Genomic DNA, 57,671 nt, shown 5'->3' on the forward strand with positions numbered 1-57,671 from the left:
TTTTACTTCATAAACAAATTTGTCGTTTAAAAACTTGTATAAGAATATCTGGCTAATAATTTTAAATTCGTTACCATCGTTACCCAAACCATAATTGGCACAAACGGCTTTAAGCTCGTCTATTAATACTTTGGTTTTTATTACAAAGGGCTGGTTGTTTATGTCTTTAGTCATAGGTTAGGCGGTTTTTCCGTAATATTCGTTTAAGTATTCTTCTACAATTAAGTTCTTTACAAATTCTACAGTTTCTACGTTCATAGTAACGTTTTGTTTGCTAAACTCTTTAAACACCAAGCGTGCTACCAATTGCCCAAAATAGTGCTCGTTGTCTAAAGTATCTACCCTATTAAGTACGGCTACATCTGCTTCTTCTTTAATATGCTGTAAGGCTTCAATGATAACTGTTTTTAGTTTAGAAGGTTTACCTGCTTCTACCAATCTTTTTTGTACACGAGCGTATTTGGCATCACCTTGGTACTTGTCTTTTAACAACTCATTTTTACGATTTAGTTCTTTTATTTTTTGGTGAATTTCCTTAAGAGATACCATATTTTCTTCCATTTCCTCACGTGATACTTCGCTTAAATTTTTGTTTTCGAACAAGCGTCTCAGCTCCTCATATAGCGATACCCATTCTGGGTCTTTAGTATCAAAATTTCTGGCCATTGCCACGCGTGTTCTTTTAAGTAGGTCTTTAAGTTCATCGGCCAGTTTTAATTCTTGTTCGCCTACTTTTTTGAACATAAATAGTACGTCCTCCAAAGCTACGTTAAGGAGATTGCCAATTTCTTCGTTGGTTTCCAAGGCATTTTTGGCATTTATCAACGCCAAATGGTTTTCGGCTTCAATACGTAGGGTATTTAGTTTTCTAAAGTCGATTTTTTCCAACAATTCATACTCACCAACCAAACGGATGATGTTGTACAGTGACCGTGCATCGTCCAATGCTTTTCTAATTTCGAGCATTGTTTTGTGGTCATCAATTTGCGCGATTTGAGATGAGAAGTTTTCGGCATTTTTCAAATCGAAATCAGCAAGTTTCTCTTTAATCTCTAAAATGGTTGCTTCCATTTCCTTACGTGACATAAAGAGGTTGGAATAGCTTTCCATTTCGTCTCCCAACACTTCCTGGAGTTCATCAAAATAGGCTTTGTTGGTTTTATCAAACTCCTTGGAAATGTCTGCAAAGTCTACCACATACCCAAAGCGATAGTTTTTATAGGTTCGGTTTACACGTGTTAAGGCTTGCAATAAATTATGCGCTTTTATGACGCGCCCTAAATAGATTTTCTTTAAGCGTTTGGCATCAAAACCCGTGAGTAACATATTGTACACAAACAAGATGTCTATTTTGCCAGCTTTAAAATCGTCACGCCATTTTTCCAGTTCTTCTTTAGAACCACTATCGTATAAAATAAGTGCTGCTTTTTTAACTTTATAGCTTTCCTTTTGTTTGGTTAAGTACTCGCTGGCTTCTTCAGCAGCTTGTGGCAAAGAAGATTCTTCTTTTTCATCTTCTCTGTAACTCTTGAAAATATTGAACATTTCACGTGCTTGCTCGCTACTATCGCAAATTACCATGCCACCCGTAGACGCATCGGCATTGCGTTGACGGAACAATTCTAAATCCTTGACAATATAATCGAGCATTGGCGCTACAAATGAAGGATGTGCATAGGCTATTTTTTTATCTAAATCGCCTTTTAAAACGTCAATACTATCTAAAGCTTGTTTTAGTAATATCTTATATTCAGTTTCTATTTCCTCACGGATTAACTTTAAGGTATACCCATCGGCAATAGATTTGTTATAGTAGTATTTGTGTATATAATCACCAAACAATTGTTTGGATTTGAAATCACCACTAATTAAGGGTGTTCCTGTTAAACCAATTTTAACGGCATTTTTATCTGACTGCTCCAAGTTTGCCAAGAAACTACCTTTAGGATTGTAGCTACGATGTACTTCGTCTAAAAAGTACACACGTTGAATGTTTATATTATAGTCTGTTTCTTTGCTAACATCGGTATCATCCCTAAATTTTTGAATATTGACCACTGTGATTTCTCTTTGGCCTTTATCGTTATTAACTGCCGTGGTTTTCTTTAAGTCAGCAACAAATTCATCACGAGAGTTTACAGTATGTACTTTTAGTCCACGTGCGGTAAATTCATCTCTAGCTTGGGTCAATAAATCCAAACGGTCTACGATAAAGTAAAACTTTGGAATGACATTTTTCTTCTGAAAGTAATCTGTTAAGAAATGGGTGTTGTAATAGGCCAAAGCTGTTTTACCCGAACCTTGGGTATGCCAGATAATTCCTTTCTTTTTACCCTTGTCTAAATGCGCTTCAATGGCTTTGGTTGCAAACAATTGCGGATAACGCATAATGTGTTTTTGTAAACCATTGGTTTCTTTTACATAGGCTAATGCATATTGTAATACAAACTGTAAACGCTCTTTAGATAATAAAGACGTTAATATGCGATTAGTTGCACTATCTGGGTTTTTATTGGTTTTGTATTCTTCACTATTTTTTATGGAAGGATAATTGGTGTCTTTTAAAACAAAAGCTTCAACTGATTCATCTAAAGGTTTTAAAACCTGCGATAAGTTAAAACCAATTTCTTCCCTGAAATAATTGAAAATCGGTTTCACATAAGAAGGTGATGCATAAAAAGCACCTTGCCAAGGTTCAATTTCATTATCATCATACTCCATATTGTTAGAGAAAATCATAAACTGGGTAAGGTTTACAAATTTTCTAAACTTCTTATTCTGAAAGCGCGTAATGATACGCTTGCGTTCTGCCAAAACACCATCACGATTATTGGGCTTTTTAACCTCAATAAAAACTAAAGGCATACCGTTAATCAAACAAATAATATCTGGCCGAAACTCATCTTCTCCATTTTTATAAGTCAATTCGGTAACAACGTGAAATTCATTGTTATCAAAATTTTCAAAATCAATCAATCTAGTACCAGAACGATTGATGAGTTTATCGTAAAATGCTTTTCCTAAATCTTCATTTTCTAAATCAAGCGTTATTTCTTGATACAATCGGTCAATTTCTACCTCAGATAAATCAGGGTTAATCTTTGCCATTGAAGATTTAAAAATATCAGTAAATATATTAGTTTCCTGATCCCAAACTGAATCCTTTAATGAGAGGTAATCATAACCCAGTTGGGTCAAGTGGAGTATGGCTGGAAGTTTAACTCTTGAATCTTCGTTAAAACTCATTAACTATAATGCATTAGTTTTAAGAAAACATAAATATATATTTTTTCTTACATCGTATCAATATTTAATAACAATTTCTAAACACCTACAAACTAAAAATCTACTCATTATATTTTTTTAGTTTGCTTTTCAAGACTACTAATTACATTGCTTATATTTTAATTTATTGTTACTCTACACTTAATTGGAGATAAACCATTAGAATTTGTTCTAGATTTTTTTAAATAAAATAGGATGTTAAGTTTAGTGTTTTTCATTTCCTTTTGCTTGAATTTTGCAAAAGGTGTCCTTTTCTAAATTTATGTAACCCTTTTTAAGTTGTGTAACCCGAATAGTACCCCTTTTTTTGATTAGTTTTAAGTAAAATCGGTAGTAATAATTACTTACTTTAATTTTTAAAAAAGCACCAAAAAAGCAGTGTTTATGGGCAACAAAAAAAGCTCCACATTTCTGTGAAGCTTTCTCTTTGTAGCGGGAGCAGGACTCGAACCTGCGACCTTCGGGTTATGAGCCCGACGAGCTACCTACTGCTCTATCCCGCGATATTGCGATTGCAAATATACAACGTTTTTAATTATTGCCAAATCTTACCTAAAAAAATTGTATTTATCATTTTCAATTTAAAAAACTACTACTTTTTTAGTAGCTTCGAGCAATCACAAATTACAAATGGTGTTTGTGGTTAAGTAGTTTACTATCATGAAATAACAAACTTATGGAATACGGATTTCTCTCAATTGTGCCTCCAATTCTTGCAATTATTTTAGCCTTACGCACCAAACAAGTTTATATAGCATTATTGTTTGGTATTTGGTTTTCATGGCTAATAATTAATGATTTTAATGTGCTAACCGGCACCTTGGCAGCTGTAGAAGCTTTGGTAAATGTATTTAAATCTGCCGGAAACACCAGAACTATTATGTTTAGTGCCTTGGTTGGAGCATTACTTTTATTCATACAATACTCAAGAGGGGTAGAAGGGTTTATTAACGTTTTAAACAAACTAATAGCCAAGCTCGAAGAAAAGCAATCAGGTTACAGTAGAGTAATGGTGCAATTGTTAGCAATGGTTACCGGAATTTTACTTTTTGTAGAAACCAGCATAAGCTCACTTACGGTAGGTACACTATACAGGCCGGTGTTTGATAAGCTTAAAATTCCGAGAGAAAAATTAGCCTACATTGCCGATTCCAGCTCGGCACCATCCTCTATTTTAATTCCTTTTAATGCTTGGGGAGCTTTTATAATGGGGCTTTTACTAACACAAGGACTTGAGAATCCTTTCGGGCTAATGCTATCATCTATAGGGTATAATTTTTATCCTATTCTGGCAATTATTATTGTGTTTTTAGTGATTATTACCAAAAAAGATATTGGTCCGATGGCCAAAGCAGAGAAAAGAACTCGAGAAACCGGCAAACTGCTTAATGATAATGCAAAGCCAATGATTTCTGATTCTGTAACGTCGTATAAGCCCAAAGAAGGCATCCCGGCAAAAGCATATAACATGATTGTTCCTTTAGCTACAATGGTTATAATGATGCCCGTTAATTTGGCCTATACCGGTTGGGATGCGGTAAAAGATGCTACTTCGTTTTCAGACCATTTGTTTAAAGCTATTGGGCAAGGCTCCGGCTCATCGTCGGTTTTATACGCTGTATTAACTGCAATTTTAGTTGCTATGATTTTATACAGAGCGCAACGCATAATGAAAAGTAAAGAGATGATAGATTTATCATTAAAAGGAATAAGTGAACTAATGCCTTTAGCCTTGTTAATGCTTTTAGCCTTTGCAATTGGCGATGCCTGTAATCAATTAGGAACTGGAGAATTTGTAGCTAATTGGTCTAAAGAGTGGTTGTCTCCTCAAATGTTGCCGGCAATTATTTTTGTAATAAGCTCATTTATTGCGTTTTCTACCGGAACATCTTGGGGAACTTTTGCTATTATGATGGCAATTGCTATCCCAATGGCCGAGATTCATCAGGCACCAATAACACTTGTAATTGCAGCCACACTCGGAGGCGGTATTTTTGGCGATCATTGCTCGCCAATATCAGACACCTCAATTATTTCATCAATGGCATCTGCAAGTGATCATATAGATCATGTTAATACACAACTTCCGTATGCATTAATTGGTGGATTAGTAACTACGGTTTTATACGTGATTTTAGGATTTACCATAGTTTAAACTAACTAATAACGTACCTTTGCATAAATAAATAAAAGTATGGCGCACAAAGCAGGTTTTGTAAACATCATCGGAAATCCTAACGTAGGTAAATCTACCTTAATGAATGCTTTTGTAGGAGAGAAACTATCTATTATTACTTCTAAAGCCCAAACTACAAGGCATAGAATTTTAGGAATTGTTAATGGTGATGATTTTCAGGTTGTTTTGTCTGATACGCCCGGAATCATAAAACCGGCTTACGAACTGCAACAATCTATGATGGATTTTGTTAAATCTGCTTTTGAAGATGCTGATGTGTTGTTGTACATGGTAGAAATAGGAGAGAAGCATTTAAAAGACGAAGCCTTTTTTAACAAAATAGTTAACACCAAAATTCCGGTATTGCTACTTATTAATAAAATAGATAAATCTTCTCAAGAAGCGTTAGAAGAACAGGTTGCGTTCTGGAGAGGAAAAGTACCTAATGCAGAAATATATCCTATTTCTGCTTTAAACAACTTTAATGTACAAGAAGTATTTAACAGAATTATAGAGCTGTTACCCGAAGCACCACCTTTTTACCCTAAAGATCAGTTAACCGATAAGCCTGAACGCTTTTTTGTAAATGAAACCATCAGAGAAAAAATACTACTTAATTACAAAAAAGAAATTCCGTATTCTGTTGAGGTTATAACCGAATCTTTTGTAGAAGACGATAATATAATTAGAATTCAATCTGTAATAATTGTAGAGCGCGATAGCCAAAAAGGAATTATTATAGGGCATAAAGGCGAAGCTATAAAAAAAGTTGGTATACAAGCACGTGAAGATTTAGAACGTTTTTTTGGTAAAAAAATTCACTTAGAGCTATTTGTTAAGGTAAATAAAAACTGGCGCACTAATCCAAATCAATTACGCAGATTTGGGTATAACTTAAAATAGCTTTAATCTACTTCGTATGTTAATTTCATGGTGATAGAAGCTGTTTTTTCTTTAGCCGAAGTATTGTAAGTGCCACCCCAAGAATACTCTTCGTTAGAATTTTGACCGGTAATTTGAAAAACGCCCATTTTAGCAGTTAAAACTTCACCGAGTTTCCCACCGGCATTTTCAGCAATTTTTTCGGCTCTTGCTCTGGCATCAGCTGTAGCTTTAGAAATCATTTCAATTTTTAAATCGGCAAGTTGAGTATAATAATAACGCGGAGGTTGTGAGTAAAACTGAATTCCTTTGTTTAAAAGTTCGGTAATTTCTCTTGATACGGTTTCTACTTTTTCAACATTTTTAGATTCTACGGTAATAGCTTGAGTAAGCACATAACCTAAAAACTCTTCACCCATATATTTACCCTGAGGCGAGTATTTTACACGCGTATTTTTTCTGCTTTGTACCGCGTTAAAAACCAATTCTTCGGGGCTAATACCTTTAGAGGTTAAATAATCAGAAATTATTTTTTTGTCGGCTTCTAATCTTTTATAAGCTTCGGTTAAGTTTATACTCTCACTAGAAAAAGATCCTTCCCAAACAATTAAATCCGAAGTAAAATCTGCTTTTCCCAATCCGGTAACAGCTATTGTGCCATCGGTTTTATTTCTGTTTACAAAAGCATTTCCTAATAAAAAAGCAGCAGCTATAATGGCAATGCCAAAAATTAGTGCCGAAGAGGTGTTTTTCATAGTAAGATTTATTTGAGTAACCAAAATACAACAAATCATAGTCATATCACTATATTTGCATGAAATTTTAGAATATATGAGCGCTATAGTAGCCATTGTAGGAAGACCTAATGTTGGAAAATCAACCTTTTTTAATCGATTAATTCAGCGTCGCGAAGCCATTGTAGATGCTGTAAGTGGTGTTACCAGAGACAGACACTACGGTAAAAGTGATTGGAATGGGAAAGAGTTTTCTGTGATAGATACTGGTGGCTATGTTGTTGGTAGCGACGATATTTTTGAAGCTCAAATAGACAAACAAGTTGAGTTAGCTATTGATGAAGCAGATGCCATAATTTTTATGGTAGATGTAGAATCTGGAATTACCGGAATGGATGAAGATGTAGCTAACTTATTACGAAAAGTAGATAAGCCTGTTTTTGTGGCTGTAAATAAAGTAGATAATGCTAAGCGAATGGAAGATGCCGTTGAGTTTTATTCGCTTGGTTTAGGAGATTATTATACCATTTCTAGTATTAACGGTAGCGGAACCGGAGAACTTTTAGATGCCCTAGTTAAAGTACTACCGGAAAAAGAAGCTGATAAAGATGATGAGCTACCAAGGTTTGCAGTTGTAGGAAGGCCAAATGCCGGAAAATCATCTTTTATAAATGCTTTAATTGGCGAAGAAAGATACATTGTAACAGACATTGCCGGAACCACACGCGATGCTATAGATACTAAATATAACCGATTTGGTTTTGAGTTTTATTTAGTTGATACTGCAGGTATTAGAAAAAAATCTAAAGTTAAAGACGATTTAGAGTTTTACTCTGTAATGCGCTCTGTAAGAGCAATAGAACATAGCGATGTTTGTTTATTAGTGGTAGATGCAACACGCGGTTTTGATGGTCAAGTACAGAATATATTTTGGTTGGCTGTTAGAAATAATAAAGGCATTGTAATTTTAGTAAATAAATGGGATTTAGTAGAAAAAGATACACATACTACTAAACAATTTGAGCAACAAATCAGGAAAGCTATTGAGCCTTTTACCGATGTGCCTATAGTTTTCATTTCGGCTTTAACTAAACAAAGAGTATATAAAGCTATTGAAACGGCCGTTGCAGTTTATGAAAACAGGAGTCGTAAAGTGCCAACCAGAAAGCTAAATGATGTAATGCTCCCTATTATAGAGCATAATCCGCCACCGTCTAATAAAGGAAAATTCATAAAAATTAAATTTTGTACACAGCTCCCAACACACTATCCTCAATTTGCGTTTTTTGCTAATTTACCTCAGTATGTAAAAGAGCCTTATAAACGCTTTTTAGAGAATAAATTAAGGGAAAACTTTAATTTTAACGGGGTACCTATTACAATATATATGCGCAAAAAATAGCTTAAAGAAGTTGTTTTTATAAGCAAAAAAGGCTGATTTAAATTAACCCTTACCAGCTTCCTCCGGCACCACCGCCACTAAAGCCACCGCCTCCGAAGCCACCGCCAAAACCTCCGCCAAAACTACCGCCTCCGGACCCAAAACCGCCACCCGAAGAGCCTCCGAAACCTCCTTTACCCATGTTGCTTAGTATTATAATATCCATTAAATCTAATCCGGACGATCTATGTCCTCTGTTGCCACCACCGCGCTTGTTGTTAGAAAGAATTATAATGATTATAAAAAATATAATTATGGGTAATAAAGCAGCAAAAGGGAAGCCGTTGTTGTTAGAGTTAAAGTTTCTATCTTCTTTGTATTTTCCGGCTAAAACAGCAATAATTGCATCGGTACCTTTGTCTAAACCTCTGTAATAACTACCTGCTTTAAACTCCGGTATTATAACGTTTCTGGTAATTTCTCCAACAGTTCCGGCAGTTAGCCTATCTTCTACACCATAGCCGGGAGAAATCCAAATTTTGCGTTCTTTTTCGGCTAATAAAATAAAAACTCCATTGTCTTTATCTGCTTGCCCAACACCCCATTTATGAGCCCAACGCGGAGTTAAAAGTCCAATGTTTTCTCCTTGTAATGAGGGGATGGTTACAACTACAATTTGTGTAGAAGTAGTATCTGCATACGAAATTAATTTGCGTTTTAAAGTTTGCTCTTCTTGCTCTGCAAGTAAATCAGCGTAATCGTAAACACTAGTTTGCTGCTTGGGTACAGGCGGAATATTAAATTGTGCAGTAATGGTGTTGCTTACAAGCAATAATCCCGCTGTTAGCACCCATAATATGTGTTTATTTGTAGCGTGTTTACCCTTTAGAAATTGCATCAGAAAGTTCGTTTGTGTCGTTATGATCCCACGGAAAATGTTCTTGCAATTCTTTTCCGGCAAGTAATATGCCTTCTACAAGGCCTTGTTTATATTGTCCTTTTTTAAAATAAGATGCTATTAAATCTCTTGTAGCATTCCAAAATCCTTCTGGCACTACTCTGTCTATACCTTTATCACCACAAATAGCAAAAGTATGGTCTTTAACGGCAACGTAAATTAGCACGCCATTTTCTTCTTTGGTGTTGTCCATTTTTAATAAATGAAACACTTCTTTGGCTCTTTCAAACGGATCTTTACCGGTGCCGGCTTCTATGTGAACTCTTATTTCGCCAGAAGTATATTTTTCTGCTTTTCTAATAGCATCTATAATTTCTTGCTCTTCTTGCGGAGATAAAAAGTTTTCGGCAACAGACATTTGTTTAGTTAAAGTTAAAATCTACTTCAACAGGTTTTTCTGCTCCTGCTTCTGCATCAAAATACGGTTTGGCATCAAAACCAAACCATCCGGCTAAAATAGAGTTAGGGAATGTTTTAATATGTTCGTTATAGGGTTTAATGGCTTCGTTAAATCTTACACGAGCAGTTTGAATGGTATTTTCTGTACTCGTTAGCTCATCTTGAAGCTTTAAAAAGTTCTGATTTGCTTTTAAATCAGGGTAGCGCTCAACAGCAACTAACAATCTAGATAAGGCTCCGCTTAACCCACCCTGAACTTCGTTAAATTGCTTAAGTTGCTCTGGAGTAATGTTGGCAGGATCAATAGTTGTTTGTGTTGCTTTTGCACGAGCCTCTATAACTTCTCTTAAAGTGGTTCGTTCAAAATCTGCAGCACCTTGCACAGTTTTTACTAAGTTTCCTATTAAATCGTTTCTACGCTGGTAAGCAGTTTGTACATTACCCCAAGCTTCAGAAACATTTTCGTTTAATCTAACAGCCGTGTTATTAAACGATACGCCCCAACGGTATAAGCCAATAACAATAAGGGCAAGAATAATAACAGGAATTAACCACTTTTTCATAATTTTTTGTTTTTAGTTAGGTTAGAGTTGTTCTTTTATTTTTAAAAGCTCTGTTTTTATATATTCTAATTTACGAATTATCTCAAAATTTGAGAGCACCTTTTTTTTCTCTTCTTTTAAATGAATTTTAGCGCCTTCTAACGTAAAACCACGCTCTTTTACTAAATGATAAATTAACTGAAGGTTTTTTACATCGTCTGGTGTAAACTTACGGTTTCCTTTAGCGTTTTTTTTGGGTTTTAAAATATCAAATTCTTTTTCCCAAAACCGTATTAAAGAGGTGTTAACACCAAAAGCTTTGGCAACTTCGCCAATACTGTAATACCGCTTTTCTGGTAAGTTTACTTGCATTAATCTAACGATTGGTTTTCTTGCGATGCTGCTTTTAGTAATGCTTCAAACTCTTCGGCAGATAAACTACCGTAATAGAAGTTAATTGGATTTATGCGCTCTCCATCTTTAAAAACTTCGTAATGCAGATGTGGTGCTTGAGAACGACCGGTGCTGCCTACAAACCCAATAATATCTCCACGCTTAACACGTTGCCCTCGTTTAACATTATACTTGCTTAAATGTGCATATAGTGTTACGTAGCCATAACCGTGGTCTATTCTAATATGTCTTCCGTAACCGGCAGAACCGTTGTCTGCTCTGGTTACAACACCATCTCCGGTAGCATACACAGGAGTGCCTCTTGGTGCTGTAAAATCCATTCCGTAGTGAAATTTTCTAACCTTGGTAAATGGGTCAGAGCGCCATCCGTATCCTGAGGCCATTCGGGTTAAATCTTCATTACTTACCGGTTGTATTGCCGGAATTGCAGCCAAAAGCTTTTCCTTTTCTTTGGCTAATTTAGCAATCTCATCTAGCGATTTAGATTGCACCACCATTTGTTTTTGTAGCACGTCCATTCGTTTTAACGTACTAATTATCATCTCAGAGTTATTAAAACCCTCAAGTTCTTTATATCTGTTTATACCACCAAAACCGGCTCTACGTTGCTCTTCAGGTATTGGATTTGCTTCAAAATAAAGTCTGTAAATATTGTTGTCGCGCTCTTCTATATTAGCTAATACCTCTTCTAATTGCGACATTTTTTTGTTAAGCAACTCAAACTGTAGCTCGTAATTTTTTAGTTCTCGTTGCAAAGCAAGTTCTTTTGGGGTGTTAAAAAAACTGCTATTAAGTAAACCAACTAACATTAACCCACCAAACAAAGCAGATGCCAATAGAAACAGTAAAAAGTTTCTAATTTTTTTAGACTTTTTGGGTTCTATCTTTCTATACGAAAGCGTCTCAGGGTCGTAATAATATTTTACCTTAGACATTGGTTTAAATGTACTATTTTTGCAGTTTTAAAACGATAGTTGTTTTCAATGGGAAACGAACAAAGATAAAAATTGTTTTACACATACTATTAAATTTATAAAAAGGTTAAGATTTTCATGAAATCTCAAGAAATACGCGCTAAGTTTTTGCAGTTTTTTGAAAGTAAAAAACATGCAATTGTACCATCGGCTCCAATGGTAATTAAAGACGATCCTACCTTAATGTTTACCAATGCCGGAATGAACCAATTTAAAGAGTTTTTTCTTGGGAATAAAACACCCAAACATACTCGCGTTGCAGATACTCAAAAATGTTTGCGTGTTTCTGGAAAGCATAACGATTTAGAAGAGGTTGGGCATGATACCTATCATCATACCATGTTCGAAATGCTGGGTAACTGGAGTTTTGGAGATTACTTTAAAGAAGAAGCAATTGCTTGGGCATGGGAGCTTTTAACCGAAGTGTTTAAAATAGATAAAGACATTTTGTACGTTACCATTTTTGAAGGCGATAAAGAAGATGGTTTAGCGAAAGATACAGAAGCCTATAATTTCTGGAAAAAACATATAGCAGAAGACAGGATCTTGCTGGGCAACAAAAAAGATAACTTTTGGGAAATGGGAGATCAAGGTCCGTGTGGCCCATGCTCTGAGATTCATGTAGATATCAGGCCGGAAGAAGAACGGAAAAAAATTCCTGGGAAAGATTTGGTAAATAAAGACCATCCGCTGGTTGTAGAAATCTGGAACTTGGTATTTATGCAATACAATCGCAAGGCAGATGGATCTCTAGAAAAATTACCTGAGCAACATGTAGATACCGGTATGGGCTTTGAACGCTTGTGTATGGTTTTACAGGGCGTAAAAAGTAATTACGATACGGATGTTTTTACACCTTTAATTAAAGAGATAGAAACAATTACCGGTAGCCAATACGGCAAAGAAGAAAAAACAGATATAGCTATTCGTGTAATTGCAGACCACATTAGAGCCGTTGCTTTTGCCATTGCAGATGGGCAGTTGCCAAGTAATAACGGTGCTGGGTATGTAATTAGAAGAATTTTACGAAGAGCTATCAGATACGGGTTTACATTTTTGCAGCAAAAAGAGCCGTTTATTTATAAATTGGTTCAAACGCTCAGTAATCAAATGGGCGAAGCCTTCCCTGAAATTAAAGCTCAAAAAACACTTTGTGAAAATGTAATTAAAGAAGAAGAGCATTCTTTTTTAAAAACATTAGACCAAGGTTTGTTATTGCTTGAAAATGTTATACAATCAAGTGATAGCAAGATTATTTCAGGAAAAAAAGCTTTTGAACTATACGATACGTATGGTTTCCCGATAGATTTAACTGCACTAATTTTACGTGAAAGAGGGTATAGCTTAAATGAAGAAGAATTTAATGTCGAGATGGAAAAGCAAAAGTCAAGATCTCGTGCAGCCGGAGAGGTGTCAGCAGAAGATTGGGTTGAGCTTTTAGATGATGACGAAGAAGAATTTATTGGGTACGATGCCTTAACAACACAAATAAAAATCACCAAATACAGAAAGGTTAAAAGTAAAAAAGAAGGAGAGCTTTATCAGTTAGTATTTAATATAACTCCGTTTTATCCAGAAGGTGGGGGGCAAATAGGAGATAGAGGGTATTTAGAAGCTTCAAACGGGGAGGTTATACATGTTTTAGATACTAAAAAAGAAAACAATCAAATTATACATATTACTAAAAATTTACCCTCTCACATAACAGATACTTTTAAAGCTGTAGTAGATAAAAATTTAAGAAGTAAAACAGCTGCTAATCATACTGCTACACATTTATTGCACCAGGCTTTAAGAACCATTTTAGGCGAACATGTAGAGCAAAAAGGAAGTTTAGTGCATTACGATTATTTACGTTTTGATTTTTCTCACTTTGCTAAAGTAACCGACGAAGAGCTTAAACAGGTAGAAGATTTTGTTAATGCCAGAATTAAAGAGCAATTACCGTTAGCTGAAAACAGAAATATACCATTTAACGAGGCTGTTGCAAATGGAGCAATCGCTTTATTTGGAGAAAAATATGGCGATACCGTTAGGACCATTCAGTTTGGTAAAAGCGTAGAGCTTTGCGGTGGTACTCACGTACAAAATACAGCAGACATCTGGCATTTTGTAATAAAATCTGAGAGTGCTATTGCAGCAGGAGTACGTAGAATTGAAGCTATAACCGGAGAGGCTGCTAAAGATTATTTTACAGCTCAAGTACAAGAGTATAATGAGGTTAAAGCCTTATTAAAAAACCCAAAAGATGCGCTTAAAGCAATTGCTAACTTACAGGAAGAAAATGCAGCACTAAAAAAACAAGTAGAACAATTGCTAAAAGACAAAGCTAAAAACTTAAAAACCGAGTTAAAACATAAACTACAAGAACTTAATGGTGTACAGTTTTTAGCTACTGAAGTAGATTTAGATCAAGCCGGGATTAAAAACTTAGCTTTTGAGCTTGGCGGAGAGCACAACAACTTATTTTTACTATTTGCAACTGCTACCAACGGCAAAGCAATGCTTACTTGCTATATTTCTAAAGAATTGGTTGCAGAAAAAGGATTAGATGCCGGTAAAATAGTTAGAGAGCTTGGTAAGCTAATACATGGAGGTGGTGGCGGACAACCATTTTTTGCAACTGCAGGAGGAAAAAATCCTGAAGGTATTGCAGAAGCTTTAGAAAAAGCCAAAAGTTACATTGTTTAATTAATATGATATTGTGAAATTAACAACACAGATACCTTTACAAAAGCAAACTCATAATACAATAAGTTACGAGTCTAAATTGCTGTTGTTAGGGTCTTGTTTTGTTGAAAATATTGGGGCTAAGCTTCAATATTACAAGTTTCAATGTACAATCAATCCGTTTGGGATTTTATTTCATCCTGTAGCAATCAAAAATTTTGTAGAACGTGCTGTTAATTTAGATTGGTATGCTGCAAACAATGTTTTTTACCATGAAGATTTGTGGCACTGTTTTGATGCTCATTCTAAACTTAGCGCTAATACACAAGAAGAGGTATTAGCTACTTTAAACAAAAATCTTGAAACTACCAATATGGTGCTAAACCAGGCTACACATGTTGTATTAACGTTGGGTACCTCTTGGGCTTATAGATATATTGAATCTGATGCTATTGTAGCTAATTGCCATAAAGTTCCACAAAAAAAATTCTTGAAAGAGTTGTTGCCGGTTGCATCAATAACAGGTGCATTACAAGATATTTTGGTGCTTTTAAAGAGTGTAAACCCCAAAATCACCGTAATTTTTACGGTATCTCCTGTTAGGCATTTAAAAGATGGTTTTGTAGCGAATAATGTAAGTAAAGCACATTTAATAAGTGCTGTAAACAGCGTGGTTTCTGAACGAGAAAGGGTTTATTATTTTCCTTCGTACGAATTAATGATGGATGAGCTAAGAGATTACAGGTTTTACGAAGCAGACATGATACATCCAAGCCAAATAGCAATAGATTACATTTGGGAAAAATTTAAAAAAGTATGGATAAACGATAATGCTCTATCAACACTAAATCAAGTAGAGTCTATACAAAAAGCATTGTCGCACAAACCCTTTAATGAATCTTCAGAGGCACATAAAAAATTTAAAAACAGACTTCAAGAGCAAATTAAAACCATACAAGCGCACTATCCGTTTATAGAGTTTTAGGTAGAAATTAATTGCTGTAAATATTTCCATCCTCCGCCATTAATCGCATCAATATTATTTAAATTTAAAAATTTTGCAGCCTTTTCAGATCGTATTCCACTGGCACAACAAACTATAACCGGTTTTTGTAAAGCCTTAATTTCATCTAAACGTTGGTGCAGCTCTTGCAACGGTATGTTTTTAGCATTCGTTACACTTCCTTTTTTAAACTCATTAGGTGTTCTAACATCTATAATAACAGCATTGTTTTTTAAAAAACGTTTAACTTTAGTAGCTCGTTTTCTAAAAATAAAGTCAAGCAGTCCCATAACATATTTTTATTGTAATTAATATATTTATTCAAAATTAAGCAAACTACTTTTACATAATGTGATTTAGGTTGCAAATGAAAAAGACAGAAACCCGTAAAGACGAAATTGTTAAAACTGCAGCAAAACTTTTTAAAGAAAAGGGGTATAGTGCTGTTACAATGCGCGATTTGGCCAAAGCAATGGGTATTAAAGCAGCAAGTTTATACAATCATATTAGTTCTAAGCAAGATATACTAATAAACATAATTATCACTTTGGCAGAAACATTTACTGCCGGGATGGAGCAAATAAAACAATCTAATAGTAGTGCCATTGGTAAATTAGAACAAATAATTAGTTTACATGTAAAAATTACGAGTGAGAATACTTACGGGATGGCGTCGTTAAATAATGATTGGATGCATCTTGAAGACCAATTGGCGTACTACTTAACACTCAGAAAAAACTACGAGGAGAACTTTAAAAACATTATCATTCAGGGCATTAAAGAAAAAGAAATTATAGATGCCAACCCTGATGTTTTATTGTTTTCAATGTTATCAACACTTCGCTCTTTATATATCTGGATTCCAAACAAAGAAGATTTAAATACTCAAGAGCTTTCCGCAAGCCTTGCTAACGTTTTAATAAACGGTATAGCAGCTAAACATTAATTTTTTATAAAAACTGTTAATTTACTGATAGTTACCTTGTTAAAAGGTTGCAACTTTTAAAAATTATTTTTTAAATTTGTCTGGCAAACTAACAACTGTTAGTTAAAAATAGGTTAAGAGAAGATGACAGATTTTTATCCCTTAAAAGTTGCGTCGGTATATAAAGAAACCAAAGACTGTGTGGTGGTTTCGTTTTCAATTCCTGAGCACTTAAAAGAAACTTTCAACTTTAAACAAGGTCAGCATATTTCAATAAAAAAAGAGCTAAACGGCCAAGAGGTAAGAAGAAACTACTCGTTGTGTTCTGCTCCTACAGATAATGAGTTTAAAATTGCTATAAAGAAAATTCCTGGCGGAGTGTTTTCTACCTATGCAAATACGCAATTAAAGGCCGGAGATGAGCTCGAAGTAATGCCTCCTCATGGAACTTTTTATGTAGAAGTAGATCCCGCAACACCAAAAAACTACATAGCATTTGCTGCCGGTAGCGGAATTACTCCAATTCTATCAATCATTAAAACACATTTACAGCAAGAACCCAATAGTACCTTTAAGCTGTTTTACTTGAATAGAACCGTAAAATCAATTATCTTTAAAGAAGAAATAGAGCAGCTTAAAAATGAGTATTTTGAGCGCTTTCATGTGTTTTATTTTTTAACAAAAGAACAACGAGATATTCCGTTTTTAAATGGTCGTTTTGACGATGAAAAAATGGAGATTCTCACCAGCACATTTATAGATATTCCAGATACGGCTCACTGCTTTATTTGCGGCCCGGAAGAGATGATTTTCTTAGTTAGAGATAAACTTCAAGAAGCCGGATTAGACAAAAACAAAATACATTACGAGCTGTTTTTCTCCGGAGGATCGGCAGAACAAGATAAACACATTGCCGATGTGCTTGAACAAAAAGTAGATGGCACTCAAGTAACCATAATAGATGGAGGTAAAGAATTCCATTTTGTAATGGAAGATGAGTACGATAATTTATTAGACGGTGCATTGGCTGCCGGAGCCGATTTACCATATGCCTGTAAAGGCGGTGTTTGCAGTACATGTAAATGTAAGGTGGTAGAAGGCTCTGTAGAGATGAAAATAAACTACGCTTTAGAAGAAGAAGATCTAAAAAACAACTTTGTATTAAGTTGTCAGGCTGTACCTACCACCCAAAAAGTAGTGGTAGATTTTGATGTATAAAAGCAACAGAAAAACAAACGCTATGAGCGAAGAACAAATAAAAAGTTTAGAAAAACAATTTGAAGAGCGTATTGCTCGCGATGAAAAAATAGAACCAAAAGACTGGATGCCTGAAAAATACAGGCAAACCCATATACGTCAAATTTCTCAACACGCGCATTCAGAAATTGTTGGGATGCTACCCGAAGGTAACTGGATAACTCGCGCACCTTCTTTACGAAGAAAAGTAGCGCTTTTAGCAAAAGTGCAAGACGAAGCCGGTCATGGGCTATACCTATACAGTGCTTGCGAAACACTTGGAATATCTAGAGAAGAGCTTTATGAGCAATTGCATTCGGGTAAAGCAAAATATTCATCAATTTTTAATTACCCAACCATAACATGGGCAGACATAGGAGCTATTGGCTGGTTGGTAGATGGCGCTGCAATTATTAACCAAGTACCATTATGTAATACATCGTATGGCCCGTATGCACGTGCTATGGTAAGAATTTGTAAAGAAGAAAGCTTTCACCAAAGACAAGGGTACGAGATAATGCTAAAACTTTGTCAGGGTACACCAGAGCAAAAAGAAATGGCTCAAGATGCGCTAAACAGATGGTGGTGGCCGGCACTTATGATGTTCGGTCCAACAGACGATCAATCTGTGCACACAGCACAATCTATGAAGTGGAAGCTTAAGCGTAAAACAAACGATGAGTTACGTCAGCAATTTATAGATCAAACCGTTCCTCAGGCCGAAATTCTAGGGTTAACAATACCGGATCCTGATTTAAAATGGAATGAAGAACGTGGTCATTATGATTTTGGTGAGATAGATTGGGATGAGTTCTGGCAAGTAGTTAAAGGGCATGGCCCGTGTAACAAAGAACGTATGAAAGCCAGAAAAGGTGCCTGGGAACGAGGCGCATGGGTTAGAGAAGCTGCAATGGCTTACGCAGAAAAACAATCAAATAAAAAAATAAATAAAGCAGGTTAATATGAAAAAAGATTGGCCACTTTGGGAAGTTTTTGTTAGAAGTAAAAACGGACTTGAGCATAGACATTTTGGAAGTCTTCATGCAGCCGATGCAGAGATGGCTTTAGAAAATGCCAGAGATGTATATACACGTAGAAACGAAGGAGTTAGTATTTGGGTGGTAGAGTCTAAACATATTAAGGCCTCTAATCCTGAGCACAATGGCGAGTTATTTGAGCCCGCTCAAGATAAGGTTTACAGACATCCCACTTTTTACAATTTGCCCGATGAGGTAAAGCACATGTAACAATATGTTACGGTAAAACTTAAAACAATGAAAAACAATCTATATCAATACATTTTAGGTGTAGCAGATAACTGTTTAATATTGGGGCAGCGATTAGGAGAGCTTTGCGGTCATGGCCCCAGTCTTGAAACAGATATAGCTTTAACCAATATATCATTAGATCTTTTGGGGCAAGTACGTAGTTATTACCAATATGCTGCAAAAGTTATTGGAGGTGATGCCACAGAAGATTCCATTGCATTTTTACGTAAAGAGCGTGAGTATGTTAATGTGTTGTTAGTAGAACAGCCCAATACAGACTTTGCTTACGTTATTGCACGCCAGTTTTTATTTGATGTTTATCACTGGCTGTTTTTAAAAGAGTTAGAAAATAGTAACGATTTAACCTTATCTGCTATCGCTAAAAAGGCCATTAAAGAAGTTAGTTATCACAAACGTTTTTCTACAGATTGGATAAAAAGATTAGGTGATGGTACCGAAGAAAGTCATACAAAAATGCAACAAGCTATAGACGATCTTTGGATGTACACCGATGAACTATTTCATCAAACAGAAGCAGACAAAGAGATGATTAAACAAGGAGTTGGTGTAGATACCCTAAAATTAAAAGACACCTATTACCAAATTGTTAAAGACGTTTTACAAGAAGCTACTATTAAAATCCTTGAATCTAAATATTTTCAAAAAGGAGGCAAGCAAGGAATACATACAGAGCATATGGGCTACATTCTTGCCGAAATGCAATATATGCAACGTGCTTATCCTAATATGGAGTGGTAATCTTATAACTATGTAAGTTATGATAACCCAAGAGCAACATATAGACAAAAAATTACAACCCATTCTGGAAAAGGTGTCAGATCCGGAGATTCCGGTGCTTTCCATATTAGACATGGGTGTTGTAAGAGAAGCGGTTTTAGATAGTGAGGGAGTTGCTCATGTTAAAATAACACCAACTTACAGTGGCTGTCCAGCAATGGATGTTATAGGAGACGATATAAAAAAAGCACTCTCTGAGGCCGGATATAAAGCTAACGTAGAGCTTGTATTATCGCCTGCTTGGACTACCGATTGGATTACAGAAAGAGGAAGGAAAGCGTTGGCCGACTACGGAATTGCACCTCCTTTAGATCCCGAAGCCGATAAACAAGCACTATTAGGCAACAAACAAATAGTAAAATGCACCCAATGTGGGTCTACTAATACAAGGCTGGTTAGCCAGTTTGGTTCTACGGCTTGTAAAGCTATGTTTCAGTGTAACGATTGCCAAGAACCGTTTGATTATTTTAAATGTTTAAAATAACCTGTACTGCCAACAGAACAGGATTTAATTTAAAAAGAAGGTATGAGCAACCCATCTGTAACATGTAATATAAATAATGGCGTAGCCTTTTTAACGCTTAATCGCCCTGAAGTATTTAATAGTTTTAATAGAGAGATGGCACTACGTTTACAAGATTTATTAGATTCTTGTAAGCAAGATAATGCTGTAAGAGCCATCATACTAACCGGAAGCGGTAAAGCGTTTTGCGCCGGACAAGATTTAAAAGAAGTAACCTCGCCCGATCTCAATCCCGGGTTTAAAAAAATTCTTGAAGAACACTACAATCCAATCATACAAAAAATCAGAAATATTCCTAAGCCAATTATTGCTGCCGTAAATGGTGTAGCAGCCGGCGCAGGAGCTAATATTGCCTTAGCTTGCGATATTGTTGTGGCACACGAGCAAGCCAGTTTTATTCAGGCATTTAGTAAAATTGGATTAATACCTGATAGTGCCGGGACATTTTTCTTACCCAGGTTAATTGGTTTTCAAAAAGCCTTAGCATTGTCTATGCTTGGCGATAAAGTGAGTGCTCAAGAAGCAGAAAGTATGGGTATGATTTATAAATGCTTAGCTGCAAATGAGTATGAAGATACAGTAAATAAATTGGCAAATACACTTGCCAATATGCCAACCAGAGCGCTAGGATTAATTAAAGAGGCTTTTAACCAATCATTAACCAATACTTTAGAGCAACAATTAGCTTTAGAATCTAAATTTCAAATAGAAGCCTCGCAAACAGAAGACTACTCAGAAGGAGTAGCAGCCTTTTTAGAAAAAAGAGTCCCTAAGTTTAAAGGAAAATAAAGAACCGAATGATAAAGAATGTTGCAATTATAGGTGCCGGAACAATGGGAAGCGGTATTGCTCAAGTAGCAGCAACTTCAGGTTGTGTGGTAAAATTGTACGATACCAATGATAGCGCTTTAAGTAATGCAAAGTCTAAGCTTTCAAAAATTTTGTCGCGATTAGTAGAAAAAGGCAAAATAGATACTACCGAAAAAGACAGAATTTTAAATAATATACTTTTTGTTAATAATCTCGATGCATTTAAAGATGCCCAACTAGTAATAGAGGCCATTGTAGAGAATTTAGCTGTTAAGCAAGAAGTATTTAAAAAAGTAGAAGCCATAGTTTCATCAGATTGCATAATTGCATCAAATACATCATCATTATCTATAGCGTCAATAGCATCGGCATTACAAAAGCCGGAAAGGTGTATAGGAATTCATTTTTTTAATCCGGCACCTTTAATGAAATTGGTTGAGGTTATTCCGGCAGTTCAAACTGCCAAAGAAATATTAGATGTTGCAGTTACAATAATTTCAGGATGGAATAAAACAGTAGCCATTGCAAAAGATACTCCCGGGTTTATAGTTAATAGAGTAGCGAGACCTTTTTATGGAGAATCGTTACGAATTTATGAAGAAGGTGTAGCCGATTTTGCTACTATAGATTGGAGTTTAAAAACAGTCGGAGGCTTTAAAATGGGACCATTTGAGTTAATGGATTTTATTGGAAACGATGTTAATTATACTGTAACCGAAACCGTATTTAAAGCCTTTTATTACGATCCAAGATACAAACCCTCGTTTACCCAAAAGCGTTTATCAGAAGCAGGCTATTTAGGAAGAAAAACAGGTAAAGGATATTACGATTACTCAGAAGGAGCTCAAAATCCTGAACCCAAAAAAGACAATGCTTTAGCACATTACATTTTTGATAGAGTTTTGGTAATGCTCATAAACGAAGCTGCAGATGCATTGTTTTTAAATATTGCCTCTGCACAAGATATAGACAATGCCATGACCAAAGGAGTAAATTACCCTAAAGGGTTACTTGCCTGGGCAGATGAGAAAGGTATAGAGTGGTGCGTAAATAAGTTAGATGAACTGTACAATGAATACCATGAAGACAGGTACAGATGCAGCCCACTATTAAGAAAAATGGCTAAAGAGGGTAAAAAATTTTATGAGTAGTTTATCATGAAAGGAGCACAGATACCATATAAAATGTTGAGCTTAGATCCTTTTAGCACATGGCTGGGGATAGAAATTTTAGAATGTGAAGTGGGTAGGTGTAAAGTTGGAATGACCGTAAGAAAAGAAATGCTCAACAGTATGGGAAAAGCCCACGGCGGAATTACCTATGCACTTGCCGATACAGCTTTTGGTTTTGCAGCCAATACTCATGGTAAATATGCAGTATCTATAGAAACCTCAATAAATCATATAGAAGCTGTAGAAGCTGGAGATTATTTAACAGCAGAATCTGTCATAGAAAAAGTAAACAACAAATTAGGATTTAATATTATAGAAGTTAAAAGAGAAGATGAGCTTGTGGCACTATTTAAAGGAGTAGTGTACAGAACCTCTAAAGACTGGGAATAATAAAATAGCGTATACATGAAATCAGCATATATAATAGACGGAGTTAGAACACCAATAGGAAGCTATAAAGGAACGCTATCGGCTGTTAGAACAGACGATTTAGGGGCACTTGTAATTAAAGAATTAGTAGAAAGAAACCCCAACATACCAAAAGAAGCATATGATGATGTTATTATGGGGTGTGCCAACCAAGCCGGAGAAGATAACCGTAATGTAGCCAGAATGGCTTTACTGTTAGCCGGATTACCTTATACCGTTCCGGGAGAGACCATAAACAGACTTTGTAGTTCGGGGTTGTCGGCAATTATTCATGCAAACAGAGCTATAAAAGCAGGAGACGGAGACTTGTTTATTTCAGGAGGTGTAGAAAACATGACTCGTGGCCCGTATGTTATTGCAAAACCGTCTAGCGCATTCGGAACCGATGCAAAAATGTATGATTCAAGTTTTGGGTGGCGCTTTATAAATCCTAAAATGGAGCAGCAATATGGTACAGACAGTATGGGTAATACAGCCGAAAACTTGGTAGATAAATATAAAATTTCTAGAGAAGACCAAGACGCTTTTGCATTCTGGAGCCAAATGAAAGCTTCTAAAGCTCAAGAAAATGGAAGATTGGCAAAAGAAATCGTACCGGTAACAATTCCACAACGAAAAAAAGACCCTATAATTTTTAGTAAAGACGAGTTTGTAAAACCAAATACAACATTAGAGGTTTTAGCCAAATTAAAACCTGCATTCAGACCGGACGGAACAGTTACTGCCGGAAATGCATCCGGCTTAAACGATGGTGCTGCAGCTACCATTATTGCTTCAGACGAAGCTGTAAAAAAATACAATCTAAAGCCGTTAGCCAGAATTGTAAGCTCGGCAGTAGTAGGAGTAGAGCCTCGTATAATGGGAATTGGTCCGGTAGAAGCATCAAATAAAGCATTGGCAAAAGCCGGATTAACATTAAACGATATAGATATTATAGAGCTTAACGAAGCATTTGCGGCTCAAGTATTAGCATGTACGCGTGCTTGGGGCATAGAAGATAACGATTCAAGGTTAAACCCTAACGGAGGCTCTATCGCTATAGGGCATCCGCTTGGTGTTACAGGAACAAGAATTTGTTACTCGGCAGCCTTAGAACTTCATGAGCAACAAAAAAAATACGCATTGGTTACCATGTGTGTTGGTGTTGGGCAAGGGTATGCTGCTGTAATAGAAAGAGTTTAAAAAATGAGAATACTTGTAATAGGAGGCAACGGAACTATTGGGAAACGAATCGTAGAAAAACTCGCTAAAGAGAACGAGGTAGTTATTGCCGGAAGAACATCTGGCGATGTACAAGTAGATTTCTCCAATGCAGACTCTATTAAGAGCATGTTTGAAAAAGTGGGTAAAGTAGATGCCATTGTGGTAACAGCCGGTGATGCTAAATGGGATGCATTTACAAACCTTTCTGAAGAAGATTTTTATATAGGAATTAAAAGCAAGTTAATGGGGCAAGTAAATGTAGTTAGAATTGGCAAAGACTACCTTACTTCAGGAGGTTCGATTACGCTAACTACAGGAATTTTGGCTGATGACCCTGTAGATAAAACAACAAGTGCAGCGATGGTTAATGGCGCTATTCACAGTTTTGTTAAAGCAGTAGCTTTAGAACTTACCTCTGTTAGAGTTAATGCTGTTTGTTCTGATTTGGTAGAAGACTCTTATGAGAAGTATAAAGATTATTTTCCGGGTAATACACCAGTGCCAATGCATAAAGTGGTAGATGGTTATGTAAAAAGTATTTTCGGAAAAAATACAGGTAGAATATTTAGAATAATGGCATAAAATCTATTTTATGAAAAAAATACAACATTACGTAACAGGGCAGTGGGTAGAAGGAAAAGACGAAGGAGTGCCGGTTTTTGATGCTGTTACAGGAGAACACATTGCGAATACTGCAGTAGAAGGATTAAATATTCCTGAAATTTTAGAATATGGTAGAACCAAAGGTGGAGAGGTTTTACGAAAAATGACTTTTCAGGAGCGAGGTATGATGCTTAAAAAATTAGCATTATACTTAACCAAAAAAAAGGAAGCCTTCTACGAAATAAGCTACCGTACCGGAGCAACCAGAGTAGATAGCTGGATTGATATTGAGGGTGGTTTTGGCAATTTGTTTGCCAATGCATCATTACGAAAACTTTTCCCAAATCAACCGTTTCATGTAGAGGGAGAACCAATAGATTTGTCTCGAGGCGGACGCTTTATGGCGCATCATATAATGGTGCCTAAACAAGGAGTAGCAGTACATATAAATGCCTTTAACTTTCCGGTGTGGGGTATGTTAGAAAAATGTGCCGTAAACTGGATGGCAGGTGTGCCGGCTGTAGTACTACCTGCACCACAATCTTCTTACTTAGCCGAAGCTGTTGCCCGAGAAATTATAAATTCGGGCATCTTACCCGAAGGTGCATTACAAATTATTAATGGTACAGTAACTACTATTTTAGATACGGTACAATCTCAAGATGTAGTTACTTTTACGGGTTCTGCAGCAACGGGGCAAAAACTAAAAACACATCCGCAACTCATTAAAGAATCTGTTCCGTTTAATATGGAAGCAGACTCCCTTAATGCTTCTATTTTAGGAGAAGATGCAGTGCCGGGAACTCCTGAGTTCGATTTGTTTATTAAAGAGGTTAGAAAAGAGATGACCGTTAAATGTGGTCAAAAATGTACAGCAATAAGAAGAATTATTGTTCCCGAGAAATTAGTTGAAGATGTACAAATAGCGCTTGGTAAAGCTTTAGATAAAGTTACCATTGGAGATCCCAGATTAAAAGAGGTTAGAATGGGGTCATTAATAAGCAAAGAGCAGTTACAAGAAGTAAAAAATAGTGTTCAAGAAATAGCTAAAAAGGCTCAAATAGTTTATGGTAGCTTAGATACGGTAGAAACTATTGGGGCAGATGCTTCTAAAGGAGCTTTCATTAGCCCAATTCTACTCAGAGAAGACAATCCGTTTAATAACCCTGCAGTACATGAGCAAGAAGCATTTGGTCCGGTAAGCACTATTATGCCTTACAAAACATTAGATGAAGCTATTAAACTGTCTCAAATGGGTAAAGGTTCATTAGTTTCATCTATTGTAACCTACAATGATGATATTGCCAGAGAATATGTAGTAAATGCTGCGAGTCATCACGGTAGAATTTTAGTATTAAACCGCGAGAACGCTAAAGAAAGTACCGGGCATGGCTCTCCACTACCAACATTGGTACATGGTGGTCCGGGAAGAGCCGGTGGTGGTGAAGAAATGGGAGGTATGAGAGGTGTTAAGCACTATTTACAGCGCACCGCAATTCAAGGTACACCAACTACATTAACAGAAATTACCGGAATTTATCAACCCAGAGCAAAATATAAAGATGCGCCTCAGCATCCGTTCAAATATCACTGGGAAGATATAGAGCCGGGTATGTCTTTAAAAACTCATAAAAGAACGGTTACAGATACAGACATTATAAATTTTGCAAATGTAACTTGGGATCATTTTTATGCCCACACAGATATTACTTCATTAGAAGGAAGCATTTTCGAAAAGCGTACTGCTCACGGTTACTTTATAATATCTGCAGCAGCAGGCTTGTTTGTTTATCCAAATAAAGGTCCGGTAGCTGCAAATTATGGTTTAGAAGAATGCCGTTTTTTACGTCCAATCTATCACAATGATACTATTTATGTTAGGTTAACCTGTAAGCAAAAAATAGACAGAGATGCTCGTGGTAAAGAGCTGCCAAGTGGCATAGTGAAATGGTATGTAGAAGTTTTTGATGCAGATGATGAACTGGTTGCAATTGCTACCATTTTAACAATGGTGCAAAAAAAGCAAACTACTTTTGTTGAGATGACTACCCAAAAAATTAAAGAGTGTTTGGCAAAACTAACGCCAGAAACTAAACCCAAGTGGGGTAGTTTAACTGCTCAGCAAATGGTAGAACACTTAGAATATACATACCGAATTGCTTCAGGAGAAATTCAAGATTTTGAAATTGCTACCCCTGATAAAATCTTAGAGAAAGTACAAGCCACTTTATATAATTACGAAAAAATGCCTCGAGAGTATAATTTCCCATTGGCAGAACAAAGCAAAATCACCTCACATAAACACCCGGATTTACAAACTGCTATAGAGAAAATTTTGGAGGCTAGAGAAAATTATGTAGCGTTTTTTAAAGAAAATCCTGAGGCTATAACTAAAAATGTGGTTTTTGGAGAGCTAAATAAGTTTGAGTGGTATTTACTGGAACGCAAACATTTAAATCATCATTTTGAACAATTTGGAATACTATAAGTTATGACACAACCATACGTAAAACAACATATTGAAAACGGAGTAGGGTATATAGAATTTTTTCATCCGGCACATAACTCTTTGCCGGGAGATATTTTGGCAAAGCTGGCACAAACCATAACAGAAGCCGGTCAGAATGACCAAATAAAAGTAATAGTGTTAAAAAGTGGGGGAGATCGTACTTTTTGTGCCGGGGCAAGCTTTAAAGAGCTTATAAATATTGATGATGCAGAAAGCGGAAAAGTGTTTTTCTCTGGCTTTGCTAACGTAATAAATGCCATGAGAAAGTGTCCAAAGTTTATAATAGGTAGAGTACAAGGGAAAACTGTTGGTGGCGGTGTTGGTTTGGCATCGGCTACAGACTATTGTATGGCCACACAATATGCAGCAATTAAATTAAGTGAGCTTAATGTAGGTATAGGTCCGTTTGTTGTTGGTCCGGCAGTAGCTAGAAAAATGGGATTAAGTGCTATGTCTCAAATAGCAATAGATGCTAATACTTTTTATCCGGCTCAGTGGGCTTTACAAAAAGGACTTTACACGCATGTTTTTGAAACTACAGAAGCGTTAGACAAAGCCGTTAAAGAATTTGCAGAGAATTTGTGCAACTACAATCCGGAAGCCATGGCAGAGATGAAAGCTATGTTCTGGGAAGGAACAGAACATTGGGACACATTATTGGCAGAGCGCGCTAAAATTAGTGGAAGATTAGTGTTGAGCGATTTTACAAAAGAGACATTAAAACGCTTTAAGTAATAAAAATGATTTACAGTTTTAAAGGTTACATACCCATTGTACACGAAAGCAGTTTTGTTCACCCGCTGGCTGCAGTAACCGGTAATGTTATTATCGGGAAAAACTGTTATGTAGGACCCGGAGCTGCAATTAGAGGAGATTGGGGGCAAATAATTTTAGAAGACGGTGTTAATGTACAAGAAAACTGTACCGTACATATGTTTCCGGGTAAAAGTATTACCCTAAAAAAAAGCGCTCATGTGGGGCACGGTGCCGTTATACACGGTGCCAATTTGGGTGAAAACTGCCTTATAGGTATGAATAGTGTTATTATGGACGATGCAGAAATTGGAGATGAATGTATTGTTGGTGCTATGACTTTTATTAAGGCAGAAACTAAAATACCAAGAAGGAGTTTAGTTGTTGGTAATCCGGCTAAAATTGTAAAAGAAGTAACCGATGAGATGATAGCCTGGAAAACAAAAGGAACAGAGCTTTACCAACAACTTCCGGCAGATTGTTTTGAGAGTTTGCAAGAAGTAGAGCCTTTGCGAAAAGTACCGAAAAATCAAAAAGTACAAGACGCATTTTACGATACATTGCGAGATTTTTTAAAAAACAAATAACCTTTTTAGGTTAAATTTTAGAGAGAATTACAAGTTTTAAACTAACAAACATTAGTTAATAAGATGGCGGAGTTTGAGTTAAAAATGCCCAAAATGGGAGAGAGTATTACCGAAGGAACCATAATTAATTGGTTGGTAGAGGAAGGTGATACTTTTAATGAGGGCGATATTTTATTAGAAGTTGCTACAGATAAAGTAGATAACGAGGTGCCTGCTCCGGCAGCCGGCACACTTGTAAAAAAATTATGTAATCCTAAAGACGTTGTTCCGGTTGGTAATGCCATTGCTATTTTAGAAGTTTCCAATAAGCCAAAGCAATCAGAAGAATCTTCTTCAAAAGAAACTCAAAATAAATCAGAAACTAAACCTCAAAACAAAGTTGCTAAACCCAAAAAGCCTAAGTTTCAACAGACTGTTCAACAAACAGCTACAACTTCGGTTGGTATTCAAAACAACACCTTTTTTTCGCCATTAATAGTAAGTATAGCAAAAGCACATCATATAAGTTTTGAAGAATTAGCCAGAATTCCGGCTACCGGAAAGGATGGCAGATTACGAAAAAGCGATTTGTATGCTTACATAGAGCAAGGCAGACCATACAAATTTAGTCAACCGGTAGTACAAGATCCTACAGCATACAGAATACCACAATTAAATTTAGATAAAGGTACCGGCCGTATAGTAGAGATGGATAGAATGCGCCAAATGATTGCCGATCATATGGTGTACTCTAAGCATACCTCACCGCATGTAACAGCATATGTAGAAGCAGATTTAACAGAGATGGTAAACTGGCGTAATGCCAATAAAGATGCCTTTTACAAAAAGTATGGAGAAAAGTTAACCTTTACACCGCTTTTTGTAGAGGCTGTTGCAAAGGCAATTAAAGATTTCCCAATGATTAATGCTTCTGTAGATGGCACAAAAATTATTGTAAAAGATACAATTAACATTGGTATGGCAACAGCGTTGCCAAGTGGAAATCTAATAGTTCCTGTTGTAAAAGAAGCCGATAAAAAACAGCTACCCGAACTAGCTAAAAATGTGAATGAGCTGGCAACAAAAGCAAGAGAAAATAAACTCTCAGGAGACGAAATTAAAGGAAGCACCTTTACTATATCAAACGTAGGTACGTTTGGTAGTTTAATGGGAACACCAATAATAAATCAGCCGGAAGTTGCTATTCTGGCCTTAGGAATTATTAAAAAAAGAGCTGAAGTTATAGAGACCCCTAAAGGCGATGAAATTGCCATTAGAAACATGATGTACCTCTCCCTTTCTTTTGATCACCGTGTGGTTGATGGTTATTTGGGAGGTTCATTTTTACGTCGTGTAGCCGATTATTTAGAACAGTTTGATACTAGTAGAACCTTTTAAAAACGTAAAAGTCATGTCGTACAACATCACTATCCATAAAACAACAGCATCTAAAATTAATGAGTTAGACTTTAATAACATTCCTCTTGGTATGAAGTTTACAGACCACATGTTTGTTTGTGACTACCAAGACGGAAATTGGCAAAACCCCAGAATAGTGCCAATGGATGATATTAAACTGCATCCTGCAGCCATGGCACTACACTATGGGCAAGCTATTTTTGAAGGAATGAAAGCTACCTTAAGTCACGATGGCAAGCCTTTACTGTTTAGACCCGAACAAAACGCAAAACGACTAAACTTTAGTGCTAAACGTATGGGAATGCCAACCATTCCTGAAGAGTTGTTTTTAGAAGGATTGTATAAACTAATTGGGTTAGATGCTAATTGGATACCACCACAAGAAGGGAGTGCACTTTACATAAGACCTTATATGTTTGCCGACGAAGGCTTTATTGGTATGAGAGCAGCAACATCATATAAATTTATGATTATTTGCTCTCCGGCCGGACCGCTTTACAACAAGCCAATAAAACTTTATGCAGAAACAGAATATATAAGAGCAGCCGATGGTGGTACTGGTGCAGCAAAGGCAGCAGGTAACTATGCAGCTGCAATTTTGCCTACAGAAAAAGCTAAGGCTAAAGGGTTTGACCAAGTATTGTGGTTAGACGCTAAAGAACACAAGTATATTCAAGAGGTAGGCACAATGAATATTTTCTTTAAAATAGACGGAAAGTTCATTACACCTAGTCTAAACGGCTCTATTTTGGCGGGAATAACAAGAGATAGCGTTATTACACTCTTAAAAGACAAAGGGTATGAGGTAGAAGAGCGACCAATTACCATACACGAAATAATAGAAAGTGCCAAGCAAGGAAAGTTAGAAGAAGCATTTGGTACAGGTACAGCCGTATTTATTACCATGATATCTGAGATTGGTTATAAAGATGAGGTTATAAAAATATCAGACGAAAACCCTGTTGCAACTTGGGTTACAAATACCATGAACGCAATACGCTCTGGCTCAGCACCAGATAAGTTTAATTGGATGAAAACAGTAAATACCAATGTGGGCGTTTCCTCTAACTAGTTAGAGGTCGGGCTTTACACTATATCTCCCAATAGGTTGGGAGGATGTCGTTTCAATCCCTAACGCAAAAACAGATGAAAACATGAAGGCAGTGAAAGAGAAAGAAAACGTACAAACCAATAGCATGAACAAACAAACACTAATACAAGCATTTACAAACCTTTGTACAGCAAAAGCTATGGCAGAGCTGTACGAAGAAAACTTTAAAGTAGTTTCTAAGTATGTTCATGCTACTTCACGTGGGCATGAGGTAATACAAACGGCTTTAGGTATGCAATTGCTACCACAAGATTATGTATTCCCGTACTACAGAGACGATGCCATGCTATTAGCAATAGGTATGCGTCCGTATCATTTAATGCTTCAAGTATTAGCCAAAAAAGATGATCCGTTTTCTGGAGGCCGCACCTACTATTCGCATCCCAGTTTAAATGACCCCGATAAGCCTAAAATTCCACATCAATCATCTGCAACCGGTATGCAAGCAATACCTGCTACCGGAGTTGCTATGGGAATACAGTACAAAGAAATTCAGAGATTAGACGATAAGAATCTAGAACAAAAGCCCATTTCGGTTTGCTCTTTAGGTGACGCATCTGTAACCGAAGGAGAAGTAGCCGAAGCGTTCCAGATGGCAGCCTTAAAGCAAATGCCAATTTTATATTTAGTACAAGATAACGGGTGGGATATTTCGGCTAACGAAGCAGAAACAAGAGCCCAAAATGCTGCAGAATATGCAAAAGGCTTTCATGGTTTAGAGGCTGTTTCTATAGATGGTACAGATTTTTTAGAAAGTTTTACTACGCTACAAAAAGTAATTAAGACTATAAGAGAAGAGCGAAGACCTTTTTTGGTTCATGCTAAAGTTCCGTTGTTAAACCATCATACTTCAGGAGTTAGAATGGAGTGGTACAGAGATGATTTAGAAGAGGCTAGAGCAAGAGATCCGTACCCAAAACTAAAGCAGTTGTTGCTAGATAACGGGATTACTTTAAAAGAGATTGAAGCAATAGAAGAGAAAGTAAAGAAAACGGTATCAGCAGATTATAATGAAGCTCTTAAAGCCGAAGACCCTAAACCTGAAGATTTATTTACACACGATTTTGCCCCAACTCCTATAACCCAAGAGCAAGGAGAAAGGGAGCCTAAAAATGCAGATAAAGTGGTTATGGTAGATTGTGCTTTATTTGCTATAGAGGAACTTATGGCAAAGCACAAAGAGTGCTTACTATATGGGCAAGATGTTGGCGGACGATTAGGAGGCGTTTTTAGAGAAGCAGCTACACTGGCGCAGAAATTTGGAGACAGCAGAGTGTTTAATACGCCAATTCAAGAAGCATTTATTGTGGGTTCTACCGTTGGTATGAGTGCGGTTGGGTTAAAACCCATTGTAGAGGTTCAGTTTGCAGATTATATTTGGCCGGGCCTAAACCAACTATTTACAGAAGTTAGTAGAAGCTGCTACCTTTCTAACGGGAAATGGCCTGTTAGCATGATTTTAAGAGTGCCAATAGGGGCTTATGGTAGTGGTGGTCCGTACCATTCATCATCTGTAGAGAGTGTAGTTACTAATATTAGAGGAATTAAAATAGCTTACCCAAGCAACGGAGCCGATTTAAAGGGATTAATGAAAGCAGCTTATTATGATCCTAACCCTGTTGTTATTTTTGAGCACAAAGGGTTGTATTGGAGTAAAGTTCCGGGCACTCAAAGAGCTACATCTATAGAGCCTTCAGAAGACTACATATTGCCGTTTGGTAAAGCCAATGTGGTTCAAGAAATCTGGAAGCAAGAAGAGCAAGAAACGGTTTCTGTAATTACATATGGTATGGGTGTACATTGGGCTTTAAATGCTGCTCAAGAGCTAGGACTACAAGACACCATAGAGGTTGTAGATTTAAGAACATTACACCCAATAGATTATAAAACGGTGTTTGATTCGGTTAAAAAATGTGGTAAGTGCTTAGTAGTAACCGAAGAACCATCAGAAAATACGTTTGCTCGTGCTCTTGCCGGAAAAATACAAGAAGAATGTTTTACATATTTAGATGCTCCGGTAATGGTAATTGGTAGTGAAAACTTACCGGCTATACCATTAAATAGTACTTTAGAGCAAACCATGATACCATCAACAGAAAAAGTAAAACAAAAAATACAACTTTTATTAGACTACTAACCAATTGTTTACACAGTAAGTTGTAGACATCACTTTTGCTTTTTAAAAGGAGCTTTCTAAGCTCCTTTTTTTACAATTTTTAAGATTTTTTAGCAGGTTTTTAACAATGAAAAACGGTTGTTTTTCTTACATTTTATTTAAACCAAAAAAGTTAAAAACTATGAAAAAGAGTATAATTGCTATTGCAACAGTTTTGTGTTTAACCGTTTTGTTTGTATCGTGTAAAGAAGAACCAAAAACAGAAGCCCAAAAGCAAATGGAAGCAATGAAAGCTGAAGGGGCAGAAGTGAAAATTAAAAAAGATGAAGATGAAACTAAAATTAAAGTAGAAACCGACAACAAAGAGTTAAAAATTAAGAAAGAAGAAGGAGATACTGTTAAAGTAAAAGTAGAAGACGATAGTAAATAACAAAAAAAGCGACTCACATTGTGAGTCGCTTTTTTTATACCTCAGCATCCACCAAGTTTGTAACTACATAGTATCTTGGGTCGTCTATAGCTGTTTCAATAATACTATCAAATTTAGGGTTAGCTTTTAATAATAATGATTTACAATCCGGACTTAAATGTGTAAGTTTTATTTGTTTTCCTTGCTCTATATATTTATTAGCAATATTTCTTAAAGCTTCAATCCCGGAATGATCTGTTACTTTAGACTCCATAAAATCTATTTCTACCTTATCCGGATCGTTCTTCGGATCAAATTTACTGTTAAAAGATTGTACCGATCCGAAAAATAATGGCCCCCAAATTTCGTAAACTTTAGTACCATCTTCTTTAATGCGTTTTCGAGCTCTAATCATTGTTGCATTTTTCCATGCAAATACTAAAGCAGACATAATTACACCTGCCAACACAGCAATAGCTAAATCTTGCCAAACAGTTATTGCAGAAACGGCAATAAGTACGATTGCATCTGAAAGCGGAATTTTATGTAAAATTCTGAAACTACTCCACGCAAACGTACCAATAACAACCATAAACATAACTCCCACCAATGCTGCAATAGGTATTTGTTCTATTAAAGGAGCGCCAAACAAAACAAAAAGCAACAAAGCAATAGCAGCAACAGTACCGGACAACCTGCCTCTACCTCCGGAGTTTACGTTTATGATAGATTGACCGATCATGGCACAACCTCCCATGCCTCCAAAAAGACCGTTTAAAATATTGGCACTTCCTTGTGCTACACATTCTCTGTTTCCGCTACCGCGAGTTTCTGTAAGTTCATCAATTAAATTTAACGTCATTAAAGACTCTATCAGTCCTACGGCTGCAAGTAAAAATGCTGTAGATAAGATTAGTTTCCAATGTCCGTTTAGCGTATAGAATAATCCAAAAATTTGATCTTGAAATTGAGGTAAGCCTCCTTGCAAGCCTTCACCACCACCTTCTTTAATAAAAGATCCAACAGTACTAACCTCAACACCTCCAAAAATAGTAATGGCTGCTACCACTAAAATTGCTGTTAAAGCAGCAGGGAGTTTTTTAGTGATTTTAGGTAATAAAACCATTATACCCATGGTTAAAGCAACAAGAGAAAGCATAATCCAAAATGGCTTATTGCTTATAACAGCCGAAATCCACTCTGAAGGATTGTCTGTAAAAGAAAGGTTAGTTGGAGTTATTTGTGGGAATAGTTTTAATTGTGATAAAAAGATAACAATAGCTAACCCATTTACAAACCCCATCATTACAGGATGAGGTATAAGTCTAACAAATTTACCAAGCTTAAAAACACCTGCCAGAATTTGAATTGCTCCAACTATTAGTAAAGTAATGAAGAGCCATTGTAATCCAAGATTTTCAATTGGGGTTTCTAAATTTAAACCTACCTCATTTCCTTTTTGAATTAAATGAACCATAACAACTGCCATAGCTCCTGTAGCACCAGAAATCATCCCGGGGCGACCACCAAATAAGGCAGTAACAATTCCCATCATAAATGCGCCATAAAGCCCAACTAAGGGGTCTACACCGGCTACAAATGCAAAGGCAACAGCCTCAGGAACTAAAGCCAGTGCAACAGTTAATCCAGAAAGAATATCGTTTTTGGGGTTCTGAGTAAAGTTTTTAATAAGTTTTTGTCTCTTTGTCATACCTTTCCCTTAAAAGCCGGCAAAGATATAACAATGTAACTAACTAAAAAATTAAAGGGAGTGTAATAAAAAAACCGCCTTTATGGCGGCTTTTATTTTATTGCCCAACAGAAGCAGGAGGGTATTGTTTTAAAATCTCAGAGACAAACTCTCTGATTCTTTCATCTTTTTTTTCAACCCTTTTGGTTAAATAACCACTTCCTTTACCTTGCCAAACAAGCTCTTTTTTCTTGGCGTCAATTAAATCAATGTAAAGAGAGCCTTCTGTACGGGTAGTAACAGTGCTGTAATTTGGGCCAAACCACCAAGGATTCCAGAACCAACCCATTCCGTAGTAATTGTTATACACTTCTACACGTTCTTTTTCTTTAGTAAAAATACTAACCAGAAGATCTGGGTTGTCTGATTTTTTAAACCCTTTAAGAATCATTTCGGCTTCAATGGCCCTAAGAATTCGTTTTTTGTCTAAATCAGAAATCTCGGCCTTATCTATACCGGGTTTGTAAAATGCAAATGTTTTATACGAATTAAAGTTGGCCTCTTTATCGTAGTCTGCAACTACCCGAACCGATACACAAGATGTAAGTAGTATTAATGATACTACAATACCTATAAATTTTGTTGTTTTCATAGTATTGCTTTTTGAGTTAACAGTTACTGCTTAAGTAAACAACGATTCGTCTACTTTGTTTGGTAAAGTAACTTTAAGTTTTGACTCTTCTTGCATAGCACGTTTTATGGCAAATATTGCTTCATCATTTCGAGCCCAACTTCTTCTGGCAATTCCGTTGTTTACATCCCAGAAAAGCATTGATTTTAAGCGCCTTTCTGCATCTTTAGTACCATCAAGAACCATGCCGAAACCACCGTTAATTACTTCTCCCCATCCAACACCACCACCATTGTGAATGCTTACCCAAGTAGCGCCTCTAAAACTATCGCCAATTACATTGTGTATTGCCATATCTGCTGTAAACTGAGACCCATCATAAATATTTGATGTTTCTCTAAACGGAGAATCGGTTCCTGATACATCATGATGATCACGCCCCAATACTACCGGACCTATTTCTCCATTGGCAATTGCTTCATTAAATGCTTTTGCAATTTTTATTCTTCCCTCTGCATCGGCATATAATATTCTTGCTTGTGATCCCACAACTAATTTATTTTGTTGTGCTCCTTTAATCCATTTTATATTATCTGCCATTTGCTGCTGAATTTCTTTTGGGGCGGTAGCTTTTATTTCTTCTAAAACCTTACAAGCAATTGCATCTGTTTTAGCTAAGTCTTCAGGGTTACCAGAGCAACAAACCCATCTAAACGGCCCGAAACCATAATCAAAACACATTGGCCCCATTATGTCTTGTACATAGCTTGGGTATTTAAAGCGTTTACCATCTTTAGCCATAACATCTGCACCGGCTCTAGAGGCTTCAAGCAAAAAGGCATTTCCATAATCAAAAAAGTATGTTCCTTTGGCCGTATGTTTATTAATGGCAGCAGCATGACGCTTTAAACTTTCTCGAACCAGTTCTTTAAACTTTTCAGGCTGGTTTGCCATCATAGTATTTGCTTCTTCGTAGGTAAGCCCAACAGGGTAATATCCTCCGGCCCATGGGTTATGTAATGATGTTTGGTCGCTTCCTAAATCAATATAAATACCTTCTTCATAAAACTTTTCCCAAACATCAACCACATTACCAAAATAGGCAATAGAAACTACTTCTTTTTGTGTTTTAGCTTTTTTAACTCGGGCTACAAGTTCGTTTAAGTTGTCTATAACTTCGTCTACCCAACCTTGTGAGTGTCTGGTTTGTATTGCTTTTTCGTTTACCTCTGCACAAACAGTAATGCATCCGGCAATATTACCGGCTTTAGGCTGTGCACCGCTCATACCTCCTAATCCGGCTGTAACAAAAAGTTTTCCTTGTAAATCTTCTCCTTGTTTAGAAATTTTTCTGCCGGCATTTAAAACCGTAATGGTTGTTCCGTGTACAATACCTTGCGGACCAATATACATATAACTACCGGCTGTCATTTGGCCATATTGTGTAACACCAAGAGCATTAAAACGTTCCCAATCATCTTGTTTAGAGTAATTAGGAATCATCATCCCATTGGTAACTACCACACGAGGCGCATCTTTATGTGAAGGGAATAAACCAAGCGGGTGCCCTGAATACATAACCAATGTCTGTTCATCGGTCATATTGGCAAGATATTGCATGGTTAACAGGTATTGTGCCCAGTTTTGAAATACGGCACCGTTACCTCCGTATGTTATAAGCTCATGAGGGTGTTGTGCAACAGCTGGATCTAAATTATTTTGAATCATGAGCATTATAGCCTTAGCTTGTGTACTATTGCCCGGATACTCATCTATTGAACGAGCATACATTTTGTAATCCGGTCTAAAACGGTACATGTAAATACGACCGTACTGCTCTAACTCTTCTTTAAACTCGGGTAATAAAATAGCATGGTGTTTTGGATGAAAATATCTAAGAGCATTTTTTAACGCCAGCTTCTTTTCATCGTCAGATAAAATGTCTTTACGCTTTGGAGCGTGGTTTACATTTGGGTCGTAAGGTTTTGGTTCTGGTAGTATATCTGGAATTCCTTGTAGAATTTGCTCTTTAAATGTCATTTTATCAATACTTTTTTGCATTACAAACAATAATTTATAAACGTATTATTTTTTGTTTTTAAAGGTGTTTGTTTTTTTATCAAAACCATAAGGGCAGTGCCTACATCCGCTCTGGCAACAATATCCTCTTTTTAAGTGATATTGCTCTGTAAAGCACCGGTAACCTTCTGGGGTAAAGTAATAGTCTCCTTCTTCTAAAGGGATATGTTTTTTCATAAATACACTATTAAAGTTGTATTTTTATGCAAAGTTAACTCATTACAAGCTAACTATGGCACGAGTACTTGTTTTTAAATATTTATTACCAAAACGGTTTGATGGGTTAACACTTTGGCCCTTTATAATACTAAAGAATAAGCTACTTAAAGAAGATGTTAAATTGGTTAATCATGAGTTAATTCATATTAAGCAACAGCAAGAGTTGTTAGTATTGTTTTTTTACATTTGGTACCTGGTAGAGTGGGTTATACGTCTTGCACAATTTAAAAACATAAAGCTGGCATACTACAACATCTCTTTTGAGAGAGAAGCTTATGCTAACGAGCATAATATAAACTACATTAAAGAGCGTTCGCTTTGGGCATTTACTAAGTATATTTAATAGAAACATTCTGTTTAAAATGGCATTTTTTTTGCTGTTGATATTTTAAAAAAAAAAGCTATGAAAAGAGCAGTTTTTATTGTAGCAACAATATTCTCTGTTTTAGCTTGTAGCGGGCAAGAGACAAAAGAAAAAGAATCTAAGTTAAAGGCTAATGAACCAAAACCAAAAGAGCGATGGAGTGTAACCAAAGAGATAGACGAAAACGGTAACATAATCAGGTTAGACTCTACGTATGTTTGGTCTTTTTCATCAGATGGGAGCGATGTGTCTCAAGAAATGCTGGATAGTTTAATGAATTCGTTTAAAAACAGATTTAAACAAGATTTTTCTTTTGGTTTTGATACTGATTTTTTTGAGATGTTCCCGTCAGATTCTATTTTTTATAAATCGTTTTTTTACGATGACTTTTTTATGAATTCATGGAAAAAACGTAATGAAGAAATAAAAAAGATGATGAAAAGGGCCGACTCAATTCATAGAAGCTACCTTGATGAGTTTAGAACAAAAAAGAAAATTTAAAAGCTGCCTTCTTTGGCAGCTTTTTTAACTTTGTAGCTTAATAGTATTGCATTGTACAATCAGGCTGTTACATTACCTTTATTACAAGAAAAAAAAGTCTCGCTTTTTATTAAGCGAGAAGACACCATACATAAACATATCTCTGGAAATAAATACAGAAAGTTATTGTACAATATAGACCAAGCCAAAAAGCTTGGTCATACAACGCTTTTAACATTTGGTGGGGCATACTCTAATCATATTGCAGCTACTGCTTTTGCCGGAAAAAAATATGGGTTCAACACTATTGGGGTTATTAGAGGAGAAGAATTAATTACAAAAGTTCAAACCAATCCTACATTACAATTTGCTGCAACAAACGGAATGCAATTGTACTTTGTAAGCAGAGAAAAATACAGATTAAAAAATACGCCGGAGTTTTTAAAAGAACTTGAGACTAAATTTGGAGCTTTTTACTGTTTACCTGAGGGCGGAACAAATAGTTTAGCTGTTAAGGGATGCGAAGAGATTTTAACTTTAGAAGACAAAACCTTTAACTTTGTTTGCTGTCCTGTAGGTACCGGAGGTACTATATCCGGATTAATAAATTCTTCAGCCAATCAGCAGCAAATAATTGGCTTTCCAGCTTTAAAAGGTGATTTTTTACACAACGATATTCGTAAATTTGCACAAAAAAATAACTGGACATTATGTGGTGATTTTCACTTTGGCGGGTATGCTAAAGTAAACAAAACACTAATTAATTTTATAAACAATTTTAAAGAACAAACAACAATACCGTTAGATCCGGTTTACACCGGAAAAATGATGTACGGCATACTAAGCCTGGTAAAAAAAGGTTATTTTAAAGAGCACACTAAAATTTTGGCAATTCATACAGGAGGATTACAAGGAATTGACGGGATGAATATGGTTTTAAAACAAAAAAACTTACCTACTATACATGTATAAATATTTAACATTATTTGCCCTTATACTTTTTGTAAGTAGCTGTTCTAGCAAGAAAAGAGCAATTACTACAAAAAAACCACATGTAGAACATAAAAAAGAGTCTAAAAATACAGAAACTACCAATCCTAAAACAGAGCCTTTTGTTGTGCCAAAAATTGTTTCTGTAGAGCATTACATTGATGTCTTTCATGAGATTGCTCAAGAAGAAATGCGCAAATATGGCATTCCTGCCAGCATTACGCTTGCACAAGGTATTTTAGAGAGCGGAGCAGGAAGGGGAGAGCTTACACTAAAATCTAACAATCACTTTGGTATAAAATGTCATACCGGCTGGAACGGTGCAAGAGCATACCATGATGATGATGAAAGAGGAGAATGCTTTAGAAAGTATACACATCCGCTATATTCGTTTAGAGATCATAGTGAATTTCTTGCTACAAGAAGCAGGTATGCTTTTTTATTTGAGTTACGAAAAGATAACTATAAAGGTTGGGCCAGAGGCTTAAAAAAAGCAGGCTATGCAACAGATCCTAAATACCCAAATAAATTAATTTCTCTGATAGAGAAGTACAAACTGTATAAATACGATAGAGAAGTAATTAAAGAAGGAAAGCTGGCTGTAAAATCTGCCCCGAAAGAAACCAATTGGGTTAATCATGTAGTTAGAGAAGGCGATACGCTTTATGCCTTAGCAAAATTATACAACACAACAGTTGATGATATAAAGTCATTAAACGGATTAAAAACAAATACCATAAAAGTTGGTCAACTATTAATTATTAAAACACCAATTACATCAAAATAAAAGAGAATGATTTACAAACGAAGCAGTGCATTATTCGTAGAAGCTAAGCAATACATTCCGGGAGGAGTAAACTCGCCAGTAAGGGCATTTAATGCAGTAGGAGGCACTCCGGTTTTTATAAAAAAGGCAAACGGAGCTTACTTATTTGATGAAGACGGAAATAAATTTATAGACTATATAGCGTCTTGGGGTCCAATGATTTTAGGGCATGCTTTTGAGCCTGTTGTAAATGCTGTAATAGATAAAACAAAACAAGGCACATCGTTTGGAACTCCAACCGAAATAGAAACTCAAATAGCAAAACTGGCAGTTTCTATGGTGCCTAATATTAATAAAATTAGGTTTGTAAATAGTGGAACCGAAGCTTGCATGAGTGCAGTTAGGTTGGCTCGAGGATTTACAAAACGCGAAAAAATAATAAAGTTTGCCGGATGTTATCACGGCCATAGTGATGCATTTTTAATTCAGGCAGGTAGCGGAGCGGTAACTTTTGGTAGCCCTAATAGTCCGGGGGTTACACAAGGTACAGCTAAAGATACTCTTTTGGCCAGATATAATGATTTAGAGCATGTTAAGCAAATTGTTGTAGCTAACAAAGGAGAAATAGCAGCCATAATTTTAGAACCGGTAGCCGGTAATATGGGATGTATTTTACCTAAAGAAGGCTTCTTAGAAGGGTTAAGAGCCTTGTGCGATGAGCATAACATTTTATTAATTTTTGATGAGGTAATGACCGGTTTCAGGCTTGCTCCCGGAGGTGCTCAAGAAGTATTTAACATAAAAGCAGACATTGTATGTTTTGGTAAAGTTATTGGAGGCGGGCTTCCTGTTGGAGCATTTGCAGCCAGAGACGAAATAATGAGTTGTTTAGCCCCTATTGGTCCGGTATATCAGGCAGGAACACTTAGTGGCAATCCTTTAGCAATGGCAGCCGGTTTGGCCATGCTAACAGCTTTACATAATAACCCAGCTATTTACGATAGCTTAAACAAAAAAACAGCGTATTTGCATGAAGGATTAGAGAAAGTATTAAGTAGTAGTGGTTTAGCATATACAATAAATAGATTAGGTTCTATGATTTCTGTTCACTTTACAGATGAGCCAGTTGTAGATTTTGAATCGGCTGCAAAAGGTAACAATGATACGTTTAAGAAGTTTTTTCACGGTATGCTAAATGAGGGTATTTATTTACCTCCGAGCGCTTTTGAAAGCTGGTTCTTAAACGATGCATTAACTTATACCGATTTAGATAATACTATTAAAGCAGTAGAACGTGTTATCACTAAGTTATAAAAAAAGCGCTGCCAGAAGGCAGCGCTTTTTTTAGTGTTTTTATTAAAATGCTTCTTCTTTTTTTTCTGGTACCACTACTTTTTTTCTAAGATTTGTTTGGTAAATCTCTCGTTGTTTAGCATTTAGAATTTTAAGTATTCTTTTATCAAACTGTGTCTCGAGCTTTCTTATTTCGTAAAAATATTTATCAGCATTACTAGGGCTATTTTTAATAGTACTTTGCTTCTGATCTGATTTCTTTAAATGATTATAAATAATAGAATATACCCTATTAGCTTGTCTTCTGTCTAAGTCTAAAGCAGAGTTAAATTTATCAAATAGTTCTTGTGCAACTGCTTTTTGCTCATTGGTGTTCTTTTTATTATTTATTTTGTCATCGTCATCGTCATCGTCATCATCGTCATCATCGTCGTCGTCGTCTTTATCTTTTTTCTGACTGTACTCTTTATCTTGTTTTTGCTTATTGGTTTTGTTAGATTGTGCTTGTGCATTTACAACAAATCCAAAGCATAAAACAAAAACTAATAATAGTAACCTGAAAGCTTTCATGATATTTTAGTTTACTGTAATAACGCTTAAACAAAAATAATATTTTCTATTATGTGAAAGCTTTACCTACGAGTTAAGTGAGCTCTTCTTTTTTTAAATACATGTTTAAGTTTTAACTTTTTATAGTGTTTGTACTGTTCTGTAGATAAAACTTCTTGCATTGCACGTTGTTTATTCAATAGTATTTTGTTTTTAAAATACATATTCTCAAATGTATTGCGAGAATTAGCACTACTTTCTTTGTGTTCTTTTAGTTGTTTAAAAAAATCTTTGTTTATCTCTAATACGGTCTGCTGTTGCTCTTCGGTTAAATCTAACAACAGAGCAAGTTTTTGAGCTCGTAATAAAGCTTTTTGTTCTGTAGTTAGTTTGTTCTTTTGGGGTGTTTTAACTTTTTTAAACGTAGTTGAAGAAATTTGAGCAAAAGAGTTAGTGCAGATAATGATTGCTACAATTAATAATACTTTCTTTTTCATGATTATACCTTTTATTGTTTAGTAGCTTAGACACTACTTAAAGCATAAGGTTTAATGCATAACTGGTTTAATTACTTGTAAAACAGGTTTCTAAACAAAGGCTTAAAAAAACAGAAAATCTGTTAAACATTTCATAAACAGCGTAACAAAGTATTCTACTACACGTCTTAATAATAAACAATCAACAAAAAACGAACCAGTTTAAAACAATACCACGATGAGAAAGTTAGCCTTAATTTGTAGTTTGCTTTTTGCTTTAAACGCTACTACACAGTCCACAGAAACAGAACCCTATAACGATTGCGAAGAACTCTCAGTTGTTTACGCCACCACTACAATAGATGACAATTATATAGCTTACACAGATAACGACTTGTTAGCTACTTCTTCTAGAAGCTGGATGCCAACAATAACTGCAAAAAAAGAATTCGATATTCATAGCGTAGAATACATTGAAGATGAAGTAGCGTTAAATTTTGAGTTTGATTTAGAAGCTCATACACCAAGAGGTTTTGATCCGAACGAAGCTTATTTTGACATTCATAGCATAGAATATATAGAAGATGAGGTTGCTCTTGATTTTAATTTTGATTTAAAAGAGCATACACCAAGAGGGTTTAACCCAAATGAAGCCTATTTTGATATTCACAGCGTAGAATATATAGAAGATGAAGTAGAATTGAGTTTTGAATTTGATTTAGAAGATTATACGCCAAGAGGTTTTAACCCGAGTGAAACTTATTTTGATATTCATAGTATAGAGTATATAGAAGATGAAGTAGAGCTTGAATTTAATTTTGATTTACAAGCATATTTACCTAAAAACTTTAATGCTTATGCAAAACCAGGCACTATTTAATAGTGATTACCAATAAATAATTTGTTTTTCATAGTAGATTATTTGAGTTAGCTGTAAAACCCTGCACATTGTGCGGGGTTTTTATTTAAAGGGAAAAATCCCCTAAAAAATATTAAATAAACACTGTGAAAACTAAGCAGTTATGTGTAACTTTACAAGTATTATTAACGAAGTAGTTCTTCATTTTTTAGTTTGGGTTAGTTTAATAATAAATCGTTGGCTTAGCTGGCGATTTATTTTTTTAATAACTCTTCCGGAAACATCTCAATAACTATATTCCAAATATGAGGTAATGCAAAATAAACAAAGGCAGTAATAAGTAGAATTGATGCTAAATTCATAAATAATCCTCTAGATACCATATCTGGAATTCTTAAATATCCGGAACCAAAAACAACTGCATTTGGAGGTGTAGCTACCGGAAGCATAAAAGCACATGATGCAGCCAAAGCAGCACTAACCATTAAACTAAAAGGGTGTACATTAACAGTTAAAGCAATTGGTGCTAACACCGGAAGCAACATTGCTGTAGTAGCTAAATTAGATGTTATTTCGGTTAAAAAGTTTACGGCAGCTACTAAAAGGAATATTAATAAAAGTAAAGAAACGCCTTGTAAAATGGTCATCTGGCTGCCAATCCAAAGTGCCAATCCGCTTTCTTCAAAGCCTTTAGCTAAAGCCATACCTCCACCAAATAATAAAATAATTCCCCACGGTAATTTAACAGCTTCTTTCCAGGTTAAAAGAGGTGTTTTTAAATCTTTATTCGGAATTATAAATAAAGCAATAGCAAAAGCTATGGCAATAATAGTATCGTCTATATTAGGAATAAATTTTTGTAGTAAGAATGAGCGTGTAATCCAACAAAAAGCAGTTAAAAAAAATAGTATTCCAACAACTTTTTCTTGATAAGAAGTAGGGCCTAATTGACTTAATAGTCTTTTAATTTCTTGTTTTCCTCCCGGAAATTCTTTTTGCTTAAACGTAAAAGCAACCGAGGTTAAATACCACCAACAAAGAGCAAGCAAAGTTAGTGATAACGGAAGTCCAATTTGAAACCACTGTAAAAAGGAAATCTCATAACCGTAAGTGCTTTCTATAACACCCGCTAATACTAAGTTAGGGGGCGTTCCGATTAAGGTTGCAATACCACCAATAGAGGCACTATAGGCTATAGCTAACATTAATGCTTTACCAAAAATTAGGTTTTCGTTTTCTATGGTGTTTGGGTTGTCTTTTAACTGTGTTACTATGGCTAACCCAATGGGTAGCATCATTACAGAAGTTGCAGTATTAGAAATCCACATTGATAAAAATGCGGTTGCTAACATAAACCCAAGTATTATTTTTTTAACATTCGTGCCTACAACATGTATAATAGAAAGCGCTATGCGCTTATGTAAATTACTTTTTTCTATTGCTTTGGCTATAATAAAACCACCCAGAAATAAAAATATAAACTTATGCCCAAAAGAAGCTGTAGTTTCAGGCAGTGTTAATCCTCCGGATAGCGGGAATAGCACTATAGGAAGTAAGGCTGTAACTGCAATGGGGAGCGCTTCTGTTATCCACCAAATAGCTACCCATAATGTGGTTGCAAGCACAGCATTTGCTTGATTTGATAATCCTTCCGGATGAAAGAATAAAAGTGTTACAATATATGCTAGGGGCCCAAGAAGTAAACCAATTTTTTTTGATGTAATCATACTGCAGGTTGTATAACCACGAATTTAATTGTTTTTATAAAAAAAAGAACTGCTTAACAAGCAGTTCTTTTAAATTATAAATATGGTAGTTGTGGTTAATCTATCACAGAAACAATTAAGCCTTCTTCGGTTTTGGTTACTTTAGCTAACTTATTTTTGGTTAAACCTTTAATGGCTTTATCCCACTTTTTATTACTTAAACCTGTTTTTTCTTTTAACTGGCTTAAATCTGTAGGAGATTGTTCTTTTAATAATGCCAATACGTTTTTCTCATCGTCTGTTAGAGATATTTGCTTTTTCTCTGGCTTCATTTGAGGGAAGAATAATACTTCTTGTATAGACGGTTGATTGGTTAAAAACATAGTTAACCTATCTATGCCAATACCGATACCTGAAGTAGGAGGCATGCCATATTCTAGAGCCCTTAAAAAGTCTTGATCTATAAACATAGCTTCGTCATCTCCTTTCTCCGAAAGGCGAAGCTGCTCTTCAAATCGTTCACGTTGGTCTATAGGATCGTTAAGCTCACTATAAGCGTTAGCCAACTCTTTACCGTTTACCATAAGTTCAAAACGCTCTGTAAGTCCGGGTTTAGAACGATGCGCCTTGGTAAGCGGGCTCATTTCTTTTGGATAATCTATTATAAAAGTTGGTTGTATGTAATGGTGCTCACATTTTTCTCCAAAAATTTCATCTATGAGTTTACCAACCCCCATAGTGTCATCTACCTCAATGTCTAATTTTTTGCAAACTTCACGTAATTGTTCTTCATTCATTCCGGTAACATCAAAACCGGTATGCTCTTTTATAGCATCTAAAATAGGAACTCTTGGGTACGGAGCTTTAAAATCAATCTCGTTATCGCCTATTTTAGTTTTGGTTGTACCGTTTACATCTGTAGCAACTTTTTCTAAAAGCTTTTCGGTGGTTTCCATCATCCAGTTATAGTCTTTATAGCTTACATAAAGCTCCATAACTGTAAACTCAGGGTTATGAGTTCTATCCATTCCTTCATTTCTAAAATCTTTAGCAAACTCATAAACTCCATCAAAACCACCTACAATTAATCGTTTTAAATACAGCTCATTAGCAATACGTAAGTAAAGGGGTATATTTAATGCGTTATGATGGGTTACAAAGGGTCTAGCAGCAGCTCCTCCCGGAATAGGTTGTAATATTGGCGTTTCTACCTCTAAGTATCCCCTTTCGTTAAAAAAATCACGAATACTGTTTGTTATTTTGGTTCTTTTAATGAACGTTTCTTTTACATGCGGATTTACAATTAAATCTACATAACGTTGTCTGTAACGTTGCTCAGGGTCGTTAAACTCATCATAAATTTTACCCTCTGCATCTACTTTTGGTAGCGGTAATGGGCGTAGTGCTTTACTTAGCAAAGTAAACTTTTTTACCATCACAGTTTTTTCGCCAACTTGAGTGGTAAAAAGAGTTCCTTCTACACCTATAATATCGCCAATATCAAGAAGCTTTTTATAAACTTCATTATATTGAGTTTTATCTTCTCCCAGACAAATTTCATCGCGGTTAAAATATACCTGAATTCTACCTTCGCTATCTTGTAGCTCGGCAAAAGAGGCTTTACCTTGTATACGTCTAGACATTAGTCTTCCGGCGATAACAACCTCTTTACCTTCACTAAAATCGTTTTTAATTTGTTTAGAAGTGTGAGACACAGGATATTCTGCTGCTGGGTATGGGTCTATTCCCATTTCTCTTAGCTTGCTCAGCTTTTCTCTTCTAATTATTTCTTGCTCTGAAAGTTGCATAATTCAAATTTAAGGCTGCAAAGATAGCTACTATTGTTAAATGTATCAATTGTGTGGGCATTCAAATAAAAGACATAATTAAAACAAATAATTCATTACAATAGTTTACAGCCAAAAAGGTGTAACAAATTAGTGGTATATTAGACCAATTAATTGCATCAATCAAAAAACAAAAGTATGAGTTTCTGGAGAGTACTACTCGTCATAGTTTTTCCGCCTCTTTCTGTAATGGATAAAGGGTGTGGCTCTATATTAATAGTGTTTTTATTGTGGCTTTGTGGTTGGGTTCCCGGTGTAATTGCTGCATTAATTATTTTAAATAATACCAATAAATAATACTTAAATGAGAAAACTTTTTTTTGCTTTAGCAATTTTATTTGGAGCTTTATTTTCTAGTTGCAATTTCACCGAAGAGTTACATTTAAATGAGAACGGAAGTGGTAAAATATCGCTAAATTTTAATGGCGATGAGCTAATGGCTATGGCCGGAGATGAAATGGTTAAAGAGGGCGAAAAAGCAATAGACTCTGTAATGTATTTTAAAGATTTTTTAAAAGAGAAACAAGATAGTATAGCACAGCTTTCTGCCCAGGAGCAAGCCAGATTAAAAAGACTTGAAAATTTTGCAATGCGAATGGTAATGAATCCGGAGGCTAAAAAAATGAAGTTAAATTTATTTACCGAATTTACTTCGGTTAATGAGTTGAGTGATATGTTAGGAGCTTTTCAGGATGCTAGTGCATTGCAAGGCAATAATAGCAATCAGGAAAGCAAAAACAATCCAATGAGCGCTAAAAGTGATGCCACTTCTGTAAAGTATACTTACGCAAATAACAGGTTTTCCAGAAAAACAACTATTACCAATAAAGAGCTTCATCAGCAAACTATAGATAGTTTAAAAGAGGGTAGCATGTTTTTGGGAAGCTCAACGTACACGCTTAAATATCATTTTCCTAAAAAAGTAAAATCAGTTTCATCTAATAAGGCATTGCTTAGTCCGGATGGTAAAACATTAACCTTAGAAACAGATTTTTTAACCTACATAAAAGATCCTAAGGCATTAGATATAGAGGTAGAGTTAGAAAATTAATGTAATTAGGTGTAGTTGTTGTAACTTTGCAGCATGAGCAAAAATAAGGCTGTTATATTAGAAGACTTAGGATTTAAAGACTATAAAGAAACTTGGGATTACCAAGAGCAGCTTTTTAAGCAAATTATAGACGCTAAAGTTGCTAACAGAAATAATAATACTCAAAACCCAACACCAAACTACTTTTTGTTTGTAGAGCATCCTCATGTTTATACGTTAGGCAAAAGCGGTGATATTTCTAATCTTTTATTAACCGAAGAACAACTTAAAGAAAAAGGGGCTGCTTTTTATAAAATTAATAGAGGAGGAGACATAACTTACCATGGTCCGGGACAAATTGTCGGGTATCCTATTTTAGATTTAGATAATTTTTTTACAGATATTCATAAATACTTAAGACTGTTAGAGGAAACCATTATTTTAACCTTGGCTGAGTATGGTTTAAAAGCCACCAGAAGCGAAGGAGAAACCGGAGTTTGGCTTGATGTAGGAACACCTTTTGCAAGAAAAATATGTGCTATGGGTGTTAGGGCCAGCAGGTGGGTAACAATGCATGGTTTTGCATTAAATGTTAATGCTAACTTGGGGTATTTTGATAATATAATACCGTGTGGAATTAGAGGTAAAGCAGTTACATCTTTAAACGTAGAATTGGGTGTAAATGAAGTAGATTTAAATGAGGTTAAACAAAAAATAATAAAACATTTTACTACGCTTTTTGAAGCATCAATCGTTAAAGAGCAAACAAGTGTTTAGTCAGAAAAATTTGTTAAAATAGCTTTAGCTTCAAGTTTACCGCCCTTTTTCTTATATTCTTCTGTTTTTACTACTCCAACGCCTTCGGCAAGCCATTGTTTTGTATGACTTTTACGTTTGCTAATGCCCATTTTATATTCGGTGTCATGAGAAACAATAAAACAATTAAAATCTCCGGCAGGTGTAGAAATAGTTTCTTTACCTTCTACTATTCTATTAAACATTCTGGTATACATTTTCATAGTTAACGGAGCCATATTAATTTCAAGTTCTATATTGGCTTCATCTAACTCCTGACCTACACTAAGTTTATTAGGAATAGAAATATTTTTACCACTCATTTTAATTTCTGCATTTTCATAATTGCGCAGCATATTATTATTCATTAACGATTTAAAATCTATAGAAACCCCATTTTCATCACAAAACATAAAATATTCAGAAGACATTACCTCGTTACCTTTTTCATCTAATAATGTAGATTGTACAGTAGCTTTATTGTCTGCTACATTTTTAATGGTATAGTTTACTACACCTTCAGGTTTATCTTTTTTATTATAAATAGTTATTTCATAAAAAACACCTTCTTTTAAAGGATAATATTTACTGTCGCAAATGGCTGTTTGTGCAAAAGTGGTAGCATAGCTAAAAGTGAACAATGCTGCCAATACAATTAGTTTTTTCATGATGTTTTATGTTTTTACAAATTCTACGCGTCTGTTTTTTGCTTTTCCGGCCGGGGTAGTGTTGTCTTCTACAGGTTCAGATTCTCCTTTTCCTTCTATGGTTAAACGATTTTCATTTACGCCATAAATAGATACTAATGCATTTTTTACGGCAGCAGCTCTTTCTTTAGAGAGTTTAAGGTTGCTAGATTCGTCACCATCAGAATCTGTATGCCCAACAATTTTTAAGTTTATAGAAGGGTCTTGTTGCAACACCTGAAAAATTTGCCGAATTATTCCCATAGATTGTGGTAATAGCTTAGCAGAACCACTATCAAACAATATTCCGTTGGTAGATATTTTTCCTTCGGCCATGAGCTTCCTTCTTAAATCTACACCTCCTTCGGCAATTTTTATGTTTTTAATAAACAAGCGCTCTTTACCATCTTTTAAATGTACCAACTCAAATTTTAAGGTAGTAATGTTAGAATTTTCTGGAATAAATTGTGGAACATCTAATAATTTACGCTCATTAACCCATAGCCTAAATCGTTGTTTATTAACAGCTATGGCAAAATGCGGTTTGTTTAACACTTCTTTTCTAATGTCTGCAGCTACCGTATTATTAATACCTTCTATTTTGCTGTAAATTCTAATTCCTACGGGATGGTATTGGCACATAGGTAAACCAACACTTACATACGTACCTTTGTTATTACTATATTTAGGATCTTCAGATAAGTAAATTCGTAATAGGGCAGATGAACTTGTTTGCCTATCTATGCCGGAAGTTAAAACATCAAACTCAACAGTATAGTCTTCCGGTAGCGTTGGCGCTAACGGAATATAAAAAGTGTTAAAACCGGGTTTAATTTCAAACCATTTTTCTGAATTTACAGAAACAACCTCTCCACTTCCGTTAGTATTCCATTTAGAAGGAAAATCACCAACAAAATCAATAGAAAAATCATCAAAAAAAAGCAGTTTGTCTCCCGGAACAAAATCATACTTTCTGTAAATAACAATATCTTTATCTTTTGAATTTTCAGATGTTTCTGTTGAAGGATTTTGGGTGGTGTTGTTTTGGCTATTGTTAGGTTCTGAGCCAGTACTCTCCACAACATCTTCTTCGGTTTCTGTTGTTTCTGTATCTTTTTTATGCCCTGTTAAAAGGTCTTTAGCAGTTTTAATACTATATTTTAATGCCTTTTTTGCACGATTAATTTGTAAAGTAGCTTTAGCTTTTTTTAAAGCGCTTTGCCCCTCTAAACTGGAAATTACATTAGGAGCACTTTCTGTAAGTAATGCAATATCTTCTATGGCTTGTTCTAAAACATCAAGATCATTGTCTTCTAAAGGTTTGTTGTTTTTGGTGTAGCCATCGTACATATATACTTTGTCGTACAAATCAAAAGATTCTTGTACAAAAGTATCTACATTGTTTATACCAACTCTACTGCTTGGCCGTTTGAGTTTTTTTTGAGCTATTCCGTCAAGACTAAATGTGCAGATTACAAGCAAGCTAAGAATTAGCCTACAGTTAAAATAGAGTGTTCTCATAATAGCGTAAGGTGTAAAAGAATAATATACAAAAAACGCTATTAATACACTAAAAATCAAGGGGTTATTTCCCCTGTTGCGTATGTTGCTAGTTTATTTTGTAAACAAGTATGGTGTTGTCTTGAGCTTTAGTAACAAGTTCTAAATGGCGATCGTTATCTATATCAGATAGGTCAATAATTTCTGTACCATAAACCGGAAAGTTTTTTATGTTTTTAGCTTGACTGTCAAATAAATATACTTTTTGATTTTGGATGTCGGTTACTGCTACATAAATCTTATCATATATATAAAATATTTTTGGAGCCGAATAAAAGCCATAGTCTAGCTCTATTTTCTTCCCTTTTATGCTAAGTAAATTATTAGATAATGTAACTAGGGTTTTAGTGGTGGCGTCTATATAGTGTTCGGGTTCAACTCCAATAGAAATCACATTTATGCCTCCTTTACTATCTATTTGCACTAGTTGTCCTTTGCTGTTAGTGAAGGTGAATTTATTTTTATAGAGGTAAATGTTGTTTTCTGAGAAAGAAAATTTTCGGTTTACTTTAATACGCTTTTGTCCTCTTCTATTTAAAATTTGTAAAGCACCATTTTTTTGAGCAAATACTAAATAATCTTTACTGCCAATTCTAAAGTGTTCCGGACGTTTAATAATTTCTGAATCAGATTTAGTGAAAGTAAATCCTTTAACGATTTGTCCTTTACGGTTGTACATGTAAATATTCTGACCACTAACTATTACAAATCGGTAATCTTTATTCTTATCGTAGTCAAAAACAGCTAAGGGTAAGAGTAACCCGGAAAATTGTTTGTTAAAAGGCTCTACAATGTTACCATTCCTGTCTATAATTAAAAATTTACTTGCAGTTGTAAAAGCAAGTTGTAATCTACCATTTTTATAAATATCTACTTGATGAATTTTTCCTTGAATTTTACTGTCTAATTGCTTTTTCCAAAGCACTTTTCCATCTGTTGCTATCAAGTATAAGTTGTTTTCTACATCTTGAACCACAATTTCTTTTTTCTGTGTTCTGTGGTTTATAACAAATTGTGGTTGGGTAGCTATTGCTGCATCTAACTGTACTGAAAATAATTGGGCAACAGTACCAACTTGGCTTTTAGGTTTGTTTTTAGTTATAGAAAGATGTAAATGATTAAAGTTATTATCGGCAATTAATTGTAAAGCAAGAGTATAGTTTTTTAGGTTTACAGATTTAAAATCTTCTTTAAAAGCATCAGAGTTACTTGCATTAATATAATCTTTAATTGCATTACCAAAACGAATTGTTAATAAAGAAGATTCGTCTGCTAATTGCTTTATTTGATTGTTATATTGATTAGAGTTTTTTAAAGTAGCATTGGTACTATTATTTGTAATTATGTTTTGAAGTATCTCTGTACGTTCTGCTAAAATGTAAAAGTTATCTATAACGCAATAATATTTTGGTGTAAACGACGCGTCTATTAATCTAGTAGCTTTAGTAAGTAAGTTAGATTCTGCAAGAGTGTAAATAGTTGTTTGTGAAAACTCTGTACTGTTTAGCTCTAAATTTTTAAAGAAATCTCTAAGTTCTTCAGAAAACTCGGCATAAAAACTAATAGCATTACCATTATTAAAAGAAACCAAACCAATTTCGTTAATACTCTCAAACCCGTTTTGTTTTACAGAATCAAGTAATGCTATATTGTTGTTAGATTGCGTGTTAGAAAAAAAGGCAGAAAAACTAGTGAAGTTAAACGATGTAAATCCGTTAGATGTAATAGGTGCTACATTAGCAACGTGATTTTGGGTAGGAGTGGTTTTCTTAAAATTATTAGTGAATTTTTTAATAGAGTCACTAGCAACAGCAACACCACTTAAAAGTAATTCGTTTTGGGAGGCAGCAATGTCTAAAGCAAGCCAATCAGCAAAATCAGTTAACTTGTTAGAATTTGTGTTTAGCAAAACATTTAAAAATTGGTTGTTTTGCTCAAGGTTAATGAATAAGGTTGCAGCCTTATTGGTTTTAGATGCATTATAAAGTTTGCTAAAAGTAGTATTCACAATATTTTTTTCTTTAATCCTAATTGAATTTTCAATTAAGAGTTTTGAAGAGGAAAGAATGTTAATATTGTTTAGTTTGGTGCTATAAAAAACAGTTTTGTTTAATGCGAATTTTTTATAAGAATGGTCGCTGTAAGATAGTGTTTCAATAGTTTTGTTTTGTGCAGACTCTAAGTTGGTTAATACAGAATCATTCTCAGTAACAAAAATTACTTCAACATTATTATTGCCTTCTTCTACAAAAGCAATTAATCCGGTAGTGTTGGGTTTAACATATTGTAAAGCAGATAGTTTGTTGTTTAATTTTTTAAAAGTTTTGGTATTAATAGTTTCTAAAATAAACGCATTATTTTTTAAGCTGCTTTTTAGTGTTTGAAAGTTGTTTACCTTAACAATTGCAGCTGCATTATGTGGTATATACGATAAAATAGAAGAGTTTAAAGGAGTAGTTTCTTTTTTACAACCCAATAACAGGCTTATTAAGATACAAACAACAAAAAAATGTCTCATTTTATAGTGCCCTTTTCAGCAAAAATATAATTAAAAATTTAGAGAGAGTTGTTTAGGTATTAATGTAAAGCTTTTTCTATGGTATTTAGTTGCACCGTATTTTAAAATTGCTTCTCTGTGTTCTTTGGTGGGGTAGCCTTTGTTTTGTTTCCAGTTGTACATTGGGTATTCTTCATGAATTTTTTCCATGTAAGCATCTCTGTATGTTTTAGCCAGAATAGAAGCTGCAGCAATGTGCATAAATTTAGCATCTCCTTTCACAACACATTTATAGGGTATATTGTTGTAGGCATAAAACTTGTTGCCGTCTACAGCAATAAGTGTTGGTTTTTTGCTGAGTTTATCTAAAGCCTTGTGCATACCAAAAATAGAAGCCTTTAAAATATTAAGTTTATCAATCTCATCCGGGAAAATATGAGCTACACCAAATGCAATAGCTTCTTTTTCAATTATATTTTTCAGGATGTGTCTTTTGGCTTTGGAAAGCTTTTTAGAATCCGTTAAAATATCATTTGTAAAGTTTTCAGGTAAAATAACGGCAGCAGCAGTTACCGGACCGGCTAAACAACCCCTACCGGCTTCATCTGTACCGGCTTCTAAGCAACTATTTATGTATGGTTTTAACATTAAAATTGTTAATTTTTTTCTTAAATAGGAGTTAAAAAAAGGGTTGGAATATAATTTTTTTAAAAAAAATAAAATTTTAACAAATTCAGTGCACTTATTTTTTGGTAAATATCATTAATATTTTGATTTTTGGCGTGAGCTAATTCAAAAATAATTTAATAATGAAATCAAAGTTAACTTGTTTTTTAACGCTAGCACTAGCGTTAATGGTAAGTTTCTCTTATGCACAAGAGAAGACAATTACTGGTAATGTTACAGACCAAAACGGTTTGCCTTTACCAGGTGTGAACATTTTAGTTAAAGGAACTACTACTGGAACCCAAACAGATTTTGATGGTAATTATACTATCAAAGCTAATACTGGGCAGGTGCTAGTTTTTACTTACTTAGGGCTTAAATCTGTTGAAAGAACAGTTGGGGCTTCAAACACCATTAATGTACAAATGGAAGAAGATGCTCAAGCTCTTGAAGAAGTCGTTGTAGTTGGTTATTCAGCGCAAAGAAGATCTGACATTACTGGATCTGTAACAAAAGTAGATAATGAAAAATTATCTCAAATTGTAAGCCCATCAATCGATAACGCTTTACAAGGAAATGTTGCAGGTTTAACCGTTTCAGCTACTTCAGGTACGCCAGGTTCTACTGCTAATATTAGAATTAGAGGTATAAGCTCTATAACAGCTGGTAACGCTCCATTATATGTAATTGATGGTGTTCCTGTAAATAGTGGTAATGTTGGTGCTTCTGGAGCAAGATCGTCTTTAAATGCTCTTGCAGCTTTAGATAACAACAATATTGCGTCGATTACTGTATTAAAAGATGCTTCTGCTACATCACAATATGGAGCTAGAGGAGCTAATGGTGTAATCTTAATTACTACTAAGTCAGGTAGAGCAGGTAAAACAAGATTCTCATTCACTTCTAGCTACGGTTTTCAAAATGATGCGGTAGAAGGACCAAAGCCTTTAACTGCTGCTAATAGATTAGAGCTTGCGTCTGAGGCATTTTTTAATGATGGAATTTTTCCTACAAAAGAAGATGCAGAGGCATACTTGCTATCTACATCATTTGCAGAATGGGATGCAGCCGGAAGACCAGAGGCACATTGGGATAAAGTTTTAACAAATAAAGATGCAATTATTAAGCAATATAACTTATCAGCTTCTGGTGGTGGAGAAGGCCATACATTCTATGCTTCATTAGGATATATGTTTCAAGAAGGAACTGTAATAGGAACTGAGTTTGAAAGAATTTCAGGTGCGTTAAACTTTTCTAAAGATTTAACTTCAAACTTAAAATTTAGTTCAAACAACTCGGCTTCTTATACATACCAAGATTCATTCTTAGAAACAAGCGCGTATTTTGAAAGCGCAAGAACTGGTAGATTTTTCTTATCTCCACTTTTACAACCATACAATGAAGATGGTACATTTAATGAGTTTGGAGGATCATTACCAAACCCATTAATAATAACTAGAGATAATATTGATGATAACAGATTTACGAGAATTGTTTCTGGTAACTCATTAACTTGGGATATAGGACATGGATTTAAAGTTGGGTCTACCTTTAATGTAGACTTCCAGCTATATAATCTTAGAACATACTCGAACAGAAATTACGGTTATGGCGTTCCTACTTCTGGAGATGCTAGTCAATACGACAGAACGAACGTTTACTACGTTTTTCAAAACTATGTTGACTACAACTTACAGTTAAACGAAAACCATAACTTTGATTTTAAATTACTTCAAGAATATCAATCAAATAGAAACTACTTCTTAGGTGGTGCCGGAGAGAATTTTGCTGATGATGGATTATTTAACTTAGACAACTTAGGGACACCAACAAGTGTTTCATCAAGTTTTACAGATTGGTATGTAGGTGCTTACTTAGGTTTAATAAAATATTCAGCCTTTGATAGTAAGTATGTGTTAGATTTCTCATTCAGAAGAGAGGGTAACTCTAGATTCTCTAAAAAGAACAGATGGGGTAACTTCTGGGCCGTAGGTGCTGCTTGGAATATGCATAAAGAATCTTTCTTAGAAGATTCAGAAGTTATAGATTATATGAAGTTAAGAGCATCATATGGTACAACCGGGAACGCATCTATTGGACTAAATCAATATCAATCTTTATTTAGCTTTGGTGTAGATTATGGTGGAGAAGGTGCTCAAACTGTAAGTACTTTTGGTAATGATGATTTATCATGGGAAAAATCTAATACATTAGATTTAGGTGTAGAATTTGGATTGTTTAAAAATGTGTTGAATGCAAACCTAGCATACTTCCACAGAACATCTACAGATCTATTATTAAACGTTCCATTGTCTCAAACTACTGGATTTAACAGCCAGGTTCAAAACATAGGTGAGCTTACAAACAAAGGTTTTGAGGCAGAATTAACAGCTAACATTATCAACACAGAAGATATTCAGTTAAGTTTAGGTGGTAATGTTTCAACTGTTAAAAATGAAGTTACAAAGTTACCTCTAGATCCTAATGGAGTTGAAAGAACCATTACAACTACAAGAACAAGAATTGAAACTGGACACCCGGTAAGAGCATGGTATATGCCTACATGGGCTGGAGTTAATCCAGACACAGGTTTAGAAGAGTGGTATATCAACGGAGTTGATGGTCCTACTACAACAAACTTTAATGAAGCAGAAGCTGTTTACCAAGGGGGTAATGCAATCCCAACTTTAACAGCAGGGTTAAATATAGATTTTAACTATAAAGGCTTCTTTGTAAATGCTAGCGGATATTATGCTGGAGGACATAAAATTTACGAAGGATGGCATAGATACTTAAACCAAACAAATGCATATCCAATATTAGCATTTAATGGTTATACAACCTTATTAGATAGATGGCAGCAGCCTGGTGACAATACCAGATATGGAAAATTCACAACATCTGCTACACCTTGGGAAAGACACTCTAAGTTTCTTTACGATGGAGACTTTTTCCGTCTAAGAGCGCTTACAGTTGGTTATGATTTACCATCAAGTGTAATGGATAAGATAGGATTAGAAAGTGTAAGAGTATATGTAAGAGGTAATAACTTATACACTTGGGTTAAAGATGACAACTTATTATATGATCCTGAACAAGATTTAGGGGGAGAAACCGGTTTAGAGACACCTCCTACCAAAACATTTACATTTGGTGTAAACATTAATTTCTAATTAGAAAATGAAAGACATGAAAAAAATATTTAAAATTCTTCCTGTTA

The 57,671-nt window shown here is 35.3% G+C and carries 55 protein-coding genes and 1 tRNA gene (2 of these 56 cut by a window edge); 34 read left to right on the forward strand and 22 right to left on the reverse strand.

Annotated features, from left to right (window positions below):
* The 3 genes from ACZ5CF_RS04715 to ACZ5CF_RS04725 all read right to left on the reverse strand — a co-directional run.
* Positions 1–174, reverse strand: the start of a protein-coding gene (locus ACZ5CF_RS04715) for an N-6 DNA methylase (RefSeq protein WP_464580693.1). The gene continues 1,455 nt to the left of window position 1, outside the view; 174 of the gene's 1,629 nt are visible here — the first part of the coding sequence; its start codon is at positions 172–174; its stop codon lies off the left edge, out of view.
* A 3-nt stretch (positions 175–177) separates the two neighbouring features.
* A complete protein-coding gene (locus ACZ5CF_RS04720) occupies positions 178–3,246 on the reverse strand; it encodes a type I restriction endonuclease subunit R (RefSeq protein ID WP_464580694.1) in 3,069 nt (1,022 codons plus the stop codon).
* 469 nt (positions 3,247–3,715) lie between these two features.
* Positions 3,716–3,788, reverse strand: a tRNA-Met gene (locus tag ACZ5CF_RS04725).
* A 173-nt stretch (positions 3,789–3,961) separates the two neighbouring features.
* On the opposite strand from ACZ5CF_RS04725, the gene ACZ5CF_RS04730 reads away from it, so the two are divergent.
* Both ACZ5CF_RS04730 and era read left to right on the forward strand, forming a co-directional pair.
* Positions 3,962–5,440, forward strand: a complete 1,479-nt coding sequence (locus tag ACZ5CF_RS04730; RefSeq protein ID WP_464580695.1) for a Na+/H+ antiporter NhaC family protein — start codon at positions 3,962–3,964, stop codon at positions 5,438–5,440.
* 39 nt (positions 5,441–5,479) lie between these two features.
* A complete protein-coding gene (era, locus tag ACZ5CF_RS04735) occupies positions 5,480–6,364 on the forward strand; it encodes a GTPase Era (RefSeq protein ID WP_464580696.1) in 885 nt (294 codons plus the stop codon).
* Positions 6,365–6,366: 2 nt separating this feature from the next.
* Here the strand turns inward: era and ACZ5CF_RS04740 are convergent, their stop codons facing one another.
* Positions 6,367–7,098, reverse strand: coding sequence for an SIMPL domain-containing protein (locus tag ACZ5CF_RS04740; RefSeq protein WP_464580697.1), 732 nt, complete (start codon positions 7,096–7,098; stop codon positions 6,367–6,369).
* Positions 7,099–7,174: 76 nt separating this feature from the next.
* Here ACZ5CF_RS04740 and der point away from each other — a divergent pair, with 76 nt between their 5' ends.
* Positions 7,175–8,479: a ribosome biogenesis GTPase Der gene (gene der, locus ACZ5CF_RS04745; protein WP_464580698.1), complete on the forward strand. Its 1,305-nt coding sequence runs from the start codon at positions 7,175–7,177 to the stop codon at positions 8,477–8,479.
* A gap of 49 nt (positions 8,480–8,528) precedes the next feature.
* Here der and ACZ5CF_RS04750 read toward each other — a convergent pair whose 3' ends face one another.
* From ACZ5CF_RS04750 to ACZ5CF_RS04770, 5 genes are read right to left on the reverse strand one after another with little or no spacing between them, the layout of a single operon-like run.
* A complete protein-coding gene (locus tag ACZ5CF_RS04750) occupies positions 8,529–9,356 on the reverse strand; it encodes a TPM domain-containing protein (protein WP_464580699.1) in 828 nt (275 codons plus the stop codon).
* Positions 9,337–9,774 (reverse strand): TPM domain-containing protein, encoded by a 438-nt coding sequence (locus ACZ5CF_RS04755; RefSeq protein WP_464580700.1) that lies wholly within the window; start codon positions 9,772–9,774, stop codon positions 9,337–9,339. The genes ACZ5CF_RS04750 and ACZ5CF_RS04755 overlap by 20 nt, the downstream gene beginning before the upstream one ends.
* A gap of 4 nt (positions 9,775–9,778) precedes the next feature.
* Positions 9,779–10,378: a LemA family protein gene (locus tag ACZ5CF_RS04760; protein WP_464580701.1), complete on the reverse strand. Its 600-nt coding sequence runs from the start codon at positions 10,376–10,378 to the stop codon at positions 9,779–9,781.
* 21 nt (positions 10,379–10,399) lie between these two features.
* Positions 10,400–10,729, reverse strand: coding sequence for a MerR family transcriptional regulator (locus ACZ5CF_RS04765; RefSeq protein ID WP_464580702.1), 330 nt, complete (start codon positions 10,727–10,729; stop codon positions 10,400–10,402).
* A complete protein-coding gene (locus tag ACZ5CF_RS04770) occupies positions 10,729–11,706 on the reverse strand; it encodes a M23 family metallopeptidase (RefSeq protein WP_464580703.1) in 978 nt (325 codons plus the stop codon). Before ACZ5CF_RS04770 ends, ACZ5CF_RS04765 begins: the two co-directional genes overlap by 1 nt.
* A gap of 117 nt (positions 11,707–11,823) precedes the next feature.
* Between ACZ5CF_RS04770 and alaS the strand changes: the two genes are divergently transcribed.
* Together alaS and ACZ5CF_RS04780 are read left to right on the forward strand one after the other, a co-directional pair.
* Complete coding sequence (gene alaS, locus ACZ5CF_RS04775; protein ID WP_464580704.1) at positions 11,824–14,436, forward strand: alanine--tRNA ligase; 2,613 nt, start codon at positions 11,824–11,826, stop codon at positions 14,434–14,436.
* A 13-nt stretch (positions 14,437–14,449) separates the two neighbouring features.
* Complete coding sequence (locus ACZ5CF_RS04780) at positions 14,450–15,400, forward strand: GSCFA domain-containing protein (RefSeq protein WP_464580705.1); 951 nt, start codon at positions 14,450–14,452, stop codon at positions 15,398–15,400.
* Here the strand turns inward: ACZ5CF_RS04780 and ACZ5CF_RS04785 are convergent.
* The gene (locus ACZ5CF_RS04785) at positions 15,397–15,708 is read right to left on the reverse strand and encodes a rhodanese-like domain-containing protein (protein WP_464580706.1); all 312 of its coding nucleotides are present in this window, start codon (positions 15,706–15,708) and stop codon (positions 15,397–15,399) included. The two genes, ACZ5CF_RS04780 and ACZ5CF_RS04785, sit on opposite strands and share 4 nt — an antisense overlap.
* Before the next feature lie 77 nt (positions 15,709–15,785).
* Here ACZ5CF_RS04785 and ACZ5CF_RS04790 point away from each other — a divergent pair, with 77 nt between their 5' ends.
* From ACZ5CF_RS04790 to ACZ5CF_RS04875, 18 genes are all read left to right on the forward strand, one after another.
* The gene (locus tag ACZ5CF_RS04790; protein ID WP_464580707.1) at positions 15,786–16,364 is read left to right on the forward strand and encodes a TetR/AcrR family transcriptional regulator; all 579 of its coding nucleotides are present in this window, start codon (positions 15,786–15,788) and stop codon (positions 16,362–16,364) included.
* Positions 16,365–16,487: 123 nt separating this feature from the next.
* On the forward strand, positions 16,488–17,561 hold the full coding sequence (gene paaE, locus ACZ5CF_RS04795; RefSeq protein WP_464580708.1) for a 1,2-phenylacetyl-CoA epoxidase subunit PaaE: 1,074 nt from the start codon (positions 16,488–16,490) through the stop codon (positions 17,559–17,561).
* A 22-nt stretch (positions 17,562–17,583) separates the two neighbouring features.
* The gene (gene paaA / locus ACZ5CF_RS04800) at positions 17,584–18,540 is read left to right on the forward strand and encodes a 1,2-phenylacetyl-CoA epoxidase subunit PaaA (protein WP_464580709.1); all 957 of its coding nucleotides are present in this window, start codon (positions 17,584–17,586) and stop codon (positions 18,538–18,540) included.
* Between the two features lies 1 nt (position 18,541).
* The gene (gene paaB, locus ACZ5CF_RS04805; RefSeq protein ID WP_464580710.1) at positions 18,542–18,826 is read left to right on the forward strand and encodes a 1,2-phenylacetyl-CoA epoxidase subunit PaaB; all 285 of its coding nucleotides are present in this window, start codon (positions 18,542–18,544) and stop codon (positions 18,824–18,826) included.
* A gap of 27 nt (positions 18,827–18,853) precedes the next feature.
* Positions 18,854–19,606, forward strand: a complete 753-nt coding sequence (gene paaC / locus ACZ5CF_RS04810; RefSeq protein ID WP_464580711.1) for a 1,2-phenylacetyl-CoA epoxidase subunit PaaC — start codon at positions 18,854–18,856, stop codon at positions 19,604–19,606.
* Between the two features lie 19 nt (positions 19,607–19,625).
* Positions 19,626–20,129 (forward strand): 1,2-phenylacetyl-CoA epoxidase subunit PaaD, encoded by a 504-nt coding sequence (gene paaD, locus ACZ5CF_RS04815; RefSeq protein ID WP_464580712.1) that lies wholly within the window; start codon positions 19,626–19,628, stop codon positions 20,127–20,129.
* Positions 20,130–20,171: 42 nt separating this feature from the next.
* Positions 20,172–20,957 (forward strand): enoyl-CoA hydratase-related protein, encoded by a 786-nt coding sequence (locus tag ACZ5CF_RS04820; RefSeq protein WP_464580713.1) that lies wholly within the window; start codon positions 20,172–20,174, stop codon positions 20,955–20,957.
* A gap of 8 nt (positions 20,958–20,965) precedes the next feature.
* Positions 20,966–22,129, forward strand: a complete 1,164-nt coding sequence (locus ACZ5CF_RS04825; RefSeq protein WP_464580714.1) for a 3-hydroxyacyl-CoA dehydrogenase NAD-binding domain-containing protein — start codon at positions 20,966–20,968, stop codon at positions 22,127–22,129.
* A 6-nt stretch (positions 22,130–22,135) separates the two neighbouring features.
* Positions 22,136–22,540, forward strand: coding sequence for a PaaI family thioesterase (locus ACZ5CF_RS04830; protein ID WP_464580715.1), 405 nt, complete (start codon positions 22,136–22,138; stop codon positions 22,538–22,540).
* Positions 22,541–22,555: 15 nt separating this feature from the next.
* The gene (gene pcaF, locus ACZ5CF_RS04835) at positions 22,556–23,761 is read left to right on the forward strand and encodes a 3-oxoadipyl-CoA thiolase (protein ID WP_464580716.1); all 1,206 of its coding nucleotides are present in this window, start codon (positions 22,556–22,558) and stop codon (positions 23,759–23,761) included.
* A 3-nt stretch (positions 23,762–23,764) separates the two neighbouring features.
* The gene (locus ACZ5CF_RS04840) at positions 23,765–24,364 is read left to right on the forward strand and encodes a short chain dehydrogenase (RefSeq protein WP_464580717.1); all 600 of its coding nucleotides are present in this window, start codon (positions 23,765–23,767) and stop codon (positions 24,362–24,364) included.
* A 10-nt stretch (positions 24,365–24,374) separates the two neighbouring features.
* On the forward strand, positions 24,375–26,873 hold the full coding sequence (paaZ, locus tag ACZ5CF_RS04845) for a phenylacetic acid degradation bifunctional protein PaaZ (RefSeq protein WP_464580718.1): 2,499 nt from the start codon (positions 24,375–24,377) through the stop codon (positions 26,871–26,873).
* Positions 26,874–26,876: 3 nt separating this feature from the next.
* Positions 26,877–27,629, forward strand: a complete 753-nt coding sequence (locus ACZ5CF_RS04850) for an enoyl-CoA hydratase/isomerase family protein (protein WP_464580719.1) — start codon at positions 26,877–26,879, stop codon at positions 27,627–27,629.
* A gap of 5 nt (positions 27,630–27,634) precedes the next feature.
* Positions 27,635–28,234 (forward strand): acyltransferase, encoded by a 600-nt coding sequence (locus ACZ5CF_RS04855; RefSeq protein ID WP_464580720.1) that lies wholly within the window; start codon positions 27,635–27,637, stop codon positions 28,232–28,234.
* Between the two features lie 84 nt (positions 28,235–28,318).
* On the forward strand, positions 28,319–29,611 hold the full coding sequence (locus ACZ5CF_RS04860) for a dihydrolipoamide acetyltransferase family protein (RefSeq protein WP_464580831.1): 1,293 nt from the start codon (positions 28,319–28,321) through the stop codon (positions 29,609–29,611).
* Between the two features lie 13 nt (positions 29,612–29,624).
* The gene (locus tag ACZ5CF_RS04865) at positions 29,625–30,704 is read left to right on the forward strand and encodes a branched-chain amino acid aminotransferase (RefSeq protein WP_464580721.1); all 1,080 of its coding nucleotides are present in this window, start codon (positions 29,625–29,627) and stop codon (positions 30,702–30,704) included.
* 124 nt (positions 30,705–30,828) lie between these two features.
* Positions 30,829–32,880 carry an alpha-ketoacid dehydrogenase subunit alpha/beta gene (locus tag ACZ5CF_RS04870; protein ID WP_464580832.1) on the forward strand — a complete coding sequence of 684 codons (2,052 nt, stop codon included), beginning with the start codon at positions 30,829–30,831 and terminating at the stop codon, positions 32,878–32,880.
* 160 nt (positions 32,881–33,040) lie between these two features.
* Positions 33,041–33,289 (forward strand): hypothetical protein, encoded by a 249-nt coding sequence (locus tag ACZ5CF_RS04875; RefSeq protein WP_464580722.1) that lies wholly within the window; start codon positions 33,041–33,043, stop codon positions 33,287–33,289.
* Between the two features lie 34 nt (positions 33,290–33,323).
* Here ACZ5CF_RS04875 and ACZ5CF_RS04880 read toward each other — a convergent pair whose 3' ends face one another.
* From ACZ5CF_RS04880 to ACZ5CF_RS04895, 4 genes are all read right to left on the reverse strand, one after another.
* Positions 33,324–34,979 carry a SulP family inorganic anion transporter gene (locus ACZ5CF_RS04880; protein ID WP_464580723.1) on the reverse strand — a complete coding sequence of 552 codons (1,656 nt, stop codon included), beginning with the start codon at positions 34,977–34,979 and terminating at the stop codon, positions 33,324–33,326.
* A 97-nt stretch (positions 34,980–35,076) separates the two neighbouring features.
* Complete coding sequence (locus tag ACZ5CF_RS04885) at positions 35,077–35,610, reverse strand: DUF4136 domain-containing protein (RefSeq protein WP_464580724.1); 534 nt, start codon at positions 35,608–35,610, stop codon at positions 35,077–35,079.
* Positions 35,611–35,640: 30 nt separating this feature from the next.
* Positions 35,641–37,629: a urocanate hydratase gene (locus ACZ5CF_RS04890; protein ID WP_464580833.1), complete on the reverse strand. Its 1,989-nt coding sequence runs from the start codon at positions 37,627–37,629 to the stop codon at positions 35,641–35,643.
* Between the two features lie 45 nt (positions 37,630–37,674).
* A complete protein-coding gene (locus ACZ5CF_RS04895; protein WP_464580725.1) occupies positions 37,675–37,845 on the reverse strand; it encodes a DUF5522 domain-containing protein in 171 nt (56 codons plus the stop codon).
* A 55-nt stretch (positions 37,846–37,900) separates the two neighbouring features.
* Here ACZ5CF_RS04895 and ACZ5CF_RS04900 point away from each other — a divergent pair, with 55 nt between their 5' ends.
* The 5 genes from ACZ5CF_RS04900 to hemL are packed head-to-tail and all read left to right on the forward strand — an operon-like array spanning position 37,901 to position 41,801.
* Positions 37,901–38,230 carry a hypothetical protein gene (locus tag ACZ5CF_RS04900; RefSeq protein WP_464580726.1) on the forward strand — a complete coding sequence of 110 codons (330 nt, stop codon included), beginning with the start codon at positions 37,901–37,903 and terminating at the stop codon, positions 38,228–38,230.
* 60 nt (positions 38,231–38,290) lie between these two features.
* The gene (locus ACZ5CF_RS04905; RefSeq protein ID WP_464580727.1) at positions 38,291–38,752 is read left to right on the forward strand and encodes a hypothetical protein; all 462 of its coding nucleotides are present in this window, start codon (positions 38,291–38,293) and stop codon (positions 38,750–38,752) included.
* A gap of 51 nt (positions 38,753–38,803) precedes the next feature.
* Positions 38,804–39,703: a 1-aminocyclopropane-1-carboxylate deaminase/D-cysteine desulfhydrase gene (locus ACZ5CF_RS04910; protein ID WP_464580728.1), complete on the forward strand. Its 900-nt coding sequence runs from the start codon at positions 38,804–38,806 to the stop codon at positions 39,701–39,703.
* Positions 39,696–40,508: a glucosaminidase domain-containing protein gene (locus ACZ5CF_RS04915; RefSeq protein WP_464580729.1), complete on the forward strand. Its 813-nt coding sequence runs from the start codon at positions 39,696–39,698 to the stop codon at positions 40,506–40,508. The genes ACZ5CF_RS04910 and ACZ5CF_RS04915 overlap by 8 nt, the downstream gene beginning before the upstream one ends.
* Positions 40,509–40,514: 6 nt before the next feature.
* Positions 40,515–41,801, forward strand: coding sequence for a glutamate-1-semialdehyde 2,1-aminomutase (gene hemL, locus ACZ5CF_RS04920; protein WP_464580730.1), 1,287 nt, complete (start codon positions 40,515–40,517; stop codon positions 41,799–41,801).
* Positions 41,802–41,843: 42 nt separating this feature from the next.
* Here the strand turns inward: hemL and ACZ5CF_RS04925 are convergent, their stop codons facing one another.
* Together ACZ5CF_RS04925 and ACZ5CF_RS04930 are read right to left on the reverse strand one after the other, a co-directional pair.
* Complete coding sequence (locus tag ACZ5CF_RS04925; protein WP_464580731.1) at positions 41,844–42,350, reverse strand: hypothetical protein; 507 nt, start codon at positions 42,348–42,350, stop codon at positions 41,844–41,846.
* A gap of 62 nt (positions 42,351–42,412) precedes the next feature.
* A complete protein-coding gene (locus tag ACZ5CF_RS04930) occupies positions 42,413–42,826 on the reverse strand; it encodes a hypothetical protein (protein ID WP_464580732.1) in 414 nt (137 codons plus the stop codon).
* Positions 42,827–43,043: 217 nt separating this feature from the next.
* On the opposite strand from ACZ5CF_RS04930, the gene ACZ5CF_RS04935 reads away from it, so the two are divergent.
* On the forward strand, positions 43,044–43,685 hold the full coding sequence (locus ACZ5CF_RS04935) for a hypothetical protein (protein ID WP_464580733.1): 642 nt from the start codon (positions 43,044–43,046) through the stop codon (positions 43,683–43,685).
* Between the two features lie 233 nt (positions 43,686–43,918).
* Here ACZ5CF_RS04935 and ACZ5CF_RS04940 read toward each other — a convergent pair whose 3' ends face one another.
* Positions 43,919–45,391, reverse strand: coding sequence for an SLC13 family permease (locus ACZ5CF_RS04940; protein WP_464580734.1), 1,473 nt, complete (start codon positions 45,389–45,391; stop codon positions 43,919–43,921).
* 95 nt (positions 45,392–45,486) lie between these two features.
* Positions 45,487–47,178: a lysine--tRNA ligase gene (gene lysS / locus ACZ5CF_RS04945; RefSeq protein ID WP_464580735.1), complete on the reverse strand. Its 1,692-nt coding sequence runs from the start codon at positions 47,176–47,178 to the stop codon at positions 45,487–45,489.
* Positions 47,179–47,355: 177 nt separating this feature from the next.
* Here lysS and ACZ5CF_RS04950 point away from each other — a divergent pair, with 177 nt between their 5' ends.
* The 3 genes from ACZ5CF_RS04950 to lipB are packed head-to-tail and all read left to right on the forward strand — an operon-like array spanning position 47,356 to position 49,024.
* Positions 47,356–47,514 carry a YqaE/Pmp3 family membrane protein gene (locus ACZ5CF_RS04950; protein WP_464580736.1) on the forward strand — a complete coding sequence of 53 codons (159 nt, stop codon included), beginning with the start codon at positions 47,356–47,358 and terminating at the stop codon, positions 47,512–47,514.
* A gap of 7 nt (positions 47,515–47,521) precedes the next feature.
* Positions 47,522–48,268: a hypothetical protein gene (locus ACZ5CF_RS04955; RefSeq protein WP_464580737.1), complete on the forward strand. Its 747-nt coding sequence runs from the start codon at positions 47,522–47,524 to the stop codon at positions 48,266–48,268.
* A gap of 33 nt (positions 48,269–48,301) precedes the next feature.
* Complete coding sequence (gene lipB / locus ACZ5CF_RS04960; RefSeq protein WP_464580738.1) at positions 48,302–49,024, forward strand: lipoyl(octanoyl) transferase LipB; 723 nt, start codon at positions 48,302–48,304, stop codon at positions 49,022–49,024.
* On the opposite strand, the gene ACZ5CF_RS04965 is transcribed toward lipB, so the two are convergent.
* The 4 genes from ACZ5CF_RS04965 to ACZ5CF_RS04980 all read right to left on the reverse strand — a co-directional run bounded on the left by ACZ5CF_RS04965 (position 49,021) and on the right by ACZ5CF_RS04980 (position 54,433).
* Positions 49,021–49,710 carry a TapB family protein gene (locus ACZ5CF_RS04965; protein WP_464580739.1) on the reverse strand — a complete coding sequence of 230 codons (690 nt, stop codon included), beginning with the start codon at positions 49,708–49,710 and terminating at the stop codon, positions 49,021–49,023. The two genes, lipB and ACZ5CF_RS04965, sit on opposite strands and share 4 nt — an antisense overlap.
* Positions 49,711–49,716: 6 nt before the next feature.
* The gene (locus tag ACZ5CF_RS04970) at positions 49,717–51,249 is read right to left on the reverse strand and encodes an OmpA family protein (RefSeq protein ID WP_464580740.1); all 1,533 of its coding nucleotides are present in this window, start codon (positions 51,247–51,249) and stop codon (positions 49,717–49,719) included.
* Positions 51,250–51,337: 88 nt separating this feature from the next.
* Positions 51,338–53,806 (reverse strand): ribonuclease HII, encoded by a 2,469-nt coding sequence (locus tag ACZ5CF_RS04975; RefSeq protein ID WP_464580741.1) that lies wholly within the window; start codon positions 53,804–53,806, stop codon positions 51,338–51,340.
* 30 nt (positions 53,807–53,836) lie between these two features.
* The gene (locus tag ACZ5CF_RS04980; RefSeq protein ID WP_464580742.1) at positions 53,837–54,433 is read right to left on the reverse strand and encodes a ribonuclease HII; all 597 of its coding nucleotides are present in this window, start codon (positions 54,431–54,433) and stop codon (positions 53,837–53,839) included.
* A gap of 161 nt (positions 54,434–54,594) precedes the next feature.
* Here ACZ5CF_RS04980 and ACZ5CF_RS04985 point away from each other — a divergent pair, with 161 nt between their 5' ends.
* Both ACZ5CF_RS04985 and ACZ5CF_RS04990 read left to right on the forward strand, forming a co-directional pair.
* A complete protein-coding gene (locus tag ACZ5CF_RS04985) occupies positions 54,595–57,624 on the forward strand; it encodes a SusC/RagA family TonB-linked outer membrane protein (protein ID WP_464580743.1) in 3,030 nt (1,009 codons plus the stop codon).
* 16 nt (positions 57,625–57,640) lie between these two features.
* On the forward strand, positions 57,641–57,671 hold the start of the coding sequence (locus ACZ5CF_RS04990; protein WP_464580744.1) for a RagB/SusD family nutrient uptake outer membrane protein. It continues 1,349 nt past the right edge of the window; the window shows 31 of its 1,380 coding nt (coding positions 1–31); the start codon lies at positions 57,641–57,643; the stop codon falls past the right edge of the window.

The sequence above is a fragment of the Lutaonella thermophila genome (genome assembly GCF_055387725.1).

Bases quoted from the DNA above. Each gene is read 5' to 3' on its own strand.
- ACZ5CF_RS04720 (WP_464580694.1), bottom strand. From the start codon at position 3,246: ATGAGTTTTAACGAAGATTCAAGAGTTAAACTTCCAGCCATACTCCAC.
- ACZ5CF_RS04730 (WP_464580695.1), top strand. From the start codon at position 3,962: ATGGAATACGGATTTCTCTCAATTGTGCCTCCAATTCTTGCAATTATT.
- era (WP_464580696.1), top strand. From the start codon at position 5,480: ATGGCGCACAAAGCAGGTTTTGTAAACATCATCGGAAATCCTAACGTA.
- ACZ5CF_RS04740 (WP_464580697.1), bottom strand. From the start codon at position 7,098: ATGAAAAACACCTCTTCGGCACTAATTTTTGGCATTGCCATTATAGCT.
- der (WP_464580698.1), top strand. From the start codon at position 7,175: ATGAGCGCTATAGTAGCCATTGTAGGAAGACCTAATGTTGGAAAATCA.
- ACZ5CF_RS04750 (WP_464580699.1), bottom strand. From the start codon at position 9,356: ATGCAATTTCTAAAGGGTAAACACGCTACAAATAAACACATATTATGG.
- ACZ5CF_RS04755 (WP_464580700.1), bottom strand. From the start codon at position 9,774: ATGTCTGTTGCCGAAAACTTTTTATCTCCGCAAGAAGAGCAAGAAATT.
- ACZ5CF_RS04760 (WP_464580701.1), bottom strand. From the start codon at position 10,378: ATGAAAAAGTGGTTAATTCCTGTTATTATTCTTGCCCTTATTGTTATT.
- ACZ5CF_RS04765 (WP_464580702.1), bottom strand. From the start codon at position 10,729: ATGCAAGTAAACTTACCAGAAAAGCGGTATTACAGTATTGGCGAAGTT.
- ACZ5CF_RS04770 (WP_464580703.1), bottom strand. From the start codon at position 11,706: ATGTCTAAGGTAAAATATTATTACGACCCTGAGACGCTTTCGTATAGA.
- alaS (WP_464580704.1), top strand. From the start codon at position 11,824: ATGAAATCTCAAGAAATACGCGCTAAGTTTTTGCAGTTTTTTGAAAGT.
- ACZ5CF_RS04785 (WP_464580706.1), bottom strand. From the start codon at position 15,708: ATGGGACTGCTTGACTTTATTTTTAGAAAACGAGCTACTAAAGTTAAA.
- ACZ5CF_RS04790 (WP_464580707.1), top strand. From the start codon at position 15,786: ATGAAAAAGACAGAAACCCGTAAAGACGAAATTGTTAAAACTGCAGCA.
- paaE (WP_464580708.1), top strand. From the start codon at position 16,488: ATGACAGATTTTTATCCCTTAAAAGTTGCGTCGGTATATAAAGAAACC.
- paaA (WP_464580709.1), top strand. From the start codon at position 17,584: ATGAGCGAAGAACAAATAAAAAGTTTAGAAAAACAATTTGAAGAGCGT.
- paaB (WP_464580710.1), top strand. From the start codon at position 18,542: ATGAAAAAAGATTGGCCACTTTGGGAAGTTTTTGTTAGAAGTAAAAAC.
- paaC (WP_464580711.1), top strand. From the start codon at position 18,854: ATGAAAAACAATCTATATCAATACATTTTAGGTGTAGCAGATAACTGT.
- paaD (WP_464580712.1), top strand. From the start codon at position 19,626: ATGATAACCCAAGAGCAACATATAGACAAAAAATTACAACCCATTCTG.
- ACZ5CF_RS04820 (WP_464580713.1), top strand. From the start codon at position 20,172: ATGAGCAACCCATCTGTAACATGTAATATAAATAATGGCGTAGCCTTT.
- ACZ5CF_RS04825 (WP_464580714.1), top strand. From the start codon at position 20,966: ATGATAAAGAATGTTGCAATTATAGGTGCCGGAACAATGGGAAGCGGT.
- ACZ5CF_RS04830 (WP_464580715.1), top strand. From the start codon at position 22,136: ATGAAAGGAGCACAGATACCATATAAAATGTTGAGCTTAGATCCTTTT.
- pcaF (WP_464580716.1), top strand. From the start codon at position 22,556: ATGAAATCAGCATATATAATAGACGGAGTTAGAACACCAATAGGAAGC.
- ACZ5CF_RS04840 (WP_464580717.1), top strand. From the start codon at position 23,765: ATGAGAATACTTGTAATAGGAGGCAACGGAACTATTGGGAAACGAATC.
- paaZ (WP_464580718.1), top strand. From the start codon at position 24,375: ATGAAAAAAATACAACATTACGTAACAGGGCAGTGGGTAGAAGGAAAA.
- ACZ5CF_RS04850 (WP_464580719.1), top strand. From the start codon at position 26,877: ATGACACAACCATACGTAAAACAACATATTGAAAACGGAGTAGGGTAT.
- ACZ5CF_RS04855 (WP_464580720.1), top strand. From the start codon at position 27,635: ATGATTTACAGTTTTAAAGGTTACATACCCATTGTACACGAAAGCAGT.
- ACZ5CF_RS04860 (WP_464580831.1), top strand. From the start codon at position 28,319: ATGCCCAAAATGGGAGAGAGTATTACCGAAGGAACCATAATTAATTGG.
- ACZ5CF_RS04865 (WP_464580721.1), top strand. From the start codon at position 29,625: ATGTCGTACAACATCACTATCCATAAAACAACAGCATCTAAAATTAAT.
- ACZ5CF_RS04870 (WP_464580832.1), top strand. From the start codon at position 30,829: ATGAACAAACAAACACTAATACAAGCATTTACAAACCTTTGTACAGCA.
- ACZ5CF_RS04875 (WP_464580722.1), top strand. From the start codon at position 33,041: ATGAAAAAGAGTATAATTGCTATTGCAACAGTTTTGTGTTTAACCGTT.
- ACZ5CF_RS04880 (WP_464580723.1), bottom strand. From the start codon at position 34,979: ATGACAAAGAGACAAAAACTTATTAAAAACTTTACTCAGAACCCCAAA.
- ACZ5CF_RS04885 (WP_464580724.1), bottom strand. From the start codon at position 35,610: ATGAAAACAACAAAATTTATAGGTATTGTAGTATCATTAATACTACTT.
- ACZ5CF_RS04890 (WP_464580833.1), bottom strand. From the start codon at position 37,629: ATGACATTTAAAGAGCAAATTCTACAAGGAATTCCAGATATACTACCA.
- ACZ5CF_RS04895 (WP_464580725.1), bottom strand. From the start codon at position 37,845: ATGAAAAAACATATCCCTTTAGAAGAAGGAGACTATTACTTTACCCCA.
- ACZ5CF_RS04900 (WP_464580726.1), top strand. From the start codon at position 37,901: ATGGCACGAGTACTTGTTTTTAAATATTTATTACCAAAACGGTTTGAT.
- ACZ5CF_RS04905 (WP_464580727.1), top strand. From the start codon at position 38,291: ATGAAAAGAGCAGTTTTTATTGTAGCAACAATATTCTCTGTTTTAGCT.
- ACZ5CF_RS04915 (WP_464580729.1), top strand. From the start codon at position 39,696: ATGTATAAATATTTAACATTATTTGCCCTTATACTTTTTGTAAGTAGC.
- hemL (WP_464580730.1), top strand. From the start codon at position 40,515: ATGATTTACAAACGAAGCAGTGCATTATTCGTAGAAGCTAAGCAATAC.
- ACZ5CF_RS04925 (WP_464580731.1), bottom strand. From the start codon at position 42,350: ATGAAAGCTTTCAGGTTACTATTATTAGTTTTTGTTTTATGCTTTGGA.
- ACZ5CF_RS04930 (WP_464580732.1), bottom strand. From the start codon at position 42,826: ATGAAAAAGAAAGTATTATTAATTGTAGCAATCATTATCTGCACTAAC.
- ACZ5CF_RS04935 (WP_464580733.1), top strand. From the start codon at position 43,044: ATGAGAAAGTTAGCCTTAATTTGTAGTTTGCTTTTTGCTTTAAACGCT.
- ACZ5CF_RS04940 (WP_464580734.1), bottom strand. From the start codon at position 45,391: ATGATTACATCAAAAAAAATTGGTTTACTTCTTGGGCCCCTAGCATAT.
- lysS (WP_464580735.1), bottom strand. From the start codon at position 47,178: ATGCAACTTTCAGAGCAAGAAATAATTAGAAGAGAAAAGCTGAGCAAG.
- ACZ5CF_RS04950 (WP_464580736.1), top strand. From the start codon at position 47,356: ATGAGTTTCTGGAGAGTACTACTCGTCATAGTTTTTCCGCCTCTTTCT.
- ACZ5CF_RS04955 (WP_464580737.1), top strand. From the start codon at position 47,522: ATGAGAAAACTTTTTTTTGCTTTAGCAATTTTATTTGGAGCTTTATTT.
- lipB (WP_464580738.1), top strand. From the start codon at position 48,302: ATGAGCAAAAATAAGGCTGTTATATTAGAAGACTTAGGATTTAAAGAC.
- ACZ5CF_RS04965 (WP_464580739.1), bottom strand. From the start codon at position 49,710: ATGAAAAAACTAATTGTATTGGCAGCATTGTTCACTTTTAGCTATGCT.
- ACZ5CF_RS04970 (WP_464580740.1), bottom strand. From the start codon at position 51,249: ATGAGAACACTCTATTTTAACTGTAGGCTAATTCTTAGCTTGCTTGTA.
- ACZ5CF_RS04975 (WP_464580741.1), bottom strand. From the start codon at position 53,806: ATGAGACATTTTTTTGTTGTTTGTATCTTAATAAGCCTGTTATTGGGT.
- ACZ5CF_RS04980 (WP_464580742.1), bottom strand. From the start codon at position 54,433: ATGTTAAAACCATACATAAATAGTTGCTTAGAAGCCGGTACAGATGAA.
- ACZ5CF_RS04985 (WP_464580743.1), top strand. From the start codon at position 54,595: ATGAAATCAAAGTTAACTTGTTTTTTAACGCTAGCACTAGCGTTAATG.